Below are 57671 nucleotides of genomic sequence, written 5' to 3'. Positions count from 1 at the left end.
GATACAAATTCTCCCTGGGCAAACGAGCCAAACACAAACAGTTGGCTTGCCCCTTAGGGCCGAACAAACCGCGCAGCTATCTGCCGGGACCGCGCTCAGTACTCTTGGCGCCCATCACTGGCCTGCACTGGAACAAAGCTTTGCGACCATCATGGGAGCGGATCCTGCCGCGGCAAGTCAATTGGCAAGCAAAAGTGCACAAGGCGGTGGCAAGCTTGCAAACAGCTTGCTCTTTTTCTTGAGTGCCGCAGGACGCGGCAACCCGGAAGGATGGCTGGGACAAGATGCCGCCCGGGTATTGGAACAATCGAATAAGTCCCTATTTGAGGCATTTAAGTCCGGCATGTCACGTTTGATGCAGGCGGCAACGGATACAACATCTGATTGGCGGCCGGCCCTTCTACCCCTTGAAATGCGACTGCCTGATATGCCTTGGGTCGCCATGCTTTTTGGCCCTCCCCCCAGAGACGACGGCGCAGGAGGCGGCAAACAAGGTTCTGGCAACGAGGGCGATGATATGCAGGGCGCACAGCGTTTTCTGGTGGAGGTTCGTTTTTCTGTCCTGGGAGCCATTCAACTGGATGGTCTCGTACGCGAAAACCGCTTTGATCTTGCAATGCGCTCGGAAAAACCTTTACCTCAAACACTAATGCGAGAAGCATCTGGCTTGTTCGCCGCAGCACTTGACGCGAACGGCTACACTGGCCAACTTTCAATCACTGAGAACCAACCCTTCCCCATGGATGTAGAGGCGCTGATGCAGCAGGTACAAATCAGGCCTGAACATGCATCGCTGACTTGAACTCGATAGTTTTTGTTGTATCTCTTGCTCCGGTTCAATTTAGGATACTTGCGTGCGCGTTACTTTGGCATTTGTTGGCTGCGTCTTGATCTGGGGCTCTACCTGGTATGCGATTGAGTTGCAATTGGGCATCGTTCCCAAGGAATGGTCTCTCGTCTATCGTTTCGGGATTGCATCCTTTACACTTTTCCTGCTCTGCCTCGTCCGCAAAGAGCGTCTAATTTTCCCGATAAATCAGCATCTCTGGCCAGCCTGCACCGGCCTGTTTTTATTCTCCGCAACCTATGTCCTGACATATGGGGGCGCAGAATATCTTACGTCCGGGCTGGTCGCCATCACCTTCGCCCTTCTGTCATTTCTAAACATCATCAACGGTCGAATATTTCTGGGAAATGCCATCAAACCCAGCGCGCTGTTTTCCGCACTGCTGGGCATCCTGGGGCTGGCGTTCATTTTCAAACCGGAAATTGACAGCTTCACACTTGATGACGAAGCCTTCAGGGGACTCCTTTTATGCCTTGGGGCAACACTTGTTTGTTCTTTCGGCAATACCTTTGCCGGCACCAGTGGGTCCCGGAGTATGCCACTTTTTTCCTTCAATGCATGGGCCTTGGGCTATGGAGCCCTGTTCAATTTCAGCTACGCCATCTATAGCGGAAAACCTGTAGGGTTTGACCCATCCGCCTCTTATGTGGGTTCGCTGTTATATCTTGCAATTGTTGGGACGGTGATTGCGTTCTCCATGTATATTTGGCTGATTGAGCAAATCGGCATTGGTCGGGCGGCTTATATGAGCGTTCTCACACCTGTCATTGCTCTGGCAATTTCAACAGTGCTTGAAGGTTTTACATGGAACCTGTTTGCGCTTTCAGGTCTGGCACTCGTGGTCTGTGGCAACTTGCTGGTGGCCCGTACCCGCGAAAAGCCGTCTCAGCAAATCTCAAAATCCTAAGATGATTCCAGGGCCCTTTGAGTTTCGTCAAGAGCATCGCGCATCACACCCACAAGGAAATCAACCTCCGCATGGGTGATGATAAAGGGCGGGCACAAAACAACAACATTTCCTGCTGGCCGGACAATCAGCCCACGCACCAACGCCATCTGGCCAACGTGATTGCAGACGCTCGCTTCCAATGGATACTGCTCACGCGAACGCTTATCTTTTGCCAGTTCAACACCGGCAATCAGCCCGGACACCCGAACTTCACCCACCAGCGGATGGTCCTCAAGCGTCTTGAGTTTCTTGCTGAAATAGGGGCCTATGTCGGCATGTACCTTTTCCACATGTCCTTCAGTTTCAATGATTTCGATATTCTTCAATGCGAGCGCAGACGCAAGAGGGTGTCCTGACGTCGTAAATCCGTGGTGTAGAACGCCGCCTTTGTCTTCGATCACGTCTGCAATCTCATCAGAAATGACCGCCGCAGAAATTGGTGCATAGCCCGAGGACAGACCCTTGGCCAAAGCCATCATATCAGCTTCGAAGCCGAATGTTTCTTGCGCGAACCAATGCCCTGTCCTGCCGAAGCCGGTAACAACTTCATCCGCGATAAGCAGCACATCATGTTCCGTGCATATCCGGGAAAGTTCAGGCCAATAGCTGTCTGGCGGCACAATCGCGCCCATTGTACCCTGGATGGGCTCTGCAATTACGGCGGCGACGTTCTCCGCACCGGCCTCCAGGATTTTCTTCTCCACGTCTCTGGCGGCCGCAAGGCCGAACTCTTCAGGCTCCAGGTCCCCTCCACACCGGTACCAGAAAGGCGAGGTGGCCTGAAGCACATCATCGCCGCCCGCAAGACCGAAATCTTCAATCATGGGAGCATTACCGTTCAGGCGCGTCGTCGCAAGGGTGCTGCCGTGATACGAATAGTCCCGAGAAATAAGTATCCGTTTACTGGGCTGCCCCTTTCGGCGCCAATAAAGGTAGGCAAGCTTGATCAGTGTCTCATTCGCTTCCGACCCGGAATTTGCGAAGAAAACCTTGTTCAGGCCAGCCGGTGCAAGGCTTGCAATTTTTCCTGCGAGTGCGGCGGCATAAGGGTTCGATACAGCTGAGAAACTGTGATAATAGCTCAGGGTACGTATAGCCTCGACAGCTACGTCAGCCATTTCTTCTCGGCCATACCCGATATTCACACAGCCAAGCCCAGCCATGGCGTCCAGGAGCCTGATCTCCTGCCCGGTTATATAGGCACCCTTAGCCTGCTCGATCACGAACGGGGCTGCCTTCTTCACGGCTTGCGGATCGGTGAAGGGATGCAAATGATGCATCCTGTCCAGCGCTTGAAGCTGTTCCAATATTGCCTGATCGGATAGGCCCATCATTTTCTCCCCTGTTTATTCTTTAATATCAGAAAGGGGCAGGTAAGAAAATGAATCTGCTGGCATTTAGGGATTTGGACGGGATTAAAAAAGGCGCGCTAGTTTCTGCGCATATTCACATATCGTGGATCAGCCAACGCTTCTTCACGAGCGTGGTTCTGTATTCCCAACTCGTCAAATGCATCCTGCTCCATTTTGGCTTCCGCTGCGGCCTCCCGGGCTTTTTCCCGACTTTGGGCAATTTCAAACGTCTTCAGTTCACGAAACCCCTCAGCAACAATGTCCTGATGCTTGGCAACCTCACGCTCCTTGGCAGCAAGCAGCTCAGACAATTGTTGCTGGCGCATCCGCACCCCTTCAAGATAGGCCCCAATTGCCACGGCCGACACTTCCAGCCCACTGTTTCTGGATTGCTCAACGACTTCTGCTTCCATCGTCTCTATGGCAAGCACGATCTCTTCCCGCTCGCCCTGCAAATCCGCAAGCCGCCGCCGCTTTTCATCGAGCTCCCATTTTCTGAGACGGATAATATTTGCCAGTTTGCTCATGAGCTACCTTATGCCGCGCCAGACAAATTCAATTGGGCCGGACCCGTTTCCAGAATTTTTTTCAGCTGAAGATAACCCTCTGCAAGGGGCGTTTTGTCGTCTTTCCATTGGCCAAGGAATTCCTCAAACGCATCATGGTATCCAATGGCAGCATCCACATCCGGGTTGCTGCCGCGTCGGTAAGCGCCAAGTCGGATCATCTCTTCCATATCAGCGTAGGTCGACATGAATTTTTTCGCTTCCCTGACAATCAGGTTTTCATCGTCAGAATTACAGCGCGGCATCGTCCGGGAGATTGATTTCAACACATTAATCGCTGGAAACCTGCCACGTTCAGCGATGGCGCGTTCCATGATAATATGGCCATCAAGAATACCGCGGACAGCGTCAGCAACGGGTTCATTATGATCGTCGCCCTCCACCAACACGGAAAAGATTCCTGTCACATTCCCAGAACCTCTTGGCCCCGGCCCAGCCCGCTCCAGCAACTTTGGCAGTTCGGTGAAAACTGTTGGCGTATAGCCCTTGCTGGTCGGAGGCTCGCCACCTGCGAGGCCGATTTCACGCTGTGCCATGGCAAAACGGGTGACGCTATCCATCATGCACATTACTTCCGCGCCACCATCCCTAAAATACTCAGCGAGTGTCATTGTCAGATGCGCTGCCTGCCGGCGCATAAGGGCCGACTCGTCTGATGTGGCAACCACAACAACAGACTTGGCCAAGCCGTCTTCACCCAGGTCATCTTCAATAAATTCCTGAACCTCGCGGCCCCGCTCACCGATCAAGCCGATGACACTAACGTCTGCAGATGAATGACGAGCGACCATTGAGAGCAGGACGGATTTGCCCACACCAGAGCCTGCAAAGATACCAAGGCGCTGTCCTTTGCAGCAGGTGATAAAGGTGTTCAGCGCCCTGACACCCACATCGACCTTTCCGCCGACGCGCTGCCGACTATGAGCTGGGGGGGGGCTTGCCCTAAGCAGCCTTGGACGCGTTCCATGTTGAATGGGGCCTTTCCCGTCTATTGGTTCACCAAGGGCATTCACCACGCGGCCAAGCCACGCATTAGACGGGAAGACGACCGGTTCACTTTGGGTCAGAACAGCCCGGCAACCAACCCCTACCCCTTCAAGTGCATCGAAAGGCATAGCAAGCGCAGTTTCATGACGAAAGCCGACAACTTCAACCGGAACCTTTCGATAGCCGCGGGTCTCCACCTCCAGGCGTGACCCGATCGAGATATGTTGGCCAATCCCGGCCAATTCAACCAAAAGTCCACGGACGCCAGTAACCCGTCCATATCGACGCTCGGTTTGAACTCGCTCAATTTCCTGAATAAGGCTGCGCATTGTCCCTCATAAAACCCGAACCGCTATAAAAGCCTAATAGCTGGACCACCCCTGGCCCGCAGCAATTCTCTCTGTCGTCGGCGCCCATCATGCCGCAATCACTTTAAAGATTGGTAAAAGCCCACGACAGACTAGTCAAACCCCTTTCCCACCGTTGCGATTTTTCTTGGACAATTCGTTAACCTTCGTTAACATTAACCATAGAAACATACGTCATCCGGGAATGGGGTCGCCGTATTTTTGGGTTCCCGGAGTGTTTCAACAGGAAGAATTTCTGGGGGATATGAGGGTTCAGGCAACCGCTATTCCTCAATAATCCACGGGGAAAAAATATGCGCGTTCTTCTGATCGAAGATGACCCAACAATGACCCGCAGCATCGAGCTGATGCTGAATTCGGAGGGGTTTAATGTATACAGCACTGACTTGGGCGAAGAAGGCCTGGACCTTGGAAAGCTGTATGACTACGACATCATCCTCCTGGATCTGAATTTGCCCGACATGCATGGCTATGACGTCTTGAAAAAACTTCGGACCGCCAAGGTCAACACGCCCATCCTGATCCTTTCTGGCCTTACTGAAATGGAAAACAAGGTGAAGGGACTCGGGTTCGGCGCTGACGATTATATGACCAAACCCTTCCACAAAGAAGAAATGGTGGCACGTATTCATGCGATTGTCCGTCGGTCCAAAGGCCATTCCCAGTCCGTAATCAAGACAGGGAAGCTCGCCGTCAACCTCGACACAAAAACTGTGGAAGTGGACAACCAGCGCGTCCACCTGACCGGCAAAGAGTACGCCATGCTTGAGCTGCTGTCCCTAAGGAAGGGAAGCACGCTGACCAAAGAAATGTTCCTCAACCACCTTTATGGCGGGATAGACGAGCCAGAATTGAAGATCATTGACGTCTTTATCTGCAAGTTGCGTAAGAAGCTCGCGGCTGCTTCAGACGGTGAGAACTACATTGAAACGGTCTGGGGACGCGGGTACGTGCTGCGAAACCCTTCTGAAGAGGCAGAAGCTGCGGCGAGCTAGGCGCAACCCTCTGAACATAAATGACAAAAGGCGGCCTCGAATGCCGCCTTTTATTTTGGCCTAGCCCAGCCCCATGAGTTTTTCGGCCGAACCATCGCTTGGAACATACATACCGCGCTGCCCGCGAACCGGCCGGAATGAATCAGTGATCCCCAGGACTGTCTCTGCCGCTCCAAGGAAGAGGGTTCCGTCATCCGCCAGTACCTTGCGCATGCGTTCCAGAACCTGTTTCTTGGTTGCCTGGTCAAAATAGATCAAAACATTCCGACAATAGATCACATCAAATGACCCCAGTCCGACGAAATTGTTCAACAGGTTGAACGGCCGGAAAGTAACCATATTGCGAATATCACTGTTTAGCTTCCAGGTATCGCCTTCCTGGGTAAAATACTTGATCAGCATCTGGATCGGCAGACCACGCTGCACTTCAAACTGACTGTATGTACCGGCTTTGGCTTTATCCAGCACCTGAGTACAGATGTCCGTGCCGACAATCTCGATCTTCCAATTCTGCCACTTAATCCAATTTTCGCGCAGAAGAATTGCCAGCGAGTAAGGTTCCTGCCCGGTCGACGCTGCAGCACACCATATTCTGAGACGCTTCTGGGTCCCACGCGATTTTTCCATGGCTGGCAAAACATGATTTTTGAAAAGATCGAAAGGTGTATTGTCCCGGAAGAAAAATGACTCGTTGGTTGTCATCGCTTCAGTGACTTCAACGCACAGAGCCTCTTCACGGCTAAGACGCAGCTTCTGTACCAAAGCGTCCAACGTGTCCAAACCACGCTTGCGCGCCAGCGGCGTTAACCGGCTTTCCAGCAAATAGACCTTGTCTGGCGTCAGCATCAAGCCGGAACGCTCTTTCAATAGTCCTGCAAGGAATTCAAAATCTTCAGTTTTCAACCGACTCCTCCTTGCAAACGCGTAGCTGTTGCTGCTCCCAACTCCAGCACCGGAAGCACTTCAGTACAAAGGCCCGCTGTCGCAACTGCGCCAGGCATTCCCCAGACAACGCTTGTCGCTTCGTCCTGAGCCAGGACAGTCGCGCCATGTCGCGTCAATTCACGGGAACCCTTGAGGCCATCATGCCCCATACCTGTCAAAATCACTGCCAGAACATTTTCGCCATAATATGAAGCCACGCTTCTGAACAAAGGGTCAACGGCGGGCCGACAGAAATTCTCCGGTGGCTCATCGGTAAGGCGAATTTTCATCACCCCCTCGTCATCAACAACCTCCATATGCTTTCCTCCTGGCGCAACGTAAATCTCGCCAGGCCGGATCGGCATGCCATCTCTGCCTTCTTGCGATGGCCACCCCGTGGCCTGCCCCAAGTGCTCTGCAAGAATTGCCGTAAAAGTTGACGGCATATGCTGCGTAATCAACACAGGTACGTTTGGCGCTCTCTTGAAGCCCGAAAAGAACTTCATCAACGCCTGCGGGCCACCGGTTGAAGACCCGATAACCAAGATTTTTGGCCGTCGGAAAGAACCTGTTCGAAGTTTGATGTCCTTCTGGTGCGGCACATCCTTGATTGGGTCTACGGCAGCGGCAGGACGAGCGGATGCTACGCTGACAGGAGCTGCCGGTCGACGAGCCGTAACGAACCCGGCCGGCGCGCTGGAGGCTCTTGGCGAGACCACCCTGGCAGCATGCCCCGAAGCCGAAGCAACTCTGCTGCCGGGACCTGCGCTATTATCCGAATGAGGCAACTCTTCGCCGCGCTTCTTACGCCGCCGGGATGCCCAGGCCTTTACCTTGTCGACCAGTTCTCTTCTGAAATCGATGTTGGCGTTAACAGACCGCGCTGTTTCTGGCTTAGGCACATAGTCAACAGCGCCCATCTGCAAGGAACGCAAACTGACTTCCGCATTCTTACGGGTCAACGTAGAAGCCATAACGACCTGAATATCAGGAACCATTTCGATCATTTTCGGAAGGGCTGTCAACCCATCCATTTCAGGCATTTCTATATCCAGAACCACAACTTCAATATCGTTGGCAGCCAATTGCCGGAGCGCCACGACCCCGTTATTCGCTGTAGTGACCACTTCGATATCTGGATCTTCAGAGAGGTAACGGCACAGAAAACCACGAATGATGGCGCTGTCATCAACGACCATTACCCGGTAAGGACCACCCTTCTGAGAGGCAGTATTGGTAGTTTTGGAGGCAGCTGAGCTCACCCGTTATTCCTCAATTACATTAAGCCGACTTGCGTGAATTTCGCTTCAATGATTTCTCTGTCGAAAGGCTTCATGATATATTCGTTGGCACCTGCCTCAATCGCGGTACGAATGTGGGCCATGTCATTTTCAGTCGTGCAAAAAACCACAATCGGCTGATCGACGCCTTGTCGCGACCGAATGGCTTTCAGGAACTCCAGGCCATCCATTACAGGCATGTTCCAGTCCAGCAGCACCACGTCAGGCATATTTCGGTCGCAGGCATCCAAGGCGTCCTGACCATCGACCGCCTCTTCGATGTCAAAGTTCAATTCCTCAAGGATGCGCCGGGCGACCTTTCGGATCACCTTTGAATCATCGACGACAAGACATAGTTTCATTTGCGAATGTCTCCCAACTCCACCCCTATTGGTGACAAGTGTTTCGGTATTTTTATATATTTACGCAGCTTTGTTGCTACTTTCAAAGCGTAGAAGTTTATCTACATCAAGAATCGGCAACAGTTCGTTCTCCAGGCGATAGATTCCGCGACTAACTTCCCGCCAACGAGGGTCAAGGGTCACTGGATTTCTCTCAAAGTCCTGATCGTCGAGCGAGAGAACCTCACCAACGCTGTCAATCTGCAGGCTATAGGGCTCTTCATTGTGCTCCACAACCACGGACATGCTCTGTTTCCCAGCTTCCAGCGGAGGCAACCCCAAACGCTGTCGAAGGTCGATGGCTGTCACAATCTTGCCGCGCAAGTTCAATACACCCGACACCCATTCCGGCGACAGAGGAATCTTCGTGATCTTTTGTGGGTTAAGAACATCATGAACACCGAGCACCGGAATCCCCAGCGTCTGACCGGCAAGACGAACTGTTACAAAATCCTGGCTGCCTGTCGCAACAACGCTCAGATCATCTCTCACAACAAGGTCGCTCATGCTGCATCTCCTTTAATCTTAAGCTGTTGTGCCAGGCTACGCAGCAGCGTCTCCTTGTCGAACTTGGCGATATAATCGTCAAATCCAGCCTCATGCCCACGATTGATGTCACGTTCAGTCGCAAGTGAAGACAGGGCAACCATGGCCGTATCTGCCCAACGAGTGTCCTTCTTGACCTCTTTCGCAAACTCAAATCCGTTCATGTCTGGCATTTCGATATCGGAAACGATCAGATCGAACATCTCCCCGTCTTCCATCAGCGCCAGTGCTGCTGCAGCGCTTGATACCGCCCTTACCCGGTAGCCGGCCACAGTAAGCACGGGGCGAAGCATATTGCGGAAGAAATCGCTGTCATCGATCAAAAGCACCCTGGCGCCCGAAGATGGGGCAACATCATCCGAAAGGTCGCGGCTCTTGAGCCAATCAGCAAAAGCAAGTCCGAGATAGTAGGAGACATCCACAACCTCAGATGCCTTGCCGCTAATGATAGCCGATCCCACAACACCTGGCTTATCAGACGCCAACTTGATGGTGAGCTCTTCCTCAACAATATCGAGAATTTCATCAACAGCGAGGCCCATTGTGTATTCCCGATCCGAGAACACGAGCACCGGCTGTCTGCCTTCTTCCCGGAATTTCATATCTGGGTGAGCCATGATCAAAGGCATCAACGCACCACGGTACTGGACCATGTGCTTACCATCAGAAAGCTCGATGGTATCGACATCAACTTCTTCAAGTCGCGCGACCAGAGCCAGAGGGACGGCTTTCTGATTTTTGCTGCCAGCCCTGAAGACAAGCATGCTCTCCTTGTCATTGCCAACGGACCGTTTCACAAGATCCTCCGCCTCAGCTTCTTCGCGCTCATGATCCCCGACACCGGAGTTAGCAAGCGATGCAATACCGTTAGGATCCAGGATCATAATAACGCTACCGTCGCCCAGGATGGTGTTACCCGAATAGATTTCCAGATCCTTCAAAATTGGCGCAACAGGTTTGACCACGATTTCTTCGGTATCGAATACTTGGTCCACCACGATCCCGAAGGTGAAAGCACCAACCTGCGTAACAACGATGAAATCATCAACATTTTCGCGCGCATCAATCTCGTCGCGTGTCATGAAGCCAAGGATTTCATTAAGGTAAACCAGAGGCAATAACCGGTTCCGCAGGCGCAGAACAGGTGTATCCTTGATGGTTTCGATTTTGTGTTCAGAATTCTGAGAGGCTCGAACAAGTTCCAGCACGCTGATTTGAGGTATCGCATACCGTTCTTCTTCGGCCTTGACGATAAGGCCCGCAACGATCGCCAGCGTCAGCGGAATCTTGATCTGGAAGGTACTGCCTTTGCCTTCCACCGAGTTCATATCAATAGTGCCGCCAATCTTCTCAATGTTTGACCGCACAACGTCCATCCCGACGCCCCGACCGGAAACGCTGGTGATCTTCTCTGCTGTCGAGAAGCCCGGATGGAAGATGAACTTCTGGATTTGGGCATCAGACATATCCTCAAGCTCAGCCTGCGTCGCCAAGCCCTTTTCCAAAATCTTTTTGCTGAGCTTGGCTGCGGAAATACCGCGGCCATCATCCTTGATTTCAATGATGATGTGACCACCCTCATGATAGGCATTCAGGATGATCGTGCCGTTTTCCGGTTTCCCTACGGCCATACGCTCTGCGGGTGTTTCAATCCCATGATCTGCTGAGTTCCGCACCATGTGCGTCAGCGGGTCCTTAATCAACTCAAGAACCTGTCGGTCCAGCTCTGTGTCTGCACCCCTCATGTCGAGATCAATTTTCTTGTCCAGTTCGACGGTCAGATCCCTTACGATACGCGGCAGTTTCGCCCAGGCATTGCCAATGGGCTGCATCCGCGTCTTCATCACGTTTTCTTGCAGTTCTGTCGTACACTGGCTCAACCGCTGGAGGGGAACGCCAAGCTCCGAATTGTCCATATTGCGTGTGATTTGCAACAACTGGTTCCGGGTTAGCACCAGTTCGGAAACCATATTCATCAGGTCTTCAAGCAGGTCAACGCTTACCCTGATTGACTGGGAAACCTTCTTCTGCTCGCGTCCTGCCGCTTGCTGCTGGGCACTTTGAGAGGTCCCTGCCTTATTGGTTTCAGCCTTGGCGATTGCCTTGGAAGCAGTAACGACAGCTTCGCGAACCAGCTCAAAGGTCATGACGGCTTCATCGCATGTATCGCCGTCGACCTGGCATTCCTCAAGCACAGCCTTAACCAATGTCAGCAGCTGGTCAAAGTTTGCATCAGCAAAACCGTTAACAGTTACGAGTTGTCGCCCAACATTATCCGCTGCATCTATGTCATCTTTAAAGAGCGCCAGCATAAGCCCCATAAAGCGCATCTTACGTTGGTCTACTGTGGTGCCCGCAAAAAATTTCGAAAGTTTTTCGTCTGTCTCAAGGCGCTGGGAAATCAGATGCGCGGCTACAGCCAATGCGTCTTCGCCACCGATACGATCAAACAGAGCCCCACTTCCGCTACTAGCAGGCTGTGCTGCGGCAGGTTCCTCGTCAGCTTCATCTTCTGGCCCTGGCGCGTTCGCAAATGCTGCCTCAAGCTCTTCCAGGGAAACTTCCCCTGGCTTCAGGGTCCTACCAAGGCCCGGATCTACGATTTCGCCTTCCACCGTATCAGGCTCAGGGTCAGGTTCAGCAACAGCCCCTTCAGCAATAGCATCAAGCCTACCTATCAATTCACTGTCGTCGCCTTCGGGTTCTTCCTCCGTGGCTTCAAGGCCGGCCAGAATTTCTTTAATGCGGTCCAGACTTTCCAGAATAACCGTCACTGCATGCTCGGACACCTCCAACTCGCCGTCACGGAACTTGCCCAGAACGTTTTCGGAAGAGTGAGCAACAGATTCAAGCCGCGGCAGACCAAGGAACCCACATGTCCCCTTAATGGTGTGAACAAGGCGAAAAATGTTATCCAACACCTCTTTATTGTTGGGGTCCTGCTCCAGCTTAACCAATTCGACGTCAACAACGTCGATGCTTTCTGCAGTTTCAGTAAGAAATTCGTTTAATAGATCATCCATTTCCATATTCCCTGGAGAGGTGCCTGGTATTTCTGCCTATGAACTCCACAGACGGCCTCGACTGGCCTCAACTTGGGCTGTTCGCAGAACGAACGTGCCCATAATCCCGTATCTTGCACCATGGCCAAAAAGAGTTAAGAACGTGTAAAACTTTCTCTATTCTCCGCCCGTTTTTGCAGGCAGTACACAGGTCGCTTTAACCACGATATTGGTTTCCCCGAGCGCTTCAACCACAATCTTGCCTCCAGTTTCCTTTGCAACCGAATGAGCAAGGAATGCTGGCGCGGCGCGCGGATCCAAGTCTTCTTCCGCCAAAACGCCCTCCATCGCATCCCTGACGGGCTTCTGGAGGATGACGCGTTGACCTTCTCCTACAACAAGAACCGTGACCTCGTCGCCCGAACGCTGTGTCGATATCCTCAGCTTGCCGCCCCGGATCAGGGATTCTGATACTACCAAGCCGACATTCAGAAGGATTTTCACCAGGCTCTTTGGCGCACTTGTCAAATCAATCTGCCAGTCCAGCTCCACTCGGCTGCCAGAAAGGAAAGACCGCATGGCCTTTTCACATTCCCGCACATCCAGCTGGGCCGAAAAACCACCTGCCGCACCAAATGCAAGGCGAAAGAACTGGAGTTTGTTGCTTGTCTGATGTGTCGACTTTTCAATCAAGTCAAGAACGGCTTCCCTCATCGAAGCTTCTTGCTCGTCCTGCAAGACTTCCAATCCGTTATTGATTGCGCCAACGGGGCTCACCAGATCATGGCAAAGACGCGAACATAAGAGCGCCGCGAAATCTATATTGGCCATATACGCCTCCGCATTGTTAAAACCCCACCCTGGGCCACAAGTCAGTCTTGCGATAAATACTTGCGATTTTTTCCAGTCATGGCAGAACCATAGCCAACTGTATCCCGAGCGCCAAGCCGCCAATCACATATTTTTCTAAGGACTATCATGTCGCACGACCTTTCTTCCATGATCCCATCCCTTCAAAAAACCATCTTGCGAGCTGGCGAGACTGTCATGGAGGTCTTCCACAGCGACTTTGAAGTGTTCGGAAAATCCGACCAGTCACCTGTAACGGAGGCCGACCGGCGCGGCGAGGAAGTTATCGAGGCAGCCCTCAAGGAACTTGCGCCAGACATTCCGATTGTAGGTGAGGAAGCGAAGTCCGAAGGCAAGTGCCCGGATATCTCTGGCGGCACCTTCTGGCTCGTTGATCCGCTGGATGGCACCAAGGAATTTATCAAGAAAGGGTCTGATTTCACAGTGAATATCGGGCTCATCAAAGACGGCCTACCTGTTATGGGCTTGGTCCTTGCGCCGGCCATGAACAAGCTCTATTGGGGCATTGCTGGTGAAGGTGCATGGATTGCAGACGTGGAAGACGGCAAACTGAAGAACCCGCGTGCCACTAAAACAAGGCAGCCAAACGAGGACAGCTTGACGATCGTCGCGTCAAAATCTCATCGCTCGGAAGAATTGGAAGCATGGCTGGCCCATTTCCCAACTGCAGAGCATGTATCAATCGGCTCCAGCCTGAAACTTTGTCTGCTCGCAACCGGCGAAGCAGACCTGTATCCCCGGCTGGGCCCAACGTGTGAATGGGATACTGCTGCCGCCCACGCCGTCCTTCTGGCTGCTGGCGGAAGTGTTGAAGTCGCAGGCGGCAGTCCGCTCACATACGGCAAGGACCTCAAGACATTTCTGAACCCTTGGTTCCTTTGCAAAGCAGACCCAAGCTTCACAACACCCGGGCTTGATGCCTGACCACGCGCCGAAGCCTTAGCTCAACACAAAGCTTTGGGAATTTGGGATCCTCGGTTAGCCTGTAGGAAACTGTGGGAGGAAGCAGATGACCTTATTAGTGCTGGGCTTGGCCCTTTTTTTCCTGTTGCACCTGGTACCAATTTTCGCGCGCGAAGCGCGAAGCAGTGTCATGTCGCGGATCGGGGCCCTGCCCTATAAGGGCCTCTTTGCCCTCGCTTCAATTTCATCTTTGTATCTGGTCTACAAGGGCTGGACACTGACTGACCCTGTTTTTCTGTATGAAACACCGGGCTGGGCATATCACCTGACAGCTCTTCTCGTGCTTATCGGCTTTGTCTTATTCATCGCCAGCAATGCGCCCACCAACATTCGCCGGGTCATTCGCCACCCGCAACTAACCGCCATCCTCTTCTGGTCTGCGGGCCATATGTTGGTGAATGGTGACAACAGATCCCTCATCATGTTTGGCGGCTTTTTCATTTGGTCTCTGATCACCATATGGGGTTCCAACCGACGGGACGGGGAATGGGAGAAACCCGACAAGGTTGGCTTAGTCATGGATGCCGTCACAGTTGTCATTGCTCTGGCATTCTATGGCGGCTTTGCATTCTGGGCCCACGATTGGCTGATCGGCGTCAGTCCGATGCCTGTCACCTAGCCAGTACAAGCCCGAACAAAGCACAACCCTTTCCGTGCTGAGAACTCGGCCTAAAGCACGCCTTTAGGCCGTTTGTTCTGTCTGCATTAAAGTCCGGAAACCTTTGCTGATTCCCCCTTCTTCAGTACAGAATGACGAATTCTGCGGATCAGCAGGAAGGCCGCCAGCATAACAAAGGGCACACTGATACCCGTCATCAAGCCAGGGTTAATTGGATATCCGGCTGCTTTGGCGGCCTTGAAGCCCACACCGGCAAGCCCAATAGCATAATAGCTGATGGCCACAACAGACAGGCCCTCTACGGTTTCCTGCAACCTAAGCTGTAGCTGCGCCCGTTGGTTCATGGATATCAACAGCTCTTTATTCTGCCGCTGGGAATCAAGGTCCACCTGCGTTCGCAGAAGCCCGGCCGCCCGATCCACTCGAAGTGCCAGATCATTCAGACGCTTGGCGGCCGCTTCACAGGTTCGCATGGCTGGCGCCAGATGTCGGTCAAGAAAGTTTGAAAGCCTCTGACTGCCAGGAATCCTAACTTCGCGCATCTCCTCGAACCGGCGCTCCACCAAAGAATGATAAGCTTTTGCCGCCGAAAATCGAAAACTGGACTGCGCCACCTGATGCTCCGTTCGCGCCGCAAGCCCCAGCAGCGTATCCAGATGCAGCTCCGCCTCGCTACCGGCGGTCGTATGCGACATCTCCGATACCGTCTGCTCGAGCTTGTTCTCTATTTCAGAGGACTGCGCCATCACTTCCCGGGCCACCGGCAGGGCCATCAATGCCATATGGCTATAAGTGAATATCTCGATCACCCGCTGCACCAAGCGCCCTGCCCTGCCTTCGGACAGATCATCAGCCAAAATCGCGAGGCGCATGAAGCTGTCGTCATGAATGCGAAAATCGCTCCACACCGACGAGCGACCGCCCGCGACCTTACTTCCCGCCACATCCTTGTGCCAGAAAGGCGTGAAACAGGCTTCCTTGGCCACTTGGTCGTCGCTGTCGACAAGTTCGATATTTAGGGCCACCAGCATGCGCCCGGGTATGGCCTCCACCCAGTCCCGCGGCATTGCTTCCACGGCAGCGACCGTAAATGGTATATCCCTGCCACTTCTGACAGCCACCGTATATGTCGTGAATTCCGTGTGGCGCTCCCACTTCAGGAAGAAGGGGCCAAAGTCACCAACATAATGCCGACCAGCCGCGGGCGGCCGCGCCATGCCGTACCGGTCGCACAGATTCTGCAGATGCTTGCGGTCTGCCACCCCGCCGTCTTCACCAGACAGATAGGCAAAATGGCTTACCCGCGCCGGCGCCCCCAGCCGAATGGCAGGGCGTCCGTGCAATTCCTTGTTCAATTCAACCCGCAAAGGGTCAGAAACACTTGATATATCCATCTTCACTCTCGTCACAAATGTGAGAGAGCCCTACCCCAAAAACGAAATGCAAGCCCGGCGCGGACTTTACCCCAAAGTGCCTATTTGTCATGACGGCTTTTTCTAACGATCCGGGCAACCTTCCCTAAGCCACGCCTTCGCCGGTCCTCTCTCCGATATCCTCCTTTACAATTTAATGTTTTCAATTAATCTCTGCCTGAGAGAAGGGGAGAGACACAGGTGGCAGACGGATCAACATTCCAAAAAGAAGGCCCAAGCATTGCCATCATTGGCGCTGGCCTCTCGGGCTTATGCATGGCCATAAAGCTGAAAGAAGCTGGGTTTTCAAATTTTCGGATATTCGAGAAAGCGGAAAAGGTTGGCGGCACGTGGCGCGACAACACCTATCCCGGGGTTGCCTGTGATGTTCCCAGCCACCTTTACAGCTATTCCTTCGAACCGAAGGCCGACTGGAGCATGGTCTTCAGCCCTGGCGGCGAGATACAGGACTATATCGAAGACGTTACGGCCCGCCACCGCCTGCAAGAAAGCCTGGTCTTTGGCGCAGAATTAACCGGTGCAGAATGGAAAGGCGGAAAGTGGCACCTGACTTTCGCGAACGGCAAGACCCACACAGCCAATTTTCTTGTGAACTGTATGGGCGGCCTGCATATCCCTAGCTATCCGGACATCCCGGGCAAGGAGCAGTTCACGGGAACCAACTTCCATACGGCATCCTGGAACCATGATCATGACCTGACGGGAAAGCGAGTAGCCGTAATTGGTACCGCAGCCAGCGCCATACAATTGATCCCTGAGATCGTTGACAAGGTAGAACATCTGGACGTTTACCAGCGCACACCCAACTGGATCGTATCACGTCCCTATATGGCTTATTCCGAGAAATGGAAGCAGCGCTTCAAGCGTTTTCCATGGCTAGAAAAACTGCACCGATTGCAAATCTACCTGACTTTCGAGATGCGGTTTCCCCTTTTCCGGCGAGACAAATTTTTCTCCGGCCGCGCAACACGCATGTTCAAGAAGCATCTGGAAGCACAGGTAAAAGACCCTGAACTCAGGAAAAAACTAACCCCCGATTATCCGATCGGCTGCAAACGCATTTTGGCATCGGACACCTATTTCCCCGCCCTGCAGCGCGATCACGTTGAGCTGATCACCGATGGCATCGAGGAAATCGTGCCAGAAGGCATCAAAACGAATGACGGCACGGTCAGGGCGGTTGACACCATCATTTACGCAACCGGCTTCAAGCCCTGGGACCAGATGGAAGGCGTTACCATCAAGGGAAAAGGCGGCCTGGACATGAATGCCTATCTGGCGGACGGCATTCGCGCGCACCGAACGGTGGCCATGCCGCATTTCCCAAACCTGTTCATGCTGCTTGGCCCAAACAGCGGCCTCGGACACAACAGCGTCATCGTGATGATCGAGGCCCAGGTCGGCTACATTATTTCCGCCATCAAAGATGTGGTCTCGCAGGGTGCTGCGGCGATCGAAGTCAAGCCAGAAGAAGCCGATGCTTATGACGCAAAGCTCCAGAAGGACCTGGAAGGCACAGTATGGGCTGGTCACTGCAAAAGCTGGTATCAGGGTGATGACGGGCGCATCTACACACTTTGGCCCTGGTCAACGCTCAAATATCGCCGCGAAATGAAACACTTCAAACGCCGCGAATATGAATACGAATAAAAAGAGGGGCCGCAGGGCCCCTTCTTTCTGACTTTAACGCGTTGTCACTGGCAGTGGTGGTGACCAGGCCGGGTCAGACGCATCAAAGGGCGTTGGCACCTGGCGTTCGTTATAGCCGGTCAGGTCCACGCTCCATAGGCTAGGCTTGCCGCCATTGGCACCTTGATTGTAAGGCGGCGTACGGAAGAACATCAGCACCCGACCGTTCGGTGACCATGTCGGCCCTTCATCCTGGTAGGCATTTGTCAGCAGTCGTTCGCCGCTGCCGTCTGGGCGCATCACACCAATGCGGAATTTTCCTTCACCAATTTTGGTGAAAGCCACCAGATCGCCACGCGGGGACCAGACAGGCGTGGCATAACGCCCGCGCCCAAAGCTGATGCGCTGCACGTTTGAGCCGTCAGCATCCATCACATAAAGCTGCTGCGTGCCACCGCGGTCCGAGTTGAAGACGATACGACTACCGTCCGGTGAATAAGAAGGCGACGTATCAATGCCCGGGTCGTCAGTCAGCCTTGTCACTTTGCGCGTGCGCAAGTCCATCACATAGATGTCGGAATTACCGTCTTCCGCTAGGCTCATGATCACCTTGTTACCATCCGGCGAAAAGCGCGGAGCAAAGGTCATATTCGGGAAATCCCCAAGCACCTCAAACTTGTTCGACAGGATATTGTAGAGATACACCCGCGGACGGTCGTTGAAATAACTGAGATAGGTAATTTCCTGCCGGTTAGGCGAAAAACGCGGCGTCAGCACAAGATAGCTGCCATCTGTCAGGAACTGCTGGTTCGCACCGTCCTGGTCCATGATCGCCAGGCGCTTCACACGGCTAAGCGGGTCTCCCTGCTCTGCGATATAAACAATCCGCGTATCGAAATAGCCCTCTTCCCCAGTGAGGCGGCTATAGATGCGGTCGGAAATCACATGAGCGATGCGGCGCCAGTTGGACACAGGCGTAGTATAGCCAACGCCTTCCATCTGCACCTCGGCAACCACATCCCACAAGCGGAACTCCACCCGCAAATTGCCGTTTGGCAGCATGTTCAGGCGACCGGTCACTAGGCCCTGAACCGCAAGCGGGCGCCAGGCAGCAAAGCGTGGCCGCGTGGGAGCAGCTGTAATTTTCTCAATGAAAGCATTGCGGTCCACGGCGCGAAACAGACCAGTCGACACAAGGTTTGACGTGATCACGTCACTGATGCTCACCCCAATGTCGGAAAGCTTGCCGGTTGGCGTTTCCACATCCACCACGGGCGCGAATTCAGGCACCGCGATGGGCACAGGTTCAATGTTTCCCCGGTTCACATCCACTACCAGCTGGGCATTTGCGCCCGCTGACAAGATCAGAACCAAGAGTGAAAATATGAAGCCTATCCGTCCAAACATTCTGCCGTCTCTCATTTATCCGCCGAGGAACTCTCGAGGGTTGAATTTAAAGATAATTTCGTTCTGTCCCGTCTTCCGAATATATTCTGAGGCCTCAGGGAACGGCGCACATAGCTGTACTGCGCGCCGCGCGGTTTCAGCAAAAACCCGAAAGAAGGCGCGATCTGGATCGTTCAGGTCGCCCGCATTCAGAAATTCAGGTTGCCCTAAAAGACTGCCATCCGACGCAAGCCGAACAAGCACGTCCACGCGCATATCCTTAACCCCCTTGGCCCCCATAGGCAAATTCCAGCAGCCATATACCTTCTGCTGCAAGGCATCCATCAGCGTTGCTGTCGCTATCCTTCCGCGCATACCTGCAAATGGATCGGGCTTCGCCTCTTCCGGCTTCTGCTCGATCTTTTCTTCTTTCTTTTCTTCATCCTTCGGCGCCTGCTCCTGTTCTTCCTTGATGGAACGGTCAATCAGGGCAGCAATCCTGCTGGACTTCAGCCTCGAAGGCGGTTTCGGTTTTGACCGTGGCGCTGTCCGCGCAACCAGTTTCTCACGCTCACTCACTTCCGGCTTGGGCTTTGGCTTCGGCTTTTCAACGGCCTTGACCGGCTTGGCGTCCGGCAACGGCACAGCTTCCGCAGGGGCTTCAGCGGCAACCTCTTCCCGGGCATAGTTGGGCTGGGGCTTCTCCGGCGCTGCTTGTTCCTGTGTTTCCTTTGCGGGCTCAGGCGCAACCACCTGTGTTTTGTCCGCGATCTGGACGAATTCAATGGCGATCGGGGGCGGCGGCAATGGGCGGTCTTTTGACCAATCAGGGATGCCCACAAGCGCCACTGTCACCACACCAAGGTGCAGCGCGCTGGAGAACATCCATCCGATCGTTTCAGACTTCGACACGCTTACTCTATCCAGACCTAATTCTGTTCAGCAACCAGTGCGACCTTGGTGTATCCGGCGGCATTGATCGCGCCGATCACTTCCATCACCCTGCCATAATCCAATTTGGTGTCCCCACGCACATAGATACGGGTTTCGCGGCTCTCGCCTGAAATCGCCGTCAACCGTGGGATCAGCTCATTCAGGCTGACTTCAGTGTCGACAATAAATATGGCACCTTTTTGATTGATCGAAATCTCCAGCGGCTTGCTGTCCTGCGGCAAAGGTTTGGCTGCGGCTTTCGGCAGTTCAACCGGCACTCCCGCCGTCAACAGCGGCGCCGTTACCATGAAGACGATCAGCAAAACCAGCATCACATCGACAAAGGGCGTGACGTTGATTTCGGCAAGCGGCTGATAGCGTCCCCGCCGCCGACGCGCGCCTTCGACGCGGCCTCCTGAAGTTACGGTCGCGCCCATTTCTAGTGCCCCTGTTCGTCAAGCTGGCGGGACAGGATCGCGGCGAATTCGTCCGAGAATCCTTCCACACGGCCAGCGTAGCGGCCAAGGTCGGTCGACAGCTTGTTGTAGGCGATCACCGCCGGGATAGCGGCAACAAGGCCCAGGGCCGTCGCCAGAAGTGCTTCCGCAATGCCCGGCGCCACAGTGGCGAGCGACGTGTCACTTGCGGTAGCAATAGAAGTGAAGCTGTTCATGATCCCCCAGACCGTGCCGAAAAGGCCCACGAAGGGAGCGGCGGAGCCGATGGTCGCCAGATAGCCAACCTGCCCCTCAAGCCGGTCCATTTCCCGGCTGGTGGTGACATGCATCGCCTTGTAGATACGGTCTTGTACCGTGAGTTTGTCAACGCCCGCAGACCGTTTCGCCAGGCTACGCTGCCACTCCCGCATCGCCGCGACAAACACGGCCGCCAGCGGATGTGCCGGCGCGGCCTTAAGGCCGTTATAGAGTTCATCCAAGCTGCCGCCTGACCAGAAACGGTCTTCGAACTCGTTGGCCTTGGCGCGGGCATCCTTCACCCTCGCCCAGGTATTGAAGATGATCGACCAGCTCCAGAGGCTGGCGGCGATCAGCATGATCATCACGGCCTGCACGATAAAATCTGCCTGCAGGAACATGCCCATGATCGAAAAATCGGGCGCATTCCCACCAAGCTGGACTGATTCCACTGTTTGAACCTGCATCAAACTCTCCCCGAAACCTTAACTATTCAGCCTTAACCGTTTTGAGCGGCAGCCGCTGCGTTCATCCAGTCCTGCCAGCACTTTTTGGCAGAATTAGGCCAGCGGCGTGGCCGGCCGTCATTTCCGATCACTGCCACCAGCACATCGGCCTCCGCGACCAATTCACCGTCTCGCATGATCCATTGTTTTACCTCAATGGCCGCGGCGCGAACACGCGTGACCTTGGAGTGCCCCATCAGGACATCGCCAATCTTGGCCTGCCGGTGATAGCGAATATTGATATTAGACACGACATAAGTCAGCGGCCCACCTTCTGATTCCGGCAAGTCAAACAGATAGTTAACATCTGCAGCCGAATTACGGATGCTTTCTGTGCGCACGCGTTCAAAGAAGCTGACATAGCGACCATGGTAGACCATGCCGCCAACATCGGTGTCCTCATAATAGACCCTGATCGGGAACTGGAATACGCCGTCAGCCCAGGCGCCTTCTGCTGTCTGTGGTGTGCTCATTACTTCCCTAACATATCCAGTTGGCCGGTTTCCTTGCCGGGCGGCGGTGTGAGCCCCAGATGCTTCCAGCCGTCTGGCGACAGCATCCGCCCGCGCGGCGTGCGCTGCACGAGGCCAATCTGCATCAGATAAGGCTCGATGATATCCTCAATTGCGTCGCGCGGTTCCGATAGTGCGGCAGCCAGAGTCTCAATTCCCACCGGGCCGCCCATGTAGGTCTCGCCGATACACTTCAGATAGCGGCGGTCCATGGTATCCAGGCCCAGGTTATCCACCTGCAGCCGGGTGAGCGCCGCGTCAGCGTGAGGCGCATCCACCACCTCTTTTTCCGCCACCAGGGCGAAATCCCGCACCCTGCGCAGCAGCCGCCCCGCAATTCGCGGGGTACCGCGGGAACGGGCCGCCACTTCGCGGGCGCCGTCTTCCGTCATCTTCAAGTCCAGCAGCCGCGCACCACGCCGAACCACCTCGGTGAGTTCTTCGGTGGTATAGAACTCCAATCTCGTTGGGATTCCGAAACGATCCCTGAGCGGCTTGGTAATCAACCCCGAACGCGTGGTCGCCCCCACAAGCGTAAAGGGCGGCAGATCAATGCGCACGGAGCGCGCCGCGGGGCCTTCACCAATGATCAGATCAAGCTGGAAATCTTCCATCGCCGGATAGAGAACTTCCTCCACCGCCGGGTTAAGCCTATGAATTTCATCGATAAACAGGACATCGCGTTCTTGCAGGTTGGTGAGCAGCGCGGCAAGGTCACCCGCTTTGGAGATCACCGGCCCCGATGTCGCCCGGAAATTCACGCCAAGCTCCCGCGCCACAATCTGCGCGAGGGTCGTTTTACCCAGCCCTGGCGGACCAAAGAACAGCACATGATCCATGGCTTCGGTGCGAGTGCGCGCAGCACCGATAAAAACTTCAAGGTTCTCCCGCGCCTGCTTCTGGCCGATAAAATCCTTGAGAGTCTGGGGCCTTAGCCCGACATCAATGGTGTCACCACCCGTCTCAGAGCGGTCCACCAGACGGTCCTGATCGAGCTCACTCATAGGCTGCTCAGCTCCTTCAGTGCCGCAGGCACCAGTTTGCCAACATCTGCGTCATCACCGAATTCTCCCATGACTTTGGCCACGGCACCATGCGCTTCCACGCGCTTGTACCCGAGGTTGACAAGCGCCGATACGGCGTCCTCAAGGGCACTCTGTTGGGCACTCTGGGCACTACCACCATCCGGGGCACTTTTGGTCACACCCATAGTGCCCATTTCGACACCCTTAGGGCTAAACACCAGGCCGGTGACTTTGTCTTTGAGTTCGTTGACGATGCGCGTCGCCACTTTCGGGCCAACACCCTTGGCACGAGACACGGCCGTTTTGTCCTGGGCTGCGATCGCGTTCTGGAGTTCGGTGGGCGAAAGCGCCGACAGGATCGCCAGACCAACCTTGGCGCCCACACCCTGCACGGATGTTAGAAGCCGGAACATATCGCGCTCAAGTACATCGACAAAACCAAACAGCGTGATGGCATCTTCACGCACCACGGTTTCAATGTGCATCTGCGCGGCCTCGCCCCGGCCGGGCAGCGAGGACAGGCTGCGGCTGGAGCTATGCACCAGATAGCCAACCCCGTTCACATCAATGATGGCCCAGTCTTCACCTGTGCTGTCAAGCAAGCCTGTCAGTTTCGCGATCAATATTTGATCCCCCCGAGATTTTTCATTGTGCTGACATGATGCGCATGACAGATGGCAACTGCAAGCGCATCTGCCGCATCCGGGCCATTAATTTTCACACCCGGCAGCAAAACCTGCACCATGGCATCCACCTGCTCCTTCGCGGCATGCCCAACGCCCACGACGGACTTCTTCACATGGTTCGGCGTATATTCGGCAACCGGTAGGCCCGCACGCGCCGGAATGAGGAGCGCAATGCCGCGCGCCTGCCCAAGTTTCAGGGTTGAGGTGGGGTTCTTGTTGACGAAAGTTTCCTCGACCGCGCAGGACCGGGGCTGCCAGTCGGCAATCACAGCCTCCAGGCCTTCGGAGAGTTCCACTAGACGGTCGGCAAGAGATTTCTTGGGGTCAGACTTGATGACACCATTGGCCACATGGGAAAGCCGTGTACCGACACTTTCAACAATGCCCCAGCCCGTGTTCCGCAAGCCAGGATCAATCCCCAAAAGCCTCATGTGCGCCCTTCCTCTAGTCGTTCGTCATTCGCCGACTGGATCGGCGAATCCATGATCCTTTCGCCTGGCTCAAACGTGGACTCGCCGATCAAGCCGGCGAGTGACCAGTTGATCTTTATTCGGCGTCCAGTTCTGCCAGAACGCTTTCCGGAATCGTGTAGTTGCCATACACGGTCTGGACGTCGTCATTGTCTTCGAGCGCATCAATCAGGCGCATCATTTTCTCGGCGCCGTCTTTATCGAGCTCGATCGGCTCCTTCGGCTTCCAGATCAGGTTTGCGTTGTCGGGCTCTTTGCCCAGCGCCGCGGTCAGTGCCTCCACAACAGCGTGCAGGTCTGCGCCTTCGGTGTAGATGGCGTGGCCGTCATCATCGCTTTCAACCTCTTCCGCGCCAGCTTCAAGTGCTGCTTCGAACATGGCGTCAGCATCTGCCGCGTCAGCCGGGTATGTGATTTCGCCAACCCGGTCGAACATGAAGTTCACACTGCCGCTTTCACCCATGTTACCGCCCGCCTTGTTGAAGATGGTGCGTACTTCGGATGCTGTGCGGTTACGGTTGTCCGTAAGCGCTTCAACGATCACGCCAACACCGCCGGAGCCGTATCCTTCATAGCGCATCTCGTCATAGTTTTCGGCGTCGCCACCCGATGCTTTCTGGATTGCGCGTTCGATATTGTCTTTCGGCATGGACTGGGATTTGGCGTTCGCAACAGCCAGACGAAGGCGTGGGTTGCTGTCGATGTCCTCACCGCCCATCTTCGCGGCCACCGTGATCTCACGGCTCAGTTTGGAGAAAATCTTCGAACGCTTTTTGTCCTGCGCACCTTTGCGGTGCATGATGTTTTTAAATTTGGAATGACCTGCCATGGTTACCCTCTGATAGTCCCGTTTTAGACTCACGGGCCAGAGACAGACGTCCCTCGAAGCCCTTGAATACACATTGAAGCACAGCGGCGCGGATGCAGCCAGCCGGTGTTGGCACTCTTCTTAGCAGATTTAAGGCACTTGAACAGGGAAAATTGCGGGATTTTCCCTATGCTAGCTGCATATAATCCATGTAAACTTCAGCCGCACACGAAGAACAGGACGGGAGCGTATGATGACACATCTGGAAGGCAGCTGTTACTGCGGCAACATCGCCGTGCGTGTTACGTGCGACGAGACGCCAAGCCACCTGACGCCCCGCGCCTGCGACTGCGACTTCTGCACCATGAATGGTGCAGCCTGGGTATCCATCCCGAAGGCCAGCATGGAAATCGAAATCCAGAACGAGGCGGCCATCAGCCTGTTTGAGCAAGGGTCGGAAAGCGCGCGTTTCTGGCTGTGCCAGCGCTGCGGCGTGGTAACCGCCGTAACCTGCGATATTGAAGGCACCAGGAAAGGCGCTTTCAACGCCCGCATCATGGATAGCCGAGACGAATTCGCGCCGACCGAGCCCGCCTCGCCCAAGCTTCTGGGCAAGAATGAGAAGCTCGCCCGCTGGGACAAGCTGTGGATCGGCGATGTGCGGATCAAGGACTGTTGGGACGTAGGGCTTTAGAGCACCATGAAAGCCAATAGACGAAAAATTCTAGTTGCATTGGCAGTTGTCAGCACTGTCATTCTACTGGCTTCGTCGCCTGTGCTCATCAGCATTTGGTTTTCAGCATTTGCTTCCAACAAGGTTATCGTGATTAACGAAAGCTCCTTCGCGCTAGAGAAGGTCACAGTCAGCATTGCTCAAAAACAGCATCAACTGGGAAACATCGCTCCCGGTCAAGCGGTCAAACTGAAGGAAAACGCCGGACCAGAGGGCGTAGTTGGCGTCGAGTTTCACACAAACACCCAAACAAAAAGCTGCGAAACCGGTTACACTGCTCATAGCGTTAGTACACGGACCACCTTCGTCCTCCGAAAAGATGGCACGCTGGAAAATTCATTTTCCTATGCCCCTCATCCCTTGCAGGAAGAGTATTTCGCGTGCAAGAGCAAGGAATCTGCCAACTAAGTAGATTACGCCAATGCTTTCCGGAAGCTTTCCGGGTCATCCAAAAAAAAGGCGATGCCGTCATAGGGGGTTTTTCGGAACAAACCGTTTCGCGGAAGCCCGCCCGGCTTTACCCGGATCAACACATTTGGCTGCGCCAGGATCGTCAGTTTAAGTATGTTGGCGTCCTCCGCCACGTCGATCCCAGCCGCTGAAGCCTGCACGCTTTCGATATCCGCAAGCTCAATATGATACAGGTTACCAAGCCCGGTCCGAACGGTCAGCCCGTTACCCGACAGCGTTACGGGCCACAGCCGCCAAGCCACCAACATCCCGACAAAATAAAGAATGGTGAACACACCAATAGCAAACACCTGCCACAGAACTTCGGGTGCCAGCTTCATGACAATGAAATGCAAGGCGATTAGTTCAAGAATGAAATAGACAATTGCCCCCTTAAGCAGGAAAGCATCTGTGTTGATCTTGTGATAACTGAAGGCCTGGGTGGATGCCGCAAACTGCCGCACCGGTTTCCAGAAATGGAAAGCATAGAAAATCAGCTGGATAGGGTTCAGTACCGCGTTTCGAATGGCTTGCTGCATAGTTACCCCCTGGCATGCAGGTCTCTATGCATTCAGTCTGCGCTCAACTGAAAAGCTTACAATATTCCCCTAAAATTGATTTCCCAGCCGCAATCGTAACAGGTCAAGCCATTGCGTGCTGGGCCCACCAAAGCGCGGCAATCGTGATTGACGCCAATATCCAAAGAAACAGGCTGCCGCCTTTTTTCTTCGCTTTTTGGGGCTTCGCCCCGCTTGTGTTCCCATTTTGGGTACCTGGTGCTTCTGCACCCTTATCAGCCGCTGCCTTTTTGCTGCCTCTGGCCATACATCCACCTCAAACACTGCCCCCATCGGCCCTTAAAGGGTAGCGCAGCAGATGGCCGTGACAAGGTGAAAGCTGCATGTGGGCTATAAATTCAACCAGACCGGTTGTATTCACCCATCGCCGGTTATGTTAAAACTACACGAAAGGCACAGCGGACACTGCCAGACGGGTGCGGGGGCAGCGACTCCGACCTAGGCTCAATAATCATCTGTTTCATCCAGGTCGAACGTCAACACCACCATGTCACGGCACTGGATACCGTTCTCAAAGATCGGCTCAGGGTAATTCAGCGTGTAATAGTTTTTGGCGATCCGTCGCATGCGAAACCCCATCTTCTGGTAGAAGGCAAGCTGGTCGATACTGGAATTTCCCGTGCCCACATCCAGAAGCTTGGCGCCTTCCTTGCGCGCTTCCTCAATAGCGGCCCGAAGGAGTGCCTTGCCAACACCCTTCCCCTGCCACTCCGGCGCGACGGAGATATTCTTCAGCTCCCACTTCACATCGCCAAGATGCATCAACACAAAAACACCAACCACGACACCGTCCCAGGTGGCGCTGAAAAGCGTGCCGTCAGCCAGATAGTCCATAACCATGGCGGGTGATGGGTCTGCCTGCAAAAGAAGGTCCATGAAGGGGACTGCGTCTTCTTCGGCCCTGATTTCCAGGTTTATGTCTGTCACCGTTGCTTCCTCTGCCATCAATGCCTCTCCCATCTATGAAAGGCTCGCTTTTTCACGCATCGCTTCATAAAATAATAGCAATAAGTGTCAGGGCACAAATAGACACAACAAAAAATCAAGCGATAAGGGAGACCATCCATGGCCTATGACGTTGATGCCTATAAGCCCGCGGAGATCGCGAAACGCATAGAAGATGCCGGGGTCGCGAAGGTGTCGCAGCCCGCGCGAAAAACCTTCGTGCTGGCGGTTCTGGCTGGTGCCTTCATCGCATTTGGGGCGGTCTTCTATACCCTGACCATGACTGGCAGCCCGCTTGGTTTTGGCCCGGCCCGGCTGCTGGGTGGTCTTGTGTTTTCCACCGGCCTGATATTGGTAATTGTGGCGGGGGCGGAACTGTTCACCGGCAATAACCTGATCGTCATGGCCTGGGCGGACCGGCAGATCACCCTTGCGGCACTTCTGCGCAACTGGGGCATTGTCTATGTCGGGAACCTTGTCGGCGCCTTAGGCACGGCAGCGCTTGTGGTGCTTTCCGGCATCTATGACATGGCGGGCGGTGCCGTTAGCGAAACGGCGGCCTCCATCGCGGCGTCGAAGCTTTCGCTTCCGACCGATCAGGCCTTCTTCCGCGGCGTGCTCTGCAATGTGCTGGTGTGCCTTGCCGTTTGGCTGTGTTTCGCCGCCCACAGCGTAACCGACAAGATTCTGGCCATTGTCTTGCCCATCGCCGCATTTGTCGCCCTTGGATTTGAGCACTCGGTCGCCAATATGTATGTGATCCCGGTTGCGATGCTGGATGGTGGCATCGTGTGGGACGGCGCGGGCCTCATGACCAACCTGGTCTGGGTTACGGCAGGCAACATTGTTGGCGGCGGCGGGCTGGTTGCCCTTGTTTACTGGTTCGTTTATGGCCGCACCAGTTGAAGACAGGACAAAGATGGCAGCATTTGGCCACAACAGATTGACAGACAAAGACCGCAAGAGGGCAAAGCGCGTTCACAGGCTTGCGCGTCTTCTGGACAGCCAGTTCCGCATTCCCGGCACAGATATTCGCTTCGGCCTGGACAGCCTTTTTGGCCTGGTGCCTGTGGTGGGCGATACTGTCACCGCCGGGATGGCGGCTTACATCATTTTCGAGGCTTTCCGGATTGGGGTCAGCCGGCGCTTCATCGCACGCATGCTGGGCAACCTGGTGATTGACTGGGTCATCGGCACGATTCCAATTGTCGGCGACCTGTTCGACATTGGTTTCAAGGCCAACGAACGCAATATCCGCCTGATGGAAAAGGATTTAGGTGTCGCGCTCGCGGACCTCTAGGCGCACTTCCGCCTTGGGGCGCTGCACCAGGCTGACAAGCACGCCGGAGATGATCATCAGCAGGAACCAGGACCCCAGCTTTGACGCATGCACAAAGTCCCACTCGTTCACCTGATGCGGATAGACCCAGACACGCCCGAAGGTGCTGAAGTTCTCGGCACCCCAGATTACAGTCGCAATGCACACAAGCGCAAACATCAGCGGCAAACGGCGGCGAACGCCACTGGCGGACGTGAAATACACCCAGGTGCGGCCAAAGATCAGCATCACAGCAACAAACAGCATATATCTGAGATCGAAGAAATGCTGGTGGGTGAAGAAATTGATATAAATCACCGCCGACAGGACCACAGTGACCCAAGTTGGCGGGTATCCGGTGAAGCGAAAATCAAACAGCCGCCAGACACGTGCAAAATAGCTGCCGACTGAGGCATACATAAAGCCAGAGAACAGCGGCACACCGGCGATGCGGATCAGGTTCTCTTCCGGATACATCCAGGACCCGGTCGAGGTTTTATAGAGCTCCATCGCTGTGCCGACGATATGAAACACCAGGATCACCTTGGCCTCTTCCCAGGTCTCCAGCCGGAACCTGAGCATGATGACCTGGATCAAGAGCGCTGCCAGGAACAGGAAGTCATAGCGCGCAAGCGGGGCATTCTCAGGCCACAGCCAGCGCGTCAGCAGGATCAGGACAATCAGCAGCGCGCCAAACAGGCAGGCCCGCGCCTGCATCAGGCCAAACCATCCCAGTTCGGCCAGCGCGTCCCTCATCCCTCTAGGCTTTCTTTAAGTTCTTCCAGCTCCAGCCAGCGCATTTCCTTTTCGTCAAGCGCGTCCCGCTTGGCCTCAAGCTCTTTGCTGAGCGCATTAAACCGGGCCGGGTCCTTGGCGTAAAGCCCGGGGTCAGAAAGCTCGGCTTCCATCTGCTGCAGCTGTTGGCTCAGGGCTTCCACTTCCGCCGGCAGGTGATCGAGCTCCCGCTGGTCCTTGTAGGAAAGCTTGGTGGCTTTCTTACGCGCGGCATTCTGGGGCGCGTCCGTGATGGACACCACTGTTGCCTTCTCTGGCTTGGTCTTCTCAGGCTTCGGCTCGGCCTTCTGCGGCGCTGACAGCTTCTTCTGAGCCAGATAATCTGTGTAACCCCCGGCATATTCGGTGGCTGTGCCGTCGCCTTCCATGACGATCGAACTTGTCACCACGCGGTCCAGAAAGTCCCGGTCGTGGCTCACCAGAAGGATCGTGCCTTTATAATCGGCCAGCACTTCCTGCAAGAGGTCGAGCGTGTCCATATCCAGGTCGTTTGTCGGCTCATCAAGGATCATCAGGTTCGACGGGCGGGCGAAGTTCTTGGCGATCAGAAGCCGGTTCCGCTCTCCGCCCGAAAGCGCCGACACAGGGGTATTGGCAACCGAGGGGTCGAACAGGAAGTCCTTCAGGTAGGACATGATGTGTTTGGTCTCGTCGCCGATATGCACCCATTCGCCGCGACCGCCCGTGAGCACATCCATGATGGTCATATCGTCCTTGAGGTCGGCGCGCTTCTGGTCGATCACCAGTGTTTCAAGGTTGGTGCCGCGCTTGATCTCGCCGCTGTCGGGCTCCATCTCGCCGATGAGCACCTTTAGGAGCGTGGATTTACCCGCGCCGTTCGGGCCGATGATGCCAACCCTGTCACCGCGGTTGATGCGGATGGAGAAATCCTCAAACAGCGTGCGGCCGTCAAACGCCTTCGAGATACCCTTGGCCTCGATCACCCGTGTGCCGGATTTATCCGCTCCCGCAATAGAGATATTCACCTGCCCCGTGGCCTTGATGACACCGCGGCGCTCCTGCCTCAGGCCCTGCAGACGGCGCATGCGGCCCTGGTTTCGGGTCCGGCGGGCGCTGATACCCTCCACCGACCAGCGGGTCTCTTCCTTGATGAATTTATCAAGCTTCTTCAGCGCTTCGGCTTCTTCGCCGTAAACCTTTTCCTGCCAGGCTTCGAACTTGTCGAAGCCTTCATCCAGCCGCCTGATCTTGCCGCGATCAAGCCACAGGCAGGCGCTTGCAAGGTTATTCAGGAAGGTCCGGTCGTGGCTGATCAGCACCATCGCGCCGCGCCAGGCCTTCAGATAATCCTCCAGCCATTCGATGGTGGCGATATCCATATGGTTGGTGGGCTCGTCCAGAAGCAGCAGGTCTGGCTCACCAATCAGCGTGCGGGCGAGCGCCGCGCGCCTCAGTTCCCCGCCAGATGCCGTCTTGGGGTCTGCGTCACCCGCCACGCTCAAGTCCTCAATCAGCACGTCGGCGCGGTACGTCTGGTCCTGCTCGTCCTCCGGCAGGCCCGCAACGATATAATCCTTCAGCGTGGCATACTGGCTGGCGTCTGGCTCCTGCGGCAGATAGGCGATGCGCACCCCCGGCTGGACCCAGCGTTCGCCGCCGTCGGCCTCGATGATGCCAGCCACCAGCTTCAGAAGCGTGGATTTACCTGTACCGTTCCGGCCCACGAGGCACAGGCGCTCATTCGCGCCAATATGCATCTCAAGCTTGTCCAGCACCGGGTCTGCGCCCCAATGCAGGTCAATATCCTTCAAGCTTAATATCGGTGGTGCCATGGTGCCTCTTTACCGCATGTCTTGCGCCTCTTGCGCATTCCGTGCCTTATACCCAGCTATAGGAGAGGCATTCAAGCATGGATGCGTTAACAGGAATAAAATCCGTGACCTTTGGCTGGGGAGCTATTGAGGGTTGCGGACGGATGGGGGACATATCAGTGGCAGAGCATAGCTTTTCAAACACACAAGTGCCGGCGCACGAAATCCCGACGGCCAGCGACATCAATTTTGAACCCCTGCATGCCCGGTACGCGCTGAAACTTGTTACCGAAAGCCTTATGATCTGGGCCATTCCCAGCATCGCCTTCACCGTGCTTCTGGCCATCGGCAAGATTGAAAGCAGCTTCCTTGCCGCCCCTTGGGGCTTTGCCTTGCCGCTTGCTGTACTGCCGTTCATCTTTATTATCTGTTCGCTTGAAGCGCGGCACGCGGGATATGCCGTCCGCGAGCAGGACATCCATTACATGTCCGGCGTGATCTGGCAGAAGCGCGTCGCGTTGCCCTTCAACCGCATCCAGCATGTGGAGGTTGAGCGCAACCCCATTGAGCGATTCTTTGGCCTGTCGACGCTGAAGTTTTTCACTGCGGGCGGCGGATCTGCCGACATGAAAATTCCGGCGCTGAGTGAAGACGATGCCACAAAGCTCAAGTCCTTCGTGCTCAAGCTGGCGGGGGAAGCCGATGACCGCGCCTGATCCGTCTGCCGCCACACTTGAAAGCCTGAAAAGCCAGGCCTGGAACAGGCTTGCACCCGCAGCCATCATCCATTTCATCGTCAAATTTGTTGTCGGCTTTGCCAAAAACGGCATCCAGAATGTGGCCTACCTGGGTGGTGTTGCCATCTTCACCGGCGACAACAGGTGGTTGATCCTGGGCGCCATCGCGGCAGGGGCATCTGTGATCCTGCTCCTCAGCGGCATCCTGAGTTACCTCAATTTCCAGTTCCGGCTCGACGGCCAGACCTTCCTGATCAACCGCGGTGTGTTCAACAAAAAGCGGCTGACCCTGTCGTTCGACCGAATCCAGAATGTGGTGGTCAAGGAACCTTTCTATTTCCGCCCGTTCGGCCTTGTGGCGCTCGCGCTTGAAAGCGCTGGGTCACGTGACGAGGAAGTCAGCTTGGCGGGCATTCCCACCCCACTCGCACAGGACATCCGCCGAGCGGTTCTGGAGCGGCGGGACAACACCCAGGCACACGCGACGCCAGAACAGGATACAGCAACAGACGGAGACTCGGTCGCACCCGCCGCCGAAGAGGAGCTTCTCCTGGAGCAGCCGATGTCCGAGCTGGCGCGGTACGGCCTGTCCAACAACAATATCTGGGTGGTGGCCGGTGTGGCCATTGGTGCCATTTTCCAGCAGTTCGACGCCTGGGAAAAGGATGCCGAGGCCTTTATCGAAAATTCGGTCATTCCCATAACGGGTGATGACAAGGCTGTGCTAGGCCTCCTGTTCGCAGCCGGGCTGCTGGCCATTGTGGCGCTGTTGACCCTTTTTTCCGTGCTGGGCGCGATTGTCGTCTTTTACAAGTTCCGGCTGGCGTATGCAGACGGACGCTATCACCGCACGACCGGCCTGTTTGAACGGCTTGAGACCAGCGTGCCGGAAACCAAGGCGCAAAGCCTGCAGATCAACCAACCGTGGCCCGCGCTGTTGCTGGGGCGATGGCATCTGGTTTTGAAACAGGTGGGTTTCGGCATAGGTGGCAACGCCCCCCAAAACAAGAAATCCAGTTTCATCATCCCCAGTGTCCTGCCATCCTTTTACCAGCCATTGTCCGACCGCCTATTTGGCGATATCGACTGGCGAAACCTGAAGCTCAACCCTGTTGACAGATTTTTCATCTGGAAAGTCATGTCCTATTGGTTCCTCCTACCTGCCCTCATCGCAGCTGCGCCGCTAGTTGCCTATAATGGGGCTGCAGGGCTTCTGGTCCTTGCGCTTCCGCTTGTGATGACACCTGTGGTGATGCTGCGCTACCAACGGTATGGCTATTGGACCAACGGCGAAATTGGGATCGTCCGCTATGGTATCGTTGGAACGCGCACCACTGTTTTCCCATTCCACAAGGTACAGACCGTCACACTGACCCAAAGCCCCAGCCAACGACGCAGAAAGCTTGCAACGCTGAAAATCAAATTGGCCGGACAAATGCTTTATGTGCCCTTCATGTCGCTTTCGGATGCGGACGCCTGGCGCGACTGTATCCTGTATGAAGTGGAAGCATCCAGAAAAGCCTGGATGTAGGTCACCATCAAAAAAGGCGCCGAACGGCGCCTTTTTCCTTATCTGTTCACTGTTCTGTTCACTGTGGCTCAATCCATCAGCTGATACTTGATCGGCAGGCGGCGGATGCGCTTGCCGCTTGCCTGGAAAATGGCGTTTGCAAGGGCTGCAGCCACCGGCGGCACACCGGGTTCGCCCACACCGCCCGGTGCGGCATGAGACTGGATGATGGCGGTTTCCACGTGTGGCGCTTCGTCGATCCGGCAGACCGGATAGCCATCAAAGTTCGATTGCACCACCGCGCCATTCTCGAACGTGATTTCACCGTGCAGCGCATGGGAAAGCGCAAACACAACAGCCCCTTCCATCTGGGCTTTCACCCGGTCCGGGTTCACGGCAACGCCGCAATCGATTGCCATCCAGGCGTTATGCACCTTCAGCTCGCCCGCGTCAGAAACTTCCACCTCCAGCGCGCAGGCGACATAGGAGACAAAGCTGCGATGCACGCTGATGCCCATGCCGCGGCCTTTTGGCATTTTCTTGCCATAGCCGGACATATCAGCAGCTTTCTTGAGCACTGCCTTGAGGCGCGCCGTATCAACAGGATGGCGTTCAAGCGATTCACCATAGTTTGAGTAGCTGGAGCGCTGTTCGCCCTTCAGAAGGTTCGGCATGTCCTGGGTCGGGTTCAGCTTGCGGTCACTGCCGATCATTTCCATCCACATATCAACCGTGTTCTTGCCTGCCTCATTGGCCAGTTCGTCCACGAAAGAGCCAATGGCAAATGCCTGCTGGATGTTGGTCACAGACCTGAGCCAACCGATACGGGCATGGGCTTTCGCGCTACCGGCATCCACGCGCAGGTTTTCAACGTCGAACGGCAGATCCAGAAGGCCAAGGCCCAGTTCAAAGCTGCCCGGACCGTCCGCCGCCGGGTTGAAAGTCCCGCCAATGGATGGATAGGCCGCTTTGTGGTTCCAGGCGGTTACAGTGCCCGAACCGTCCATGCCTGCGGTCACGCGCTGGGCAGAAATAGTGTGATAGTAACCGTGATGCACGTCGTCTTCACGGGTCCACACCATCTTCACAGGCTTCATGGCATGCTTGGCCAGGATGGCTGCTTCGGCTGCGAAGTCCGGTTTTGACTTGCGCCCGAACGCACCGCCCAGCAGTGTTGCCTCGACATAGATTTCCTCGGGCTTTTTACCGACAAACGCGGCCACAGTTTGCTGAACAGACTGCGGGTCCTGACAGCACACCCACATCTTCAGGTCGTCGCCCTGCCATTCGGCGGTCGCCGCCGGTGGCTCCATGGTCATATGGTGCTGGTGCGCGACGAAATAGTCTGCGGATAAGACCTTGTCTGCCGCCTCAATCGCGGCTGGCGCATTGCCCCGGTCCACGTGCGTGATGCCGTCACCGTCAATCGATTCCCACAGCGTTTTTTCATATTCGGTGGTGTCATAGGACGCATTCTCACCGCCTTCAAACTGGGCTTCAAGCGCCTCACGGCCTTTCATTGCAGCCCAGGTGTTGGTTGCGAGAACCGCCACCCCACCAAGCGGTTTGAAAGACGCTGGCAGCGTGAGCGCTGGCAGTTCCACAACGTCCACAACACCGCTGACCGCCATGGCGGCCTCTTTGTTGTAGGCTGTAACTTTGCCGCCAACCACAGGTGGGCGGGCTGCCACGGCATAGAGCATGCCCTCGCGCCGCACGTCCTGGCCAAACACGCTGCTGCCCGTGACAAAATCTTTCATATAGATGTTGCGCACGGGCTTGCCGATCAGGTTCCAGTCCGGGTTGGACTTGAGCTTGAGCGCGTCAGCGGACGGTGCCTCAAGCTTGGATGCTGCATCAACAAATGCGCTGAAGTCTTCAGACGCGCCCGTCACCTTATTGTGGATACGGTGGTTCTTTGCCTCCACATCAGCAGGCGAAACGCCCCAATGGGCGGCTGCCGCCTGTTCCAGCATCTGGCGCGCGCCGGCGCCTGCGGCGCGGAAGGCCTCATAGAATTTCCGGATGGAGGTAGACCCATCCGTGTTCTGGTCGCCAAACTTCTTGTCGCCATAGGCGGGTTCAAACACAATGCGCGACCAATCTGCCTCCAGCTCATCGGCGATGATCTGCGGCAGGCCGGTGCGGCTGCCCTGTCCCATTTCCACCCGGTGGATGAAGATGTGAACCGTGCCGTCCAGGGCAATCGTCAGATAGGCGGAATTTTCAAGCTGTCCGGCCGTGCCCATGGCTTCGGCGCGAACGCCTTTGGCAATAATCGGCGCCGCAACCACAAGGCCGGTCGCCACACCAAGGGTCTTCAGCGCGCCACGACGGGAGATATTTTCAACCATGAAATTCATAGCTTGCCTCCCTTCACTTTGCCCGAGGCCACATCGCGGATCGCTTTCTTGATCCGCTGGTACGTGCCGCAGCGACAGATATTGCCATACATGGCTTCATCGATATCCGCGTCAGAGGGGTTCGGGTTGTCCTTCAAAAGGGATGCCGCCTGCATGATCTGGCCAGACTGGCAATAGCCGCACTGAGGCACGTCATTTTCCGCCCAAGCGATCTGGAGGGCGTGCAATGTGTCACCGTCCCCAAGGCCTTCAATGGTTGTCACCTCTGTGCCTTCCACGTCAGCCATCCAGGTCTGGCAGGAGCGGGTTGCCATGCCGTCCACATGCACAGTGCAGGAGCCGCAAAGCCCAGCCCCACAGCCAAATTTTGTGCCGGTCATGCCTGCCAGGTCACGCAGATACCACAGAAGCGGCATCTCGCCGTCGCCGTCATAGGAAACGGTCTGGCCATTCAATTTGAAGTCCATCGGAAATCCCCTCACAGAATCTTTTATCGTGGCGGAGTATAACGCTCCTGCCCGCGCTGTCTAAACAACTATTGTTTATCTGCCTGTCTGGCGCGACGAACTGAGCTATTCTTTGAAACGCACGCTTTCCACGTGGGCTGTCACGGCACCAGGCTTCCAGGTGTGCGGCACACCCTGGGGCATATAATAGCGAATATTCGACATTTGCCAGACATCGCCGGGGCCAAGCGGCTCGACTTTCTCGAAACCATAAGCGCCTGTGTGCACCGGATGAAAGTCCACCTCATGGACGATATCGCCATACTTATTGAGGAAGTTCACATGCACGCGCACCTCATCAACGGTTCGCTGCCCATTGTTCCTGAGGCGGAACCAAACGACAGGAATGCCTGATTGCTTGCCTTCTGTCCCGCGAACAGCGAAAAGCCCCTCAATGGCGATCTTGTCGCGGTAACTTTCGCGCGTCTCCAAAGGCGCAGGCGCAGGCTTCAGCATGCTGGACCAGGCCAAACCTAACGGCACAGCGACCAAAAAAAGCGTCAAGCTGAGATAAACAACCCTGTTCATGCTACCCCCATCACCAAGTCTCAGGAGACGTTATAACAGGGGATGACAAGATACATCAAATGTTGTTTTGAGGGCCGCTTTCGTCACGGTTGAGGGCGGGAGAAGACCCACTGATCATCACTTGATGCCGCCGCATCGAACTTGTACCCGCCCACGTCGAACTTCTTCAGGGCTTCAGGATCCGTCAGGCGGTTGTCGATCACATAGCGGGTCATCAGGCCCCGCGCCTTCTTGGCCATGAAGGAAACGACACGCGCGCGGCCATCCTTGATTTCCTTGAACACCGGCGTAATCACCCGCGCCTTCAGCGCCTTCGGCTTGACCGCCTTGAAATATTCGTTTGATGCCAGATTGATCAGCACACCATCGCCTTCAAGGTCCTCGTTCAGGGCTTCCGCGATCTTGGTGTCCCAGAAGCTATATAGGTTCGGGCCTCTCTCGGTCTTGAATTTGGTGCCCATTTCAAGCCTGTAGGCCTGCATCAGGTCCAGGGGCTTCAGCACGCCATAGAGGCCAGAGAGGATGCGCACATGGTCATTGGCGAACGCGCGGTCCTGATCAGACAGGCTCGCGGCGTCCAGCCCCACATAAACGTCGCCCTGGAAGGCATCGAGTGCTGGGCGGGCGTTGGCTGTTGTAAAGGGCGCCTCAAAAGCCTTGAAGCGCGCCACATTGAGCTCTGCCAGATTGTCGGAAATGCCCATCATCGCCTTAAGGTCATGCGCCTTCAGTTTCTTGGCGTAGCCTGCCAGCTCCTCCGCCTCGGTCATCAGTTTTGGCTGACCGGCGTCGCTCGCAAAGTTTTCGCTTTCGAAATCAAGCTTCTTGGCCGGTGAAAGAACGATGATCATTTAATGCTCCCTATCAGTCCAATTTGACAAAGTCATATATGCCTAAATCTAACGGCTCCGAAAATCCACAGTCAGCTACATACAGCGAAAATGGGAACATGGAAGTTGCGACCGCAAATTCCTTTCCATCAGCAAGGCGGCACCTTATTCCTGCATCCAGCCTGACTCTATTAATCGCATTTTCAGGCGTGTCGGAAGCCCCTCCTTCACATTGAAGTGTGGCCCCATCTGCTTGCCCCAGCAGATCTTCTATCACTGCCGACGATGCGGGCTCGTCCCACTCCGCCTTCTTCAGGACTTCTACCCTAGCAACTTTCCCACAGGGAATTACGAGGTCAGCATCCCCTGCTATTCGGCGGTCCGTCACCTGAAGAGGGAAAACCTCAAATCGTGGCGCAACATCTTCGCTCCTTGCCGTCAAGGTGACAACGCCGCCATTTGAAAGTTCAAATGAGACTGCCGACGGATAGGGTTCGGTTTTATATACCGATATTTGCGACACATCCGTTTTTAACCTACGGAGAAGCTCCAACTCCTGCGCATCCAAGTCTAGGTTCATAGCCTGCCTCGCCTTGCCCGCAACTGTCCCGCCATTCCCCATACGAGCGTAATGGCGGAGGCGATCACAAGCATGACAAAGGCGGCCTGGTTCACGGTCTGCCAGCCGTAGAGGTTCAAGATAAGGCCCGCGGCGAAGGACGCAACCCCGGTGGTGGAGAAAACCAGAAATTCATTCAGGCCCTGCACCCTGCCCTTCTCTGCCTGTGTGTGCACACGGGTCAGAAGCGTGGTGCCGCCCACAAAACAGAAGTTCCAGCCAAGCCCAAGCGCAATAAGCGCGACAGAGAAATGCATCACTTCAATGCCCGAAAGCGCCGTCATGAAGGCCACGGCAAAGGCCATATGCCCCACCAGCAGGATGGAAAACAGCCCGAAGCGCTGGATCAGGAAGCCTGTGAACAGGCTGGGCAGGAACATGGCGATCACGTGCTGCTGGATTACCTCAGGGCTTGCCTCACCGATCCGGCAGATCTCCATCGCCAGCGGCGTAGCGGTCATGACAAAGCTCATCATGGCATAGCCAAGGGCGGCGTTGACCACAGCCACAATAAAGCCGGGCTGGCGCACGATCGCCCCCATCGGACGTGCGTCTTCCTCTTTGGCATTGTCACTCCCGACATCAAAAGCTTCCTCAAGCGGCCGCAGGAAGGCCACAGGGATGAACACGCAAGCCACCACAACAGCCGCAAAAACGAACGCGCCCATATAGTCTACGCCCTCAAACAGGTCGCCGAAGAAGCGCCACAGCGTCGGCACAAAGAAGGACGCCACAAGCCCGCCGATCAGCACGAAGGAAATTGCCCTCGAGGATTTGTCTGCCGGCACGCTTTCAGCCGCCGCGAAGCGGTAATATTGCGCGCTGGACTGAAACGGCCCAACCATCAGCGCGCCCACACACAGAAGAATAAAGCTGCCACTATAGACCGCATAGGTCATCATCAGCGCGGACAGAACGCCGATGGCCGCGCCCAGGCGGAAGCCGAACCGGCGCGAGGTGCGCTGCATGATGATGGACATGGGCGCTGTTGTAAGCGCGGTTGATACGATTGAGAGCGTGACGGGAAGTGTCGCATACTTCGGGTCAGGCGCGGCGGCAATGCCCGCAAGCCCCGCAAAGGTTACCATTGTCATGCTGGTGGCAAGGAAACAGGCCTGCGCGAGCGCCAGCAAAATTACGTTTCGGTACTGTGTCACACTCTATCCTTCGCTGGTCGCCTTATTCTGGCCTTCGCTGGTCGCCTTATTCTGGCGCAATTCTTCTATCTTGGCTTTCATTGCCAGTTGTTTACCTTCATGCCGGGAGCCGTAACGCTGTTCAGTGCTCTGCTCAAATCCGCCCAGAAGGAAACCGAAATCAAGCTCGAAGTCCTTGATGGCATGAAGCAGGCATAGGAACAAGCCTGCTTGGTCCGCATAAAAGAGCGGCCTGCCAACAAGGGCGTTTCGGTGATAGATTTCCTGAATATAGCGTGACACAAGGCACGCATAACGCTGGCCTTTTTCCGTGCCTGCGAAGGAAATAAACCCGCCTGCCAGGTTGCCCCATGGCAGCCGCCAATAGCCGCTGTTCTTGCGCCATATCCAGCTGCTAATCAGAAGGTCTTTGTAGCCAAAATCGGCGACTTGGGCGACCGGCGCGTCAAGCCAGCCGTCAATATCGGTTATGGTCACGCCTTCGTACCTCTCAAGATAGGTGGGCAGATGCAGATAGCGCGTACATACGCAGATGCCTTCAATTTGGGCCGGGTGCTCGCGCGCGATGCGGTTGGTTTCAAGGGTGTAATTCAGGCGAATATTGTAAGCTGATTCCCAAGCAGCAAGCCGCGCTTCCATTTGCGCCCTGGTATCGGCCACGTTGATGAAATGGAAATGAATCAGTGCGCCCGGGTTGGTTTCCGCCATCACCGCAGCATACAGTTCACCGTACCAGTCAAAATAGCGCTGTTCGCAGGCAACCATCACGGCATGCTCGCCTTCCGGCGCGTGGCGAAAAACAATATCAGACGTCACATGGTCATCGATCCAGCCATCAATTTCTAGGGCAGCCTTGGCCTCCAGTTCACCAACAGGCAACAGCACCTGTGCCTGCTGGAACACGGGTGTCCGGAATCCGTCTCTCGCGTTCGCCCTAGCATAGAGCACGAGAGCCTCGTCAAATTTGCCTTCAAGCGCCAGCCTGTTGGCGCAGAAGGTGGTTGCAGCGATGCTGTCGCGGGCCAGCACATCCGCCACATGGCTGGCTGATGCAAGGTTCTCAAGCCGCGTCACCAGCGCAGTTGGGTCCTTCACAAAGGACGGCATCGCAGGCCGATAGATGGCAAAAACCAGAAGCTCGAACAGCAAGTCTTCGACACGCTCTGAAAGGGCTGCGTCCTTGCGCCACGGCTTCACGGTCAACAGTTTAACAGCCGCGACTTCAAGAATGCGCCAGCGCTTCTCCAGATACGCCAGAAGGGCCAGTTCCAGAAGCACGACCGGATTCATGCCATCAATCCGGGACAGCACCACCTTCGGCGTGGCGAACAGCGCTTCGGTCGCCTTTAGGTCGGGGGACGCCTGCCTGAGCGCGAGGCCCTGACGGACGATATCTGCTTCAAGTGGGGAAAGGCCTGTCGTGTCAGCCGCTTCGCACAGCGCGTCAACCACACCCGCCGTCCCCGCGCCGTCCGCGATCACTTGCGGCCAGCGCAGCCATGGCCAGACATAGTCTGCGTCTGAGAGGAGCTCGGCGCGGTGCACAGCATGAAGCACGTTCACTGCGCCTTCACCGCCTGTAAGACCATCTAAATATTGCCGAACTTCCCGGATCAAACGATTGCCCCCAAAGTCGCTACTTTGTAAAGGCGTAGCTTTACTACAGCAGGTCTGACCTGCCTAGGGGAGATGTGCCCCTATCGGGCCGACGGCGAACGGCAACCAACGCTGCACAAAAAATATCTTTGGCTTGGTTTCGCCCGTGCCGCATAAGGCGGTAGTCACGGGACGCTGCAAGGGGACAGCACCGAACCGCCTGATATTCCTGAGCACAGCAACAATCGACGCCCTGCCCGACCGTGTTACTCAGTGCACAGCCAAAAGGCGCCAGAGGCGCCAAAGCCGCAGCCAGCCTTGGCTAATTAATGGCCGCCATTCCAAAATCTGGTTGCACATTCGTCAAATTTCGCAGACAAAGACGCCAAAGAAATTGTCGTCAGACGCAAAAGAATAAGTTGATGAAGGACGCCCCAATGACCGCTAGCCGGAAAAACTACCGTAAAAAAATGATCGGCAATCACAAGCTGAGCCCGGAAACCCAGATGATGGGTTATGGCTATGACCCAGCCCTGTCCGAAGGCTCGCTGAAACCGCCAGTGTTCATGACGTCCACTTTCGTGTTCGAGAGCGCAAAGCATGGCAAAGAATTCTTCGAGCTGGCTTACGGTAAGCGCCAGGCGGCCGAGGGCGAAGAGCCGGGCCTGATTTATTCCCGCATCAACAACCCTGACCTTGAGGTTCTGGAAGACCGGCTCGCGCTTTGGGAAGATGCCGAAAAAGGCCTGACATTCTCAAGCGGCATGGCGGCGATTTCCACCTGCCTGTGGGCCTACCTGCGCCCGGGCGACGTGATCGTTTATTCCGCGCCCATCTATGGCGGCACCGAATTCCTGATCCGCAACATCCTGCCGGAATTCGGCATCAAGGCTGTCGAGTTTGAAGCCGGCGGCGACAAGCCAACGCTGGCACCTGCCCTTGAAGAAGCGAAAAAGCTGGGCCGCGTGGCGGTGATCTACACTGAAACGCCCGCCAACCCGACGAATGGCCTGATTGACCTGCACGCCTGCCGCGACCAGGCAGACAAGCTGGGTGAAGAGACCGGCCACCGCCCGGTGATCATGACCGACAACACATTCCTGGGCCCTGTGTGGCAAAGCCCGCTTGAGCACGGCGCGGATATCGTTATCTACAGCCTGACCAAATATGTTGGCGGCCATTCCGACGTTGTCGCCGGTGCAGCAATCGGCAACATGGATGTGATGGGGCCGGTGATGGGTTTCCGCACCATCCTGGGCACCATGTGTGACCCACACACCGGCTGGCTGTTGATGCGCTCGCTTGAAACGCTGAAGCTGCGCATGACTGCAGCGGCAGAGAACGCCAAGCAGATTGCCGAATATCTGCGCGACCACCCGAAGGTGAAGAAGGTGCATTATCTGGGGTTCCTGGGCGAAGACCACCCCAGCTACCACATTTTCCGCGACCAGTGCGGCGGCGCAGCCGGCTCTACCTTCGCGTTCGATATTGACGGCGACGAAGCCGCGGCCTTCCGCGTGCTGGACGCGCTGCAGATCATCAAGCTGGCGGTCAGCCTTGGCGGCACCGAAAGCCTGATGGAACACCCGTTCGCCATGACCCACGCTGACGTGCCGGACGATGTGAAGGTCCGCCTTGGCATCACCGAAAGCATGCTCCGGATTTCCGTGGGTGTGGAAAACGCTGACGACCTGATTGCAGACCTGGCACAGGCGCTCGACGCTGCCTGATAAGCTGGCCAGCAACAATCCTGCCAGCAACAATCTTGAACGGCGGCTCCGAATTGGCAGCCGCCGTTCTTGCTTTGGCGCCTGACCCTGCATAGACTGCAAGCTTGAGTTTTGAGGAGGATGGGGAAGTCGGTGCCTAACTCTGTGTCAGATAATGTTGAAGTCCGCTATATCAGCGCTCAGGAGCTAACGCGCCCTGTGCTGATAAAAGCCCGGGCATGGGCACAGGAACGGTTGGACACCGATGGCATGCTGGACCGCGCCCATGTGACCGCGCCAAAGCTCGCCCCCTTCATTCGCCACGCATCCTTCTTTGAGTTCTTCATCGCAGATGGGCAAGTCACCGACTTTGTCGCCAAGGTCCTGGCCGGCGAGATTGCGGAAACCACCATTGAGATATCCGGCAAGACCGGGCGAAACCACTTGCCCGCCCCGCTGTTCGAACGCTGGCGGACCGCCGGACAGCATCTGATCGACCACGGGAAGATGTTCGCGACCCAGTCACAGGTGTTTGAGAAAGAGCATAAGAATGCAGAAAGCCTGATTGTGCCGGTCAAAAATGACGGCGTCCTGGACCATTCGCTGGTATTTACCGAATATTGGGTTACTGACCCTCGATTTGACGACGAAATTTAGTACAGTCTTCACCGGTTGGCTGATCGATCCCATAGAGGATTTTCCAGCCCCCTTCAGACCGGGCCATGGTGAACTGGTTCACACCGCACCCGACCATCTCGCCATCAAATGACACCTGGAAAGGCGCCCAAACGGTGGCCAGATCATCCGACGCCTGCAGAATCTTCACGCCAAAGACCTGCTCGTCTGCCTGGCCAGGCTCCAGCGTATCCACCCAGGCGGCCCATTTCTCAAATGTGCCCTGGTGGATGGTGCCGTCTTTCTTCAAACGGTCCAGCTTCGCGCCCGGCAAGACCATCGCGCGAATGGCATCGCCGTCGCCTGCCCGCATACCGTCAAACAATTCGCTTACCAAAGCAACAGGATCATCACCCGCAGTCACAGGCAGGCTGAGCCCAAGCGCAAGCGCTGCACACATTATCGATTTCATCGTAAATCCCCCGGTCAGGCAGTCTGGTCTGCTGCAGGCTCTGCTTCTTTTTCACCGTCCGCCACCAGCACACGCGATGCCGGGATAAAGATGGTGAAGCGGGTGCCGACATCGACCTCGCTCTCAAGCTCGATATCGCCGCCATGCATGTCGATAAAGGCCTTCACAAGCGACAGGCCAAGGCCCGTGCCCTCGTGGGAGCGGCTGAGCGCGGAGGCTGAGCGCATAAAGGGCGAGAAGACAAGCTGCTGCTCTTCTTCCGGGATGCCGATGCCATGGTCAGACACCTTGATCGCCATCCGGCCTTCATCGTCCATCCAAGATTTGAGCGTAACATGGCCGCGGCCTTCAGGCGTAAATTTCACGGCGTTCGACAGCAGGTTCAGCACAGATTGTTTGATGCGCAGGCGGTCGCCATAAACCATCGGCAGGCCGTCCGGCACCTCCATTTTGATCTTCAGGCCCTTCTGCTGCGCCTGGCCGGTTACAAGCGCATGGCTTTCGTGGAAGAGCTTGTTCATATCCACCTCTTCCTCTTCCATCTTGAACTGGCCGGCCTCGATTTTCGCCAAATCGAGCACTTCGCCGAGCACGTCGGAAAGATGTTCCGAGGATGAACGGATATCCTGCAGATATTCGCGATATTTCTCATGCCCGATGGGGCCGAACATCTGGTCAGCCATGATGGATGAGAAACCGATAATGGCATTGAGCGGTGTCCGAAGCTCGTGGCTGACATTTGCCAGGAAAACAGATTTGGCGCGGTTCGCGGCCTCTGCCTGCTCCTTGGTAACGATCAGTTCCATTGAGGTTTTCTTGGTGCGCTCGACCTCCTGCTCCAGCTCCCAGGACCGCTTCCTCAGCGCTTCCTCAGATGACGAAAGAGCCTTGTTGGTGGACCGCAGGTTATCGAGCAGTACCTGCACAGCGTCGAACGCCAGGTTGATCTGGCCTGCCAAAAGGCCCAGTTCGTCCTTCTTGTGGCGCTTGTGCACGCTGATCCGCTGCTCGCCGGGATGTTCCGGGCTGATCGAGGAAATTTTCTCCACGATCTGCGCGAGGGGTTTTGTCAGCCCCTGGTGGAACGCGAAATAAAGCAGCATCACCAGAAGAAGGTTCCGCACAAAGCCAGACAGGAATGTGGTCACCGCCCGCGAGAAAAAGGGCTGCAGGCCCACTGCGCGGTCAATCACCACACGCAGGCTACCGGGACGCTCGGCCATGGTGTCCGGCAGGTCCAGCGGGAAGATGTAGGTTTTCACGTCATCGATGAAGAAGCGCGCATAGTTCACGCTGGCGGGGCCGAAATTGGTGGTGTCGGCCTGGTCACCCGCAAGGATCGACCCGTGGTCGTCCAGGATTGCGGCCTCGGCCACATACTCATATTCCATGAGGCCGGAGACAACTTCCTGCGCCAAATCACTATCGAGGATAAGCACGGCACGCGTAGCCGCTTTTTCGGCCACCTGAAGGCTCTTGTTCACTTTCTGATCAAGAATGCCGCCTTCTTCGAGGTAATCCAGATACACCTGACCCGCCGACAAAACCAGCCCAACGGCGAACGCGATGATCACCGCTGTCCGTGCCAGCTTGAACGAAATCCTGTCAGACCAGTGAAGCTGCAAAGATTATCCCCTTACGCATCCCCTAAGACTACTATTGAGGCGTGAATCCATAAAGACTTGGTTAACACCCCGAAAATTTGTCCTTAATTTGGGGTAGTTTTCAACCTTATTACCACTCGCCTATTACCATTCGCCAGTATTTTGCATGCTGCTCCATGGCTCGCGCGCGGGGAGAGCATCACCCTTCTGCAAAAGCTCAATGGAGATATTATCAGGGCTGCGCACGAATGCCATCCTGCCATCCCGAGGCGGCCTGTTAATGGTTACACCCTTGTCCATAAGTCTTTGACAGATATCATAAATATCATCAACCGCATAGGCCAAATGGCCAAAATTCCTGCCTGAGCCATACTCCTCAGGGTCCCAATTGTACGTCAGTTCCACCTGGGCTTCTTCATCCCCGGGCGCCGCCAAAAATACAAGTGTAAAGCGACCGGCCGGCACTTCTTTGCGGCCCACTTCCACAAGCCCCAGCTTGTTGCAATAGAAATCCATCGATTCGTCCAGATCCGTTACCCGGACCATCGTGTGAAGATATTTCACGCCATTGTCTCCCTTGTCTGGTTTATCAGGCGGCAAAAAGGTCAGCCATCAGGCTTTCAAGGTGTTGCTTATCGACTTCGTCGAACGAGCCATATTTCGTGGAGTCCACATCCAAAACAGCGATCAGCTTGCCTGTCTTGTCACGTACCGGCACCACAATTTCAGAATTGGAGCGGCTGTCGCAGGCGATGTGCCCCGGAAACGCGTGGACATCCTCAACAACCTGGGTTTCACCCGTCGCTGCAGCCGCGCCGCATACGCCCTTGCCGAATGGGATGCGCAAGCAGCCAAGCGTGCCCTGATAGGGGCCGACAACCAACTCGTTGTCCTTTTCAGGGTCAACAACGTAAAAACCGGTCCAGAAGTATGTTTCACCAAACGCCTCAGACAGCAGGCAAGAGACAGTCGCCATTCTGGCGGTCACATTTGTTTCGCCTTCGAGAACCGCACGCAGCTGCTCGGCAACCAGCTCATATTGTTCCTGTTTACTCATCACTCATCTCTCCCTGAGAGGCTATAATCCCGATTGGTGTCAATGTGGCATGCGCGGGCATATTTGCAAGCCCAGTCTAACCTGAACGGGATCATTCTGTCGCGATTGTGCCGCGGCTTGACTTCCACCCGCAAGCCCCTTAGGTGTAACCTTTAGGTTTCATTTCGCACCTAAACTGCCGGAGCAACCGCATGACAGCCACACCCTCTGCCGCACAAACCATTGAAAAATTCATGCAGCGTACGGCTGTGGGTACCTTCCTTCTTGCAGTGTCCTACAGTATCGGCACCGCCGAACATCTTGTGGCTAGCGACCTGGCCGAAACGCTTGACCTCATTCAGAAGCCGCTCGGCATTCTGGTGATCCTGATTGTGGCGCCTGCTGTCTGGTCGCTGATGCGCATCGGGGCCTTCCGACACCGTCCGGGCTGTCAGGAACCCGAAAGCTTCGTCAAGGATATGCTGACGCGTGCCTCGACGCTGGCCTTCAGCGTCACCTTCGTTACCCTGCTTGCGCTTCAGGTCCTTTCGGGGAAAATCTTCACAGACCAGCCCGCAGCCTTTTTCATCCAGATCGCGCTCATGGTCTCGCTTTACGTCTTCAGCATCAGTTTCTTTATTCTGAGCCGGGATACGGAAGAAGATGATGAGTATGGGGAGGATGCGCCGTGACCAGTCTCGACAACCGCATCCGTGTTTACCGGGCCGAATACCGTATGAGCCAGGCGGAACTGGCCGAAAAGATCGGCGTCACCCGGAAAACCATCAGCACCATTGAGGTGGGCCGCTTCGTGCCGTCGACCATCATCGCGCTCAAGATCGCGAAATATTTCGGCGTGCCTGTTGAGGACATCTTCAAGCTTCAGGACGACGATACCCCCACGGTCTCTGGCACCTGATGCATACATGAGCGATATCCTCATCACCATCGATACCGAATTCAGCGCCGGGGGGCTTTTTTCCGGCAAAGGCAGCCCCGTCACTGAACAGTCCATTTCCTGCATGATCGGTGGCCAATCCCATGGCCTTGGGTTCATGCTGGACACGTTCCATGAAACAGGCGCGAAAGCCACGTTCTTCCTTGAGGCCGCGCATACCGCACACCTGGGGTTTGACGCCATGCGACCGGTTGTCGACGACATCCGCTCAGCCGGGCACGACATACAGCTTCACCTGCACCCCATGTGGCTGCAGGCATCCGGGCATGTGCCGGGGCAGCCAGTCTGCGATTCCGCCGCGGCAATGGATGAAGGCGGCCTGAGGCAAATGTTTGAAACGGGATGTGAAGCATTCCGCCGCTGGGGCGTGCCGCACCCGGTGGCCTTCCGGGCCGGGAACCTTCAGATGGGACGGCTGGTTTATGACACAATGGCAGAGTTCGGCATTCCTGTCTCCAGTTCCATCGGCAGAGCGATTCATGAAAGCGATGACCCTGTGCTCAGGCTGGATCACGGGTGTCACACCATTGGCAAGGCTATCGAAGTGCCAGTACTGGGATACGCTGACATGAAGCTTGCTGGCCGTACCCACTGGAAGAACCTGACCATCACAGGCTGCGGCACATCGGAAACCAAGGCCGTGATCCGCCGCGCGGTAAAAGCAGGCCTCAAAGACATCGTGCTGCTGACCCATCCTTTTGAGTTCATTAAGCGCCATGACAGAAGCTTCAGCGACCTGTCTGTAAACCGGGTCAACCAGAAGCGCCTGCGCAAGCTTTGCCAGTTGATTGCCGAAGACCCAGCCCTTTCCGTCAGCACCTTCACGGACAAAGCCCCAATCTGGGCCGAGGCCACAACAGCGGGCCCTGCAGCGCAGATCACCGCGCCGCTTCCATCCGTGATGGCGCGGGTTGCCGAGAACAGGCTCAATGACCTGTTTCGCTGGTACTGACGCCGACGTGGCTAGAACTTCGCGCCCTCGCACAGCATCACATCGCTTTAGAGGCTTGATTTTTGTAGCCTTTACCGTGAGGCTACGCTCAGATGAAGGCGGACTCAGGTAGGGACCAATGAACTGGATCAAAATTGATGCTGGCAGCGCCGGGACCGCCAGGGACGCTGAGGCGGCATTCCAGCACATGAAAAGCCGCGCCAAAGGCTTCCACCTGCGCCACGATCTTGACTGGATCAAGGCAACGCACCCCCAGGCCGAGGTTGTCGTCTATTCAGGCAGTGATCGCGAGAAGGCCTACGCCTACGCGCTGGTCTTCACGAAAGACCGCCCCCTGCCCTTTCAGATTGGTGAGCTTGTCTGGTTTCGGAAAAAGCTGGTCCGCCATGAGCTTTGGGAAGGGCCAGTTTTTGCAGATGACGACTTGACCGCAGATGAGAATCGCCAGCACACCCGCGACCTGTTGGCGAGGTTGCGCCCTGAGCTGACGGCAGAAGGTGCCTTAAGCATCGAGGGGCTGCCGCTTGAGAGCGCCCTTTACGACCTGATCATGCATGATGAAGCCATCAAGCGCCAATATGTGGCCATTCCCGTTGGAAAGCCGTTCGCGCACCAATTCATCCGCATGCCGGAAACGGTGGAGGACTATTTTGGCGGCATGAACGGCAAGACACGCCGCAACCTCAAATACGACCAGCGCAAGCTGAGCCGTGAGTTCAAGGCCGTTGTTCCGGCTTGTTACCAAGCGCCGGAGAGCGTGGACGATTTTCTGGACCATGCCATTCCGCTATCGAAGAAGACATATCAATGGCGCTTGCTGAGCCTTGGGCTGCGCGACCGCGCGCACCTGAAAGAAACCTTCGACTATGCAGCCCAGAAAGGCTGGCTCAGGAACTATATCCTGTTCGTTGATGGGCAGGCTGTGGCCTTCATGTTGGGCTATCTTTATGAGGGCTGCTATTATTATACGGACGTGGGGTTCGACCCCGACTGGTCAAAATGGTCTGTGGGATCGGTTTTGCAGATGCATGTGATCGAAGACCTCTACGCGCAGGAAAATACCCCAAGCCTGTTCGACTTCGGTACCGGCTATGGCTACCATAAGGCGCAATTCGGCAATACTGAGCGAGAGGAGATCAATCTGCTGCTGTTGCCGCGGAGTTTCAAAAACGCCCTTACCGCCGCTCTCTACCGATTGAATTTGCGGCTGGAAGCAGCCCTGGTATTCGTTCTGGAAAAGCTCGGCGTCAAGAAGGCACTCAAGAAGCTCCTCCGGAGCTCATAGCGGCTGAAGGAGGCGTCACGGCAATGGGCTATATCCTTGAACGCCTGACCGGCATCTGGAAAACGCGGGGCCCTTTCGGGTTCTTTCGGTTCCTGTTCAGCCGCCTTGTGCGGATCGACAAGGATCTGGTGTTCGACACCCTGCTGACAGATACGGTCGCAGACAAGGACATCACACCAGAAATTGGTACTCTAGTGGAGATCAACCGCCACACCATCCAGGACCCGGCCATCAAAGCGCTCGTGGGCCAGGTGCTGACGGAAGAAAACAGGCATTATGCGGATGGGCTGCGCCAGAATGACCTGATGTTTGTGGTGGTGGGCACGGGCGAGGCGGTTTTGCACTATTCTTGTATCCAGTTTGAAAGCCGCTACAAGACCTTGCTCAGTGAAGCCCCTGAGACACCGCTATTCACCCATTGCTGGACAGCCGCCGAAGCACGCGGCAGAAAGCTTTATCCAACCGTTTTGCAGTATGGTTGCAAGACGCTGGCCGCGCTTGGGCACGACCGGGCTGTCATTACTTGCCATCCAGACAATATCGCTTCAATCAAGGGCATAGAAAGAGCCGGATTTGACCGGCAGCACCTCATCACCAGCCTGATTTTCCTGTCGCGGTTCGCGATCCAGAAAATCGTGCCGCCGGCAAAAGCCGCCAGGTGGCGTTGCACCAGATTATAACAGAGACAGAGACAGGGAGAGCGCTTCGCTTGCGCAAGGCATAAGCCCTAGAAGGACCAGCTCAGGGACGCCCGCACCGAATTGCCTGTATAGTCAGCGACCGGCAGGTTGGATATCGAAGACACATATTTATATTCAGCCCCGAGCTCCAGCCTTTCAGTCAGGGGAACTTCAAGACTGACCCTGGCAGTATGGCGCTTGTCCTGCCGTTCATCGCCAATCGCCGCGTCAAAACCGGAATAGTCCCTTTGGCGGTACTGATAGCGAAGCCTGAAGGTGGCTTCCTTGCTGCCAAGCTTGAACGGATGCTTGTAGCCTGCATCAAAGCTATGCCCCCAGTAGGACAAGCTGTCGATTTCGGCGGTCTGTCGACTAATGCGGTAGCCCGTTGTGATGTTCTTGCCGTCGCCCAGCAGGAAATAAACCTTGGCATCGGCGCTGTGCCGGTCAGCGTTCCGTTCTGACCGCAATGGGTCTGCGAAGGTCTGCTGCCGAAACTGGTAACTGGCGGTAAGATAGGTTTTCTTGGCAACCAAAAGCCCGATATCGGGCCCCACCGAATGGACATCCAGAAATGCTGCACCGTCCAGCCGGATATGGTCATACCGGTAGCTGCCGCCCACATTCACCTTGCCCACTTTGCTTTTCAGGCGGGCGGACAGGCCGTGGATCTGCAGATCGAAGTTCGAAAGGTCCTGATAGATGCTTTGAAAGAAGCTATAGCGACCGCTGAAACTTGTATCGCCTTTCTCAAACACCTGTGCGCCGATTGCGCCACTGATGCGCAACAGGCTGTCGCCCTGACGGCTGGTGCTATCGATGGAATCAATGGTGACGTTGTCGTTATATTCGGCGCCGAACTCCAGGTCGAGTTCCAGGCCACTGTCCGCCTTCGCTGCACCGGCAATCACCAACGAACAAGCCCCTGCAAGCACAGCCCACTGTGCGACTTCACGCGCGTTCCACATAATTGTTCCCTGTAACCCCTCTAATCTGAATGTGTTCTTATTCTGAGTGTGTTCTGGCAAGACCATAGCCATAGACTTCATCAAATCCCGGCTTGCCAAGGTCTGTGGCCTGGGCCTTGATAGCCTCAAATGCTGTGTTGACTTCGCCCTGATATTCTTCCGACGCCAGCCGGGCCAGCATGGCCGCCACAAATGGCGACGCGATCGAAGTGCCTGTGTTGGACTTGTACTTACCTGCTGGATCGCCGGTAAAGACTGCCACACCCGGTGCGGACAGGTCTACGTGCTGGCCCCTGTTGGCGCGCAGGAACACGCGGCCTTCACCGTCAACGGCCGTGACGGCCACGACCGGCTCAATAGCGGCGGGATAGAGTGGCGCCGCCCCCGGGCCCGCGTTACCAACGGCGGCAACAATTGTCATGCCCCGTTCGATCGACCGGCGGACAGCAATTTCCAAAAGCTGGTTCCGTGGGCCGGACAGGCTCATATTCACCACAGCAACCTCATTCTGCAGCATCCAGTCAAGCGCCCGCACTAGGCTTTCTGCGGTTGCAACCTTGTGCCCCTTGCCGGTTTCGAGGAAAACACTTGCTGAATATAGGGTCGCCCCCGGGAGAAGTCCGAATGGGTTTTGCTGTCCTTGGCCAATCAGGATACTGGCCACTGCCGTACCGTGCTCTTGCGGCCGCGGCGCATCGTAGCTGACGAAGTCCCGGACGACGATCGTATCTGCCGGGAACAATGGATGGCTGGTGTCGACCGCCGTATCGATCAGCCCAATCACCAGGCCTGGAACGGCATAGGCGTCAAAGCCCAGCGCTTTGGCCATACTGGCAGGGGAAGATGCTGCGCCGTCCGGGCTAACAGAAGTTTCAGACACATAAAGGTGGTTGCGGTCAACAACGCCGCTTTCAAGCGCCGCCGTCAAATCATCAATGTCGCGCTGCAGTTCCGGGGCACCAGACCTGCTTGCGCGCACAAGCACCATGTCGAGGCCTGCCAGATATTCCACATTGCGATCTTCAAAGGACGACAGGTCTATCGCCTCTGCGGCTTCCCGCTCAGCAAGCAGAAGTACTTCATCTGCGACAAAGACCGCGCCAAGCTCTTCTTCAATCTCAAACATGTCGCGTTCCGCCACGATGGAGTCTGCGGCTCTGTATTCCGTGCCACCCAGCCTCTGGACCCGGTCGTCCCTGTCATCATCGTCCCGGTCATCATCGTCCCGCGCGTCAGATCGGGCATCATGGTCCTGATCTTCCGCCCCGTTCAGGCGTTCGACCGCATCATCGTCGTCAAAATCGTCATCAAGGTCGTCGTCTTCCTTGAAGTCTTCCCTGTCATCTTCATCGTCAAACCTTGAGAATTCCTCGGCTGCTTCCCGTGCGTCCTCAGCCGCATCTTCAGCATCCTCTGCGGCGTCTTCTGCAGCATCTTCTGCCTCTTCGGCCGCCTCTTCGGCTGCATCCTGAAGCTCGTCTGCCCGCTCTTCCGCTTCTTCCTCGGCCCGGTCTTCAGCCTCTTCTTCAGCCTGTTTTTCTGCTTCCTCTTCGGCCCGGTCTTCGGCCTCTTCCTCAGCCTGCTTTTCTGCTTCCTCTTCGGCCCGGTCTTCGGCCTCTTCCTCAGCTTGCTTTTCTGCTTCCTCTTCAGCCCGATCTTCAGCCTCTTCCTCAGCCTGTTTTTCCGCTTCCTCTTCAGCTTGCTTTTCAGCCTCTTCCTCAGCCTGTGCTTCTGCTTCCGCCTCGGCCTGCGCTTCTGCCTCAGCTTCCGCTTGTGCCTCAGCTTCCTCCTCGGCCTGGTCTTCGGCTTCCTCTTCAGCCTGCTTTTCAGCCTCTTCTTCGGCCTGTGCCTCTGCTTCCGCTTCTGCCTGGGCTTCTGCCTCAGCTTCCGCTTGTGCCTCAGCTTCCTCCTCGGCCTGATCTTCGGCTTCCTCTTCAGCCTGCTTTTCAGCCTCTTCTTCAGCCTGTGCTTCTGCCTCAGCTTCCGCTTGTGCCTCAGCTTCCTCCTCGGCCTGATCTTCGGCTTCCTCTTCAGCCTGCTTTTCAGCCTCTTCTTCAGCCTGTGCTTCAGCTTCCGCCTCTGCCTGGGCTTCTGCTTCAGCTTCTGCCTGTGCCTCAGCTTCCTCTTCGGCCTGATCTTCTGCCTCTTTTTCGGCCTGTTCTTCTGCTTCTGCCTCAGCCTCGGCCTCGGCTTCCGCTTCAGCCTGGGCTTCTGCCTCGGCTTCCGCTTGTGCTTCAGCTTCCTCTTCGGCCTCTTCCTCGGCTTCATCTTCAGCCTGGTCTTCCGCTTCATCCTCTTCAGGGCCGAAGTAAGCGAACAAGGCACTTTCCACATATGCGGAAGTACGCCCAGAAGGGCGCGCGTCAGGTATCTGGGAGACATCGGGGAAGGCAAAAGCCACCTGTGACACAACAAGCGCGCTAAAGCCGCACAGCAATGTCAGGTGCCTATAATTCATTATCCCGTTCTCCAGGTGTTTGGGGGCCGAATTTACAGCGCAAACGCGCTGTATCAGGTGACGTTTAACGCCATTCTATTAAGAAAACGCGTAAGCACACAATTTTATTCCCTACTGAGTAGATAAACCCCGATTAACACTCACACGCGCAGGAAACCGCTTTCTGTGCCATAATAAATTGAAAAAAATTAAAAAAGTGGGAATAAACTCCGCTTGCTTACCGTTACCAAGGTGATGAACGCAGTTATGAAACATGACCCTGCCAACGAATGGCGTGAAGAATTGGTGGCTCTGCTGCCAAGGCTGAGGCGTTATGCGGTCTCACTGACAGGGACACTTCATGACGGTGAAGACCTGCTGCATTCAACGATCGAAAGAGCCCTCACCAAGTTCGATCAGTTCACACAGGGAACCGATCTGGATAGATGGCTTTTTCGCATAGCAAAGAACCTTTGGCTGGATGAAATCAGATCCCGGAAGGTCCGCGGCGAAACCGACAAACCGGAAAACCCGAAGGATGAGCCCTGGATCGATGGAGAAAATCAAGCCACAGCAGCGGTCGGGCTTTCCGAACTGGGAACCCTTCTGTCGCAGATGCAGGAGGACCACCGGGAAATCCTGCTGCTGGTTGTTGTTGAAGGATATTCATACAGGGAAGCGGCGGATCAATTGTCGCTACCTGTCGGTACGGTAATGAGCAGGCTAGCCAGGGCCCGGTCCAAACTCACGGAGCTGTCCGCAAAAGCGCGTCAGCAAAACGAGAACGTGGTGCCGTTCGGTAGAGGACGGGAGAGATAACATGAAGATTGAAGATACAGACCTGATGGCCTACATGGACGGCGAACTTTCGCCGACCAAGTCCAGGGCAATCGAAGACGAGCTGGCGCGTTCCCCTGCCCTGCGGGACCAGCTTGACAAAATGCGAGCAGCCGATGCCCTTCTCGCTGACAGCCTGGCAGGCACCCCGAAGCGGGCAGCCCGCCCGGACACGATGGCGCTTGTTGATGATCTGGCACGCAAGCTGGCACATCAGAAAACCGAAAGACCTGACAATCTGGTTACGCTGAAACAACCGGAGCAGGCCTCAAGGTCTTTCTGGAAGCGTCCGTTCGTGCCGCAGGCCATTGCGGCTTCGGTCGCCTTGTTCATCGGCTTTGGCGCCGGGAACCTCACGTCCACAGGCGGCATGCCACAAAGCAGTGGCATCACCGACTATGCCATGGGCCAGGTAAGCCCCCAGTCGCCGCTTTATCAAGCGCTTGAAAGCTCGGCCAGCCATCAGGCCGTCCGTTTCGGCTCTGAAGATCAGGCAGCAGCAATGCCCCTGACCACTTTCCGCACTGCGGATGGGACATTCTGCCGGGAGTTTTCAACCGCTGCGCCAAATAGCGCGCAACATGGCATCGCCTGCAGAAAGAACGGTGGCTGGCGCATCAAGGCCGTGGTCGCGACAGATGCAGTCGCCCCTGCAAACGATGGGATGTTCGTCACTGCATCTGATGCCACAACCGACCCCATCGGCAGCATGATCATGTCCATGATGGAAGGCGACGCCCTTAGCCAGAGCGACGAAGAAAAAGCCATCACTGGCAACTGGGATTGAGGCCTTCAGGGGCTTCAAAACCCTGAATTTTCTAAGCTTTTTCAGTTTTTCCAAAAAAATATTCATTTCAATGGAATAAACCCTCCTCCTATCCCGTTAACCAGATAACGCATTGATTTTTTCATCTGGAGAACGGACATGACAGATTTTATTGGAACAAGCGGCAACGATACGCTGACAGGCACCGCCAACAATGATGAGTTGGAAGGCCTGGCTGGTAACGACGTGCTGATGGGTGGCGCAGGAAACGATGAACTGGAAGACGGCTCCGGCAGCGACACCCTCACTGGCGGCAGCGGTGCCGACCGCTTCAAAATCCGGGGAGGCGGTAATGATGTCGTTACCGATTTCAACCCCGGCGAGGGCGATGTTGTCGACCTCCGCAAATATGAAACCATTAATTCCATTGATGATCTGCTGGCCATTTCCAGCGACTCTGGCGGCGGCGTGGTTATCGCCCTGCCAGGCGGCGACACGCTGACGCTCCAGGGTGCTTCCCTCTCTGATCTTGATGCTTCTTCCTTCCGCTTTGCCGCTGCTGACGTTGCTGATGAAGAAGATGATGACGCCGAAGATGCGGACGACTCTGAAGACGAAGAAGACGATGAGGACTCTGAAGACGAAATCGACGACGACGATGCTTCCGACGACGAGGAAGGCGATGAGGAAGACGAAGAAGACGATGAAGATGAAGAGGACGAGGACGAGGACGACGACGAAGATGACGACGACATCCTTGGCTCTGACGACGATGATGAACAGCGGGGCTTCGACGGCGACGACACGCTGGACGGCGGCCTTGGCGATGATGAAATCAAGGGCGGCGACGGCAATGACAAGTTGATCGGCGGCGAAGGCCATGACGAACTGAAGGGTGAAAACGGCAACGACACCATTTCAGGCGGTGCTGGCGAAGACGAAATCAAAGGCGGTAACGGCGCCGACGTCCTCGACGGCGGTGACAACGACGATGAGATCAAGGGCGGCGACGGCGCCGATATCCTGTCTGGCGGCAACGGCGATGATGAAATCGACGGTGGCGACGGCGATGATACGGTAACGGGCGGCGCAGGTGCCGACGAGTTTGAATTCGACTCGAACTCATCCGACGTGTTGACCGATTTCAACGGCGCCGAAGGCGACCGGATCGACCTTGATGACTGCGACGCCTTCGGCAGCTTCGAAGAAATGCTGGCTGCATCAAGCCAGGTCGGCTCAAGCGTGGTCATTCAGTTGGGCAACGGTGAAACGCTGACACTTCAGAACACCAACCTGGAAGACCTGTCCGCGGAATATTTCGAGTTTGACGACGACGATAATGAGCTGGACGACGACGACTTTGAGGGTGGCGACGAGGATGACGACCACGAGGGCGACGATTCCGCACAGCGCGTCAAGGGCGGTAACGGCAACGACAACCTCAAGGGCAACGGCGGCAATGACTTCATGACCGGCGGGTCAGGCAAGGACACAATCGACGGAGGCGACGACGACGATGAAATCTTCGCCGGCGCTGACGATGATGACGACGACAGCTTCGCAGGCGGCAGCGGCAACGATATTGTTGGCGGCGGCGCAGGCAACGACTTCCTTGTCGGCGATGACTTCAACAACGACGGTATCGGCGACGATGGCGATGACACAATCTACGGCGGCGACGGTGACGATGTGGTCATAGCCGGCAGCTGGCACGATGCTGATGGTGACGGTCTGTTCGACGACGGTGAGGCAAACACCAACGGCGGCGCCAGCAACAGTCTTTGGTCAGGCAGCGGCGACGACCAGGTTTACGGTGCCAACGGCGACGATGTGATCGGCGGCGGCGACGGCGACGACCGGATCGTCTCTGGCGGCGGCAACGATGTTGTCTATGCCGGCAAGGATGACGGTGAAGATGAAATCGAAGGCGGTGACGGCGACGATAATATCTTCGCGTCAAACGGTAATGACGACATCAGCGGCGACGACGGCAACGACACGCTCTTTGGCGGGGCCGGTGATGACACGGTTGACGGCGGTGACGGCATCGACCAACTGTTCGGCGGCGCTGGCAATGACCTGCTGATCGGCGGTGATGGTGCGGACACCTTCTTCTTCGGCAACAATCACGGCAATGATGTTGTGGACGATTTCGACACCGCG

General features: G+C 55.8%; 58 protein-coding genes (1 of these 58 running past the window's edge). 22 read left to right on the top strand and 36 right to left on the bottom strand.

Translation table 11 applies throughout. From position 1 onward, the window contains the following. Positions 1 to 802: the 3' portion of a hypothetical protein gene (locus tag KORM41_RS15325; RefSeq protein WP_156432006.1), read on the top strand. Its footprint begins 1385 nt before the window's first position; the window shows 802 of its 2187 coding nt (coding positions 1386-2187); its start codon lies off the left edge, out of view; its stop codon occupies positions 800 to 802. Positions 803 to 854: 52 nt separating this feature from the next. After that, the gene (locus KORM41_RS15320) at positions 855 to 1754 is read left to right on the top strand and encodes a DMT family transporter (protein WP_082719978.1); all 900 of its coding nucleotides are present in this window, start codon (positions 855 to 857) and stop codon (positions 1752 to 1754) included. On the opposite strand, the gene KORM41_RS15315 is transcribed toward KORM41_RS15320, so the two are convergent. From KORM41_RS15315 to fliI, 3 genes are all read right to left on the bottom strand, one after another. Further along, a complete protein-coding gene (locus KORM41_RS15315) occupies positions 1751 to 3130 on the bottom strand; it encodes an aminotransferase (protein WP_082719977.1) in 1380 nt (459 codons plus the stop codon). The genes KORM41_RS15320 and KORM41_RS15315 overlap by 4 nt on opposite strands. Before the next feature lie 95 nt (positions 3131 to 3225). Further along, positions 3226 to 3675: a flagellar FliJ family protein gene (locus KORM41_RS15310; protein WP_068150054.1), complete on the bottom strand. Its 450-nt coding sequence runs from the start codon at positions 3673 to 3675 to the stop codon at positions 3226 to 3228. Positions 3676 to 3683: 8 nt separating this feature from the next. Beyond that, positions 3684 to 5030 carry a flagellar protein export ATPase FliI gene (gene fliI, locus KORM41_RS15305; RefSeq protein WP_068150051.1) on the bottom strand — a complete coding sequence of 449 codons (1347 nt, stop codon included), beginning with the start codon at positions 5028 to 5030 and terminating at the stop codon, positions 3684 to 3686. Positions 5031 to 5362: 332 nt separating this feature from the next. Here fliI and ctrA point away from each other — a divergent pair, with 332 nt between their 5' ends. After that, positions 5363 to 6064, top strand: a complete 702-nt coding sequence (gene ctrA / locus KORM41_RS15300) for a response regulator transcription factor CtrA (protein WP_068150049.1) — start codon at positions 5363 to 5365, stop codon at positions 6062 to 6064. Positions 6065 to 6124: 60 nt separating this feature from the next. Here the strand turns inward: ctrA and KORM41_RS15295 are convergent, their stop codons facing one another. The 6 genes from KORM41_RS15295 to KORM41_RS15270 form a co-directional block, all read right to left on the bottom strand. Further along, positions 6125 to 6967, bottom strand: coding sequence for a CheR family methyltransferase (locus tag KORM41_RS15295; RefSeq protein WP_082719976.1), 843 nt, complete (start codon positions 6965 to 6967; stop codon positions 6125 to 6127). Then, complete coding sequence (locus KORM41_RS15290; RefSeq protein WP_082719975.1) at positions 6964 to 8187, bottom strand: protein-glutamate methylesterase/protein-glutamine glutaminase; 1224 nt, start codon at positions 8185 to 8187, stop codon at positions 6964 to 6966. Before KORM41_RS15290 ends, KORM41_RS15295 begins: the two co-directional genes overlap by 4 nt. A 77-nt stretch (positions 8188 to 8264) precedes the next feature. Next, positions 8265 to 8630, bottom strand: coding sequence for a response regulator (locus tag KORM41_RS15285; RefSeq protein ID WP_068150043.1), 366 nt, complete (start codon positions 8628 to 8630; stop codon positions 8265 to 8267). A gap of 60 nt (positions 8631 to 8690) precedes the next feature. Continuing rightward, a complete protein-coding gene (locus KORM41_RS15280) occupies positions 8691 to 9176 on the bottom strand; it encodes a chemotaxis protein CheW (protein ID WP_068150041.1) in 486 nt (161 codons plus the stop codon). Further along, positions 9173 to 12238: a chemotaxis protein CheW gene (locus KORM41_RS15275; protein WP_068150038.1), complete on the bottom strand. Its 3066-nt coding sequence runs from the start codon at positions 12236 to 12238 to the stop codon at positions 9173 to 9175. The genes KORM41_RS15280 and KORM41_RS15275 overlap by 4 nt, the downstream gene beginning before the upstream one ends. A 156-nt stretch (positions 12239 to 12394) precedes the next feature. Continuing rightward, on the bottom strand, positions 12395 to 13171 hold the full coding sequence (locus KORM41_RS15270; RefSeq protein ID WP_231727294.1) for a histidine phosphotransferase family protein: 777 nt from the start codon (positions 13169 to 13171) through the stop codon (positions 12395 to 12397). Between the two features lie 24 nt (positions 13172 to 13195). Between KORM41_RS15270 and cysQ the strand changes: the two genes are divergently transcribed. Next, the gene (cysQ, locus tag KORM41_RS15265; RefSeq protein WP_068150032.1) at positions 13196 to 14011 is read left to right on the top strand and encodes a 3'(2'),5'-bisphosphate nucleotidase CysQ; all 816 of its coding nucleotides are present in this window, start codon (positions 13196 to 13198) and stop codon (positions 14009 to 14011) included. An 85-nt stretch (positions 14012 to 14096) separates the two neighbouring features. Further along, positions 14097 to 14669: an NnrU family protein gene (locus KORM41_RS15260; protein ID WP_082719973.1), complete on the top strand. Its 573-nt coding sequence runs from the start codon at positions 14097 to 14099 to the stop codon at positions 14667 to 14669. Positions 14670 to 14755: 86 nt separating this feature from the next. Here KORM41_RS15260 and KORM41_RS15255 read toward each other — a convergent pair whose 3' ends face one another. Beyond that, positions 14756 to 16063, bottom strand: coding sequence for a DUF3422 family protein (locus KORM41_RS15255; protein WP_068150028.1), 1308 nt, complete (start codon positions 16061 to 16063; stop codon positions 14756 to 14758). Between the two features lie 219 nt (positions 16064 to 16282). Between KORM41_RS15255 and KORM41_RS15250 the strand changes: the two genes are divergently transcribed. Continuing rightward, positions 16283 to 17752: a flavin-containing monooxygenase gene (locus tag KORM41_RS15250; protein ID WP_082719972.1), complete on the top strand. Its 1470-nt coding sequence runs from the start codon at positions 16283 to 16285 to the stop codon at positions 17750 to 17752. 33 nt (positions 17753 to 17785) lie between these two features. Here KORM41_RS15250 and tolB read toward each other — a convergent pair whose 3' ends face one another. The 9 genes from tolB to KORM41_RS15205 form a co-directional block, all read right to left on the bottom strand. Next, positions 17786 to 19153, bottom strand: coding sequence for a Tol-Pal system beta propeller repeat protein TolB (tolB, locus tag KORM41_RS15245; protein ID WP_068150025.1), 1368 nt, complete (start codon positions 19151 to 19153; stop codon positions 17786 to 17788). Then, positions 19154 to 20029 (bottom strand): hypothetical protein, encoded by an 876-nt coding sequence (locus KORM41_RS15240; RefSeq protein ID WP_156432004.1) that lies wholly within the window; start codon positions 20027 to 20029, stop codon positions 19154 to 19156. It abuts the gene before it with no gap. Between the two features lie 17 nt (positions 20030 to 20046). Further along, positions 20047 to 20487: a protein TolR gene (tolR, locus tag KORM41_RS15235; protein WP_068150020.1), complete on the bottom strand. Its 441-nt coding sequence runs from the start codon at positions 20485 to 20487 to the stop codon at positions 20047 to 20049. Positions 20488 to 20489: 2 nt separating this feature from the next. Beyond that, complete coding sequence (tolQ, locus tag KORM41_RS15230; RefSeq protein ID WP_068150017.1) at positions 20490 to 21212, bottom strand: protein TolQ; 723 nt, start codon at positions 21210 to 21212, stop codon at positions 20490 to 20492. Between the two features lie 32 nt (positions 21213 to 21244). Next, on the bottom strand, positions 21245 to 21724 hold the full coding sequence (locus tag KORM41_RS15225; protein WP_068150014.1) for a YbgC/FadM family acyl-CoA thioesterase: 480 nt from the start codon (positions 21722 to 21724) through the stop codon (positions 21245 to 21247). After that, positions 21724 to 22767, bottom strand: coding sequence for a Holliday junction branch migration DNA helicase RuvB (ruvB, locus tag KORM41_RS15220; protein ID WP_068150011.1), 1044 nt, complete (start codon positions 22765 to 22767; stop codon positions 21724 to 21726). Before ruvB ends, KORM41_RS15225 begins: the two co-directional genes overlap by 1 nt. Next, positions 22764 to 23411 carry a Holliday junction branch migration protein RuvA gene (ruvA, locus tag KORM41_RS15215; RefSeq protein WP_068150008.1) on the bottom strand — a complete coding sequence of 216 codons (648 nt, stop codon included), beginning with the start codon at positions 23409 to 23411 and terminating at the stop codon, positions 22764 to 22766. Before ruvA ends, ruvB begins: the two co-directional genes overlap by 4 nt. Beyond that, complete coding sequence (gene ruvC / locus KORM41_RS15210) at positions 23408 to 23905, bottom strand: crossover junction endodeoxyribonuclease RuvC (protein ID WP_068150006.1); 498 nt, start codon at positions 23903 to 23905, stop codon at positions 23408 to 23410. Before ruvC ends, ruvA begins: the two co-directional genes overlap by 4 nt. 115 nt (positions 23906 to 24020) lie before the next feature. After that, positions 24021 to 24773, bottom strand: a complete 753-nt coding sequence (locus KORM41_RS15205; protein WP_068150002.1) for a YebC/PmpR family DNA-binding transcriptional regulator — start codon at positions 24771 to 24773, stop codon at positions 24021 to 24023. Between the two features lie 229 nt (positions 24774 to 25002). Here KORM41_RS15205 and KORM41_RS15200 point away from each other — a divergent pair, with 229 nt between their 5' ends. Together KORM41_RS15200 and KORM41_RS15195 are read left to right on the top strand one after the other, a co-directional pair. After that, the gene (locus KORM41_RS15200) at positions 25003 to 25446 is read left to right on the top strand and encodes a GFA family protein (RefSeq protein ID WP_068149999.1); all 444 of its coding nucleotides are present in this window, start codon (positions 25003 to 25005) and stop codon (positions 25444 to 25446) included. A gap of 6 nt (positions 25447 to 25452) precedes the next feature. After that, complete coding sequence (locus KORM41_RS15195) at positions 25453 to 25893, top strand: hypothetical protein (protein WP_068149996.1); 441 nt, start codon at positions 25453 to 25455, stop codon at positions 25891 to 25893. Positions 25894 to 25898: 5 nt separating this feature from the next. On the opposite strand, the gene KORM41_RS15190 is transcribed toward KORM41_RS15195, so the two are convergent. Next, complete coding sequence (locus KORM41_RS15190) at positions 25899 to 26474, bottom strand: hypothetical protein (protein WP_068149994.1); 576 nt, start codon at positions 26472 to 26474, stop codon at positions 25899 to 25901. A gap of 483 nt (positions 26475 to 26957) precedes the next feature. Continuing rightward, positions 26958 to 27473, bottom strand: coding sequence for a GNAT family N-acetyltransferase (locus KORM41_RS15180; RefSeq protein ID WP_231727293.1), 516 nt, complete (start codon positions 27471 to 27473; stop codon positions 26958 to 26960). A gap of 105 nt (positions 27474 to 27578) precedes the next feature. Between KORM41_RS15180 and KORM41_RS15175 the strand changes: the two genes are divergently transcribed. Next, a complete protein-coding gene (locus KORM41_RS15175; RefSeq protein WP_068149988.1) occupies positions 27579 to 28364 on the top strand; it encodes a formate/nitrite transporter family protein in 786 nt (261 codons plus the stop codon). Positions 28365 to 28401: 37 nt separating this feature from the next. Then, a complete protein-coding gene (locus KORM41_RS15170; RefSeq protein WP_231727292.1) occupies positions 28402 to 28758 on the top strand; it encodes a DUF4112 domain-containing protein in 357 nt (118 codons plus the stop codon). Here the strand turns inward: KORM41_RS15170 and KORM41_RS15165 are convergent. Together KORM41_RS15165 and KORM41_RS15160 are read right to left on the bottom strand one after the other, a co-directional pair. Then, positions 28732 to 29532, bottom strand: coding sequence for a DUF817 domain-containing protein (locus KORM41_RS15165; RefSeq protein WP_068149985.1), 801 nt, complete (start codon positions 29530 to 29532; stop codon positions 28732 to 28734). The genes KORM41_RS15170 and KORM41_RS15165 overlap by 27 nt on opposite strands. Then, complete coding sequence (locus KORM41_RS15160) at positions 29529 to 31364, bottom strand: ATP-binding cassette domain-containing protein (protein WP_068149982.1); 1836 nt, start codon at positions 31362 to 31364, stop codon at positions 29529 to 29531. The genes KORM41_RS15165 and KORM41_RS15160 overlap by 4 nt, the downstream gene beginning before the upstream one ends. 143 nt (positions 31365 to 31507) lie before the next feature. Between KORM41_RS15160 and KORM41_RS15155 the strand changes: the two genes are divergently transcribed. After that, positions 31508 to 32059: a PH domain-containing protein gene (locus tag KORM41_RS15155; RefSeq protein ID WP_068149979.1), complete on the top strand. Its 552-nt coding sequence runs from the start codon at positions 31508 to 31510 to the stop codon at positions 32057 to 32059. Beyond that, positions 32046 to 33611 carry a PH domain-containing protein gene (locus KORM41_RS15150; protein ID WP_068149976.1) on the top strand — a complete coding sequence of 522 codons (1566 nt, stop codon included), beginning with the start codon at positions 32046 to 32048 and terminating at the stop codon, positions 33609 to 33611. Before KORM41_RS15155 ends, KORM41_RS15150 begins: the two co-directional genes overlap by 14 nt. A 68-nt stretch (positions 33612 to 33679) precedes the next feature. Here KORM41_RS15150 and KORM41_RS15145 read toward each other — a convergent pair whose 3' ends face one another. From KORM41_RS15145 to KORM41_RS15115, 7 genes are all read right to left on the bottom strand, one after another. Then, positions 33680 to 35953: a xanthine dehydrogenase family protein molybdopterin-binding subunit gene (locus KORM41_RS15145; RefSeq protein ID WP_068149973.1), complete on the bottom strand. Its 2274-nt coding sequence runs from the start codon at positions 35951 to 35953 to the stop codon at positions 33680 to 33682. Continuing rightward, positions 35950 to 36420: a (2Fe-2S)-binding protein gene (locus tag KORM41_RS15140; protein WP_068149969.1), complete on the bottom strand. Its 471-nt coding sequence runs from the start codon at positions 36418 to 36420 to the stop codon at positions 35950 to 35952. The genes KORM41_RS15145 and KORM41_RS15140 overlap by 4 nt, the downstream gene beginning before the upstream one ends. Positions 36421 to 36525: 105 nt before the next feature. Continuing rightward, complete coding sequence (locus KORM41_RS15135) at positions 36526 to 36987, bottom strand: hypothetical protein (protein WP_068149966.1); 462 nt, start codon at positions 36985 to 36987, stop codon at positions 36526 to 36528. An 83-nt stretch (positions 36988 to 37070) separates the two neighbouring features. Then, positions 37071 to 37838 (bottom strand): peroxide stress protein YaaA, encoded by a 768-nt coding sequence (yaaA, locus tag KORM41_RS15130; protein ID WP_068149963.1) that lies wholly within the window; start codon positions 37836 to 37838, stop codon positions 37071 to 37073. Between the two features lie 13 nt (positions 37839 to 37851). Next, positions 37852 to 38397 carry a hypothetical protein gene (locus KORM41_RS15125; RefSeq protein ID WP_068149958.1) on the bottom strand — a complete coding sequence of 182 codons (546 nt, stop codon included), beginning with the start codon at positions 38395 to 38397 and terminating at the stop codon, positions 37852 to 37854. Then, positions 38394 to 39593, bottom strand: a complete 1200-nt coding sequence (locus KORM41_RS15120) for an MFS transporter (RefSeq protein WP_156432003.1) — start codon at positions 39591 to 39593, stop codon at positions 38394 to 38396. Before KORM41_RS15120 ends, KORM41_RS15125 begins: the two co-directional genes overlap by 4 nt. A gap of 3 nt (positions 39594 to 39596) precedes the next feature. Then, positions 39597 to 41210, bottom strand: coding sequence for a glycosyltransferase family protein (locus tag KORM41_RS15115; RefSeq protein ID WP_068149952.1), 1614 nt, complete (start codon positions 41208 to 41210; stop codon positions 39597 to 39599). 416 nt (positions 41211 to 41626) lie between these two features. Here KORM41_RS15115 and KORM41_RS15110 point away from each other — a divergent pair, with 416 nt between their 5' ends. Together KORM41_RS15110 and KORM41_RS15105 are read left to right on the top strand one after the other, a co-directional pair. After that, positions 41627 to 42919 carry a cystathionine gamma-synthase family protein gene (locus KORM41_RS15110; protein ID WP_068150109.1) on the top strand — a complete coding sequence of 431 codons (1293 nt, stop codon included), beginning with the start codon at positions 41627 to 41629 and terminating at the stop codon, positions 42917 to 42919. A gap of 144 nt (positions 42920 to 43063) precedes the next feature. Beyond that, positions 43064 to 43555, top strand: coding sequence for a hypothetical protein (locus tag KORM41_RS15105; RefSeq protein WP_068149948.1), 492 nt, complete (start codon positions 43064 to 43066; stop codon positions 43553 to 43555). On the opposite strand, the gene KORM41_RS15100 is transcribed toward KORM41_RS15105, so the two are convergent. From KORM41_RS15100 to KORM41_RS15085, 4 genes are all read right to left on the bottom strand, one after another. Continuing rightward, positions 43524 to 43985, bottom strand: a complete 462-nt coding sequence (locus KORM41_RS15100) for a nuclear transport factor 2 family protein (RefSeq protein ID WP_068149947.1) — start codon at positions 43983 to 43985, stop codon at positions 43524 to 43526. The genes KORM41_RS15105 and KORM41_RS15100 overlap by 32 nt on opposite strands. Before the next feature lie 14 nt (positions 43986 to 43999). Continuing rightward, a complete protein-coding gene (locus KORM41_RS15095) occupies positions 44000 to 45610 on the bottom strand; it encodes a sensor histidine kinase (RefSeq protein ID WP_068149944.1) in 1611 nt (536 codons plus the stop codon). Between the two features lie 123 nt (positions 45611 to 45733). Further along, on the bottom strand, positions 45734 to 46153 hold the full coding sequence (locus tag KORM41_RS15090; RefSeq protein WP_068149942.1) for a VOC family protein: 420 nt from the start codon (positions 46151 to 46153) through the stop codon (positions 45734 to 45736). 25 nt (positions 46154 to 46178) lie between these two features. Then, positions 46179 to 46646: a GAF domain-containing protein gene (locus tag KORM41_RS15085; protein WP_068149939.1), complete on the bottom strand. Its 468-nt coding sequence runs from the start codon at positions 46644 to 46646 to the stop codon at positions 46179 to 46181. A gap of 191 nt (positions 46647 to 46837) precedes the next feature. Between KORM41_RS15085 and KORM41_RS15080 the strand changes: the two genes are divergently transcribed. From KORM41_RS15080 to KORM41_RS15060, 5 genes are all read left to right on the top strand, one after another. Next, positions 46838 to 47317, top strand: coding sequence for a hypothetical protein (locus KORM41_RS15080; protein ID WP_068149934.1), 480 nt, complete (start codon positions 46838 to 46840; stop codon positions 47315 to 47317). Beyond that, a complete protein-coding gene (locus KORM41_RS15075; RefSeq protein WP_082719969.1) occupies positions 47314 to 47544 on the top strand; it encodes a helix-turn-helix transcriptional regulator in 231 nt (76 codons plus the stop codon). The genes KORM41_RS15080 and KORM41_RS15075 overlap by 4 nt, the downstream gene beginning before the upstream one ends. A gap of 7 nt (positions 47545 to 47551) precedes the next feature. Continuing rightward, positions 47552 to 48535: a polysaccharide deacetylase family protein gene (locus KORM41_RS15070; RefSeq protein WP_068149929.1), complete on the top strand. Its 984-nt coding sequence runs from the start codon at positions 47552 to 47554 to the stop codon at positions 48533 to 48535. 118 nt (positions 48536 to 48653) lie between these two features. Further along, positions 48654 to 49820 carry a GNAT family N-acetyltransferase gene (locus KORM41_RS15065; protein ID WP_068149926.1) on the top strand — a complete coding sequence of 389 codons (1167 nt, stop codon included), beginning with the start codon at positions 48654 to 48656 and terminating at the stop codon, positions 49818 to 49820. 23 nt (positions 49821 to 49843) lie between these two features. Continuing rightward, positions 49844 to 50500: a hypothetical protein gene (locus KORM41_RS15060; RefSeq protein WP_068149923.1), complete on the top strand. Its 657-nt coding sequence runs from the start codon at positions 49844 to 49846 to the stop codon at positions 50498 to 50500. A gap of 47 nt (positions 50501 to 50547) precedes the next feature. On the opposite strand, the gene KORM41_RS15055 is transcribed toward KORM41_RS15060, so the two are convergent. Beyond that, complete coding sequence (locus KORM41_RS15055) at positions 50548 to 51468, bottom strand: outer membrane beta-barrel protein (RefSeq protein ID WP_068149920.1); 921 nt, start codon at positions 51466 to 51468, stop codon at positions 50548 to 50550. A 37-nt stretch (positions 51469 to 51505) separates the two neighbouring features. Then, positions 51506 to 53926 carry a S8 family serine peptidase gene (locus KORM41_RS15050; RefSeq protein WP_068149917.1) on the bottom strand — a complete coding sequence of 807 codons (2421 nt, stop codon included), beginning with the start codon at positions 53924 to 53926 and terminating at the stop codon, positions 51506 to 51508. 234 nt (positions 53927 to 54160) lie between these two features. On the opposite strand from KORM41_RS15050, the gene KORM41_RS15045 reads away from it, so the two are divergent. The 3 genes from KORM41_RS15045 to KORM41_RS22290 form a co-directional block, all read left to right on the top strand. After that, on the top strand, positions 54161 to 54724 hold the full coding sequence (locus KORM41_RS15045; protein WP_231727206.1) for an RNA polymerase sigma factor: 564 nt from the start codon (positions 54161 to 54163) through the stop codon (positions 54722 to 54724). Between the two features lies 1 nt (position 54725). Beyond that, a complete protein-coding gene (locus tag KORM41_RS15040) occupies positions 54726 to 55529 on the top strand; it encodes an anti-sigma factor family protein (RefSeq protein ID WP_068147010.1) in 804 nt (267 codons plus the stop codon). A gap of 138 nt (positions 55530 to 55667) precedes the next feature. Then, a partial coding sequence (locus KORM41_RS22290; protein ID WP_269448968.1) for a calcium-binding protein occupies positions 55668 to 57671 on the top strand: 2004 nt, incomplete at its 3' end.

The sequence above is a fragment of the Kordiimonas lipolytica genome (assembly GCF_001550065.1).
The sequence above is the reverse complement of the archived record's forward strand: the minus strand, read 5'-3'. Positions and strand labels throughout refer to the sequence as shown.

Bases quoted from the DNA above. Each gene is read 5' to 3' on its own strand.
- ctrA (WP_068150049.1), top strand. From the start codon at position 5,363: ATGCGCGTTCTTCTGATCGAAGATGACCCAACAATGACCCGCAGCATC.
- KORM41_RS15160 (WP_068149982.1), bottom strand. From the start codon at position 31,364: ATGGCACCACCGATATTAAGCTTGAAGGATATTGACCTGCATTGGGGC.
- KORM41_RS15310 (WP_068150054.1), bottom strand. From the start codon at position 3,675: ATGAGCAAACTGGCAAATATTATCCGTCTCAGAAAATGGGAGCTCGAT.
- tolR (WP_068150020.1), bottom strand. From the start codon at position 20,487: ATGGGCGCGACCGTAACTTCAGGAGGCCGCGTCGAAGGCGCGCGTCGG.
- fliI (WP_068150051.1), bottom strand. From the start codon at position 5,030: ATGCGCAGCCTTATTCAGGAAATTGAGCGAGTTCAAACCGAGCGTCGA.
- KORM41_RS15125 (WP_068149958.1), bottom strand. From the start codon at position 38,397: ATGAACCTAGACTTGGATGCGCAGGAGTTGGAGCTTCTCCGTAGGTTA.
- KORM41_RS15150 (WP_068149976.1), top strand. From the start codon at position 32,046: ATGACCGCGCCTGATCCGTCTGCCGCCACACTTGAAAGCCTGAAAAGC.
- cysQ (WP_068150032.1), top strand. From the start codon at position 13,196: ATGTCGCACGACCTTTCTTCCATGATCCCATCCCTTCAAAAAACCATC.
- ruvB (WP_068150011.1), bottom strand. From the start codon at position 22,767: ATGAGTGAGCTCGATCAGGACCGTCTGGTGGACCGCTCTGAGACGGGT.
- KORM41_RS15040 (WP_068147010.1), top strand. From the start codon at position 54,726: ATGAAGATTGAAGATACAGACCTGATGGCCTACATGGACGGCGAACTT.
- KORM41_RS15055 (WP_068149920.1), bottom strand. From the start codon at position 51,468: ATGTGGAACGCGCGTGAAGTCGCACAGTGGGCTGTGCTTGCAGGGGCT.
- KORM41_RS15290 (WP_082719975.1), bottom strand. From the start codon at position 8,187: ATGGTCGTTGATGACAGCGCCATCATTCGTGGTTTTCTGTGCCGTTAC.
- KORM41_RS15260 (WP_082719973.1), top strand. From the start codon at position 14,097: ATGACCTTATTAGTGCTGGGCTTGGCCCTTTTTTTCCTGTTGCACCTG.
- KORM41_RS15285 (WP_068150043.1), bottom strand. From the start codon at position 8,630: ATGAAACTATGTCTTGTCGTCGATGATTCAAAGGTGATCCGAAAGGTC.
- KORM41_RS15165 (WP_068149985.1), bottom strand. From the start codon at position 29,532: ATGAGGGACGCGCTGGCCGAACTGGGATGGTTTGGCCTGATGCAGGCG.
- KORM41_RS15060 (WP_068149923.1), top strand. From the start codon at position 49,844: ATGGGCTATATCCTTGAACGCCTGACCGGCATCTGGAAAACGCGGGGC.
- KORM41_RS15200 (WP_068149999.1), top strand. From the start codon at position 25,003: ATGATGACACATCTGGAAGGCAGCTGTTACTGCGGCAACATCGCCGTG.
- KORM41_RS15145 (WP_068149973.1), bottom strand. From the start codon at position 35,953: ATGAATTTCATGGTTGAAAATATCTCCCGTCGTGGCGCGCTGAAGACC.
- KORM41_RS15085 (WP_068149939.1), bottom strand. From the start codon at position 46,646: ATGAGTAAACAGGAACAATATGAGCTGGTTGCCGAGCAGCTGCGTGCG.
- KORM41_RS15140 (WP_068149969.1), bottom strand. From the start codon at position 36,420: ATGGACTTCAAATTGAATGGCCAGACCGTTTCCTATGACGGCGACGGC.
- KORM41_RS15135 (WP_068149966.1), bottom strand. From the start codon at position 36,987: ATGAACAGGGTTGTTTATCTCAGCTTGACGCTTTTTTTGGTCGCTGTG.
- KORM41_RS15110 (WP_068150109.1), top strand. From the start codon at position 41,627: ATGACCGCTAGCCGGAAAAACTACCGTAAAAAAATGATCGGCAATCAC.
- KORM41_RS15190 (WP_068149994.1), bottom strand. From the start codon at position 26,474: ATGCAGCAAGCCATTCGAAACGCGGTACTGAACCCTATCCAGCTGATT.
- ruvC (WP_068150006.1), bottom strand. From the start codon at position 23,905: ATGAGGCTTTTGGGGATTGATCCTGGCTTGCGGAACACGGGCTGGGGC.
- KORM41_RS15155 (WP_068149979.1), top strand. From the start codon at position 31,508: ATGGGGGACATATCAGTGGCAGAGCATAGCTTTTCAAACACACAAGTG.
- KORM41_RS15050 (WP_068149917.1), bottom strand. From the start codon at position 53,926: ATGAATTATAGGCACCTGACATTGCTGTGCGGCTTTAGCGCGCTTGTT.
- KORM41_RS15195 (WP_068149996.1), top strand. From the start codon at position 25,453: ATGAAAGCCAATAGACGAAAAATTCTAGTTGCATTGGCAGTTGTCAGC.
- KORM41_RS15205 (WP_068150002.1), bottom strand. From the start codon at position 24,773: ATGGCAGGTCATTCCAAATTTAAAAACATCATGCACCGCAAAGGTGCG.
- KORM41_RS15255 (WP_068150028.1), bottom strand. From the start codon at position 16,063: ATGGATATATCAAGTGTTTCTGACCCTTTGCGGGTTGAATTGAACAAG.
- KORM41_RS15045 (WP_231727206.1), top strand. From the start codon at position 54,161: ATGAACGCAGTTATGAAACATGACCCTGCCAACGAATGGCGTGAAGAA.
- KORM41_RS15080 (WP_068149934.1), top strand. From the start codon at position 46,838: ATGACAGCCACACCCTCTGCCGCACAAACCATTGAAAAATTCATGCAG.
- yaaA (WP_068149963.1), bottom strand. From the start codon at position 37,838: ATGATCATCGTTCTTTCACCGGCCAAGAAGCTTGATTTCGAAAGCGAA.
- KORM41_RS15065 (WP_068149926.1), top strand. From the start codon at position 48,654: ATGAACTGGATCAAAATTGATGCTGGCAGCGCCGGGACCGCCAGGGAC.
- tolQ (WP_068150017.1), bottom strand. From the start codon at position 21,212: ATGCAGGTTCAAACAGTGGAATCAGTCCAGCTTGGTGGGAATGCGCCC.
- KORM41_RS15180 (WP_231727293.1), bottom strand. From the start codon at position 27,473: ATGGGAGAGGCATTGATGGCAGAGGAAGCAACGGTGACAGACATAAAC.
- KORM41_RS15280 (WP_068150041.1), bottom strand. From the start codon at position 9,176: ATGAGCGACCTTGTTGTGAGAGATGATCTGAGCGTTGTTGCGACAGGC.
- KORM41_RS15175 (WP_068149988.1), top strand. From the start codon at position 27,579: ATGGCCTATGACGTTGATGCCTATAAGCCCGCGGAGATCGCGAAACGC.
- KORM41_RS15100 (WP_068149947.1), bottom strand. From the start codon at position 43,985: ATGAAATCGATAATGTGTGCAGCGCTTGCGCTTGGGCTCAGCCTGCCT.
- KORM41_RS15315 (WP_082719977.1), bottom strand. From the start codon at position 3,130: ATGATGGGCCTATCCGATCAGGCAATATTGGAACAGCTTCAAGCGCTG.
- KORM41_RS15275 (WP_068150038.1), bottom strand. From the start codon at position 12,238: ATGGATGATCTATTAAACGAATTTCTTACTGAAACTGCAGAAAGCATC.
- KORM41_RS15225 (WP_068150014.1), bottom strand. From the start codon at position 21,724: ATGAGCACACCACAGACAGCAGAAGGCGCCTGGGCTGACGGCGTATTC.
- tolB (WP_068150025.1), bottom strand. From the start codon at position 19,153: ATGAGAGACGGCAGAATGTTTGGACGGATAGGCTTCATATTTTCACTC.
- KORM41_RS15070 (WP_068149929.1), top strand. From the start codon at position 47,552: ATGAGCGATATCCTCATCACCATCGATACCGAATTCAGCGCCGGGGGG.